37 protein-coding genes and 2 tRNA genes (1 of these 39 running past the window's edge) are annotated in these 57,671 nt (G+C 40.5%); 33 read left to right on the top strand and 6 right to left on the bottom strand.

All coding sequences use genetic code 11. The features are described from left to right. Positions 1-1,747 carry the 5' portion of a glucosamine-6-phosphate deaminase gene (gene nagB / locus OC25_RS15415; protein WP_039477733.1) on the bottom strand. 179 nt of this gene lie to the left of the window's left edge, so only the first 1,747 of its 1,926 coding nucleotides appear in the window; the start codon lies at positions 1,745-1,747; its stop codon lies beyond the left edge, outside the window. A 151-nt stretch (positions 1,748-1,898) separates the two neighbouring features. Here nagB and OC25_RS15410 point away from each other — a divergent pair, with 151 nt between their 5' ends. The 3 genes from OC25_RS15410 to OC25_RS15400 all read left to right on the top strand — a co-directional run bounded on the left by OC25_RS15410 (position 1,899) and on the right by OC25_RS15400 (position 7,651). Beyond that, positions 1,899-3,095, top strand: a complete 1,197-nt coding sequence (locus tag OC25_RS15410) for an anhydro-N-acetylmuramic acid kinase (protein WP_039477730.1) — start codon at positions 1,899-1,901, stop codon at positions 3,093-3,095. Positions 3,096-3,211: 116 nt separating this feature from the next. Further along, the gene (locus OC25_RS15405; RefSeq protein ID WP_209435603.1) at positions 3,212-6,340 is read left to right on the top strand and encodes a SusC/RagA family TonB-linked outer membrane protein; all 3,129 of its coding nucleotides are present in this window, start codon (positions 3,212-3,214) and stop codon (positions 6,338-6,340) included. A gap of 15 nt (positions 6,341-6,355) precedes the next feature. Then, positions 6,356-7,651: a RagB/SusD family nutrient uptake outer membrane protein gene (locus OC25_RS15400; protein ID WP_039477728.1), complete on the top strand. Its 1,296-nt coding sequence runs from the start codon at positions 6,356-6,358 to the stop codon at positions 7,649-7,651. Between the two features lie 40 nt (positions 7,652-7,691). Here OC25_RS15400 and OC25_RS15395 read toward each other — a convergent pair whose 3' ends face one another. Then, complete coding sequence (locus OC25_RS15395) at positions 7,692-8,438, bottom strand: DeoR/GlpR family DNA-binding transcription regulator (protein ID WP_039477725.1); 747 nt, start codon at positions 8,436-8,438, stop codon at positions 7,692-7,694. Positions 8,439-8,671: 233 nt separating this feature from the next. Between OC25_RS15395 and OC25_RS15390 the strand changes: the two genes are divergently transcribed. The 4 genes from OC25_RS15390 (at position 8,672) to OC25_RS15375 (ending at position 16,674) form a co-directional block, all read left to right on the top strand. Continuing rightward, positions 8,672-11,770 carry a SusC/RagA family TonB-linked outer membrane protein gene (locus tag OC25_RS15390; protein WP_039477722.1) on the top strand — a complete coding sequence of 1,033 codons (3,099 nt, stop codon included), beginning with the start codon at positions 8,672-8,674 and terminating at the stop codon, positions 11,768-11,770. Positions 11,771-11,781: 11 nt separating this feature from the next. Continuing rightward, a complete protein-coding gene (locus OC25_RS15385) occupies positions 11,782-13,353 on the top strand; it encodes a RagB/SusD family nutrient uptake outer membrane protein (RefSeq protein ID WP_039477931.1) in 1,572 nt (523 codons plus the stop codon). 11 nt (positions 13,354-13,364) lie between these two features. Next, a complete protein-coding gene (locus OC25_RS15380; RefSeq protein ID WP_039477721.1) occupies positions 13,365-14,180 on the top strand; it encodes a DUF4397 domain-containing protein in 816 nt (271 codons plus the stop codon). 103 nt (positions 14,181-14,283) lie between these two features. Then, positions 14,284-16,674: a T9SS type B sorting domain-containing protein gene (locus tag OC25_RS15375; RefSeq protein WP_039477720.1), complete on the top strand. Its 2,391-nt coding sequence runs from the start codon at positions 14,284-14,286 to the stop codon at positions 16,672-16,674. A gap of 55 nt (positions 16,675-16,729) precedes the next feature. On the opposite strand, the gene OC25_RS15370 is transcribed toward OC25_RS15375, so the two are convergent. Next, positions 16,730-17,332 carry a porin family protein gene (locus OC25_RS15370; protein WP_039477718.1) on the bottom strand — a complete coding sequence of 201 codons (603 nt, stop codon included), beginning with the start codon at positions 17,330-17,332 and terminating at the stop codon, positions 16,730-16,732. Between the two features lie 248 nt (positions 17,333-17,580). On the opposite strand from OC25_RS15370, the gene OC25_RS15365 reads away from it, so the two are divergent. The 6 genes from OC25_RS15365 to OC25_RS15340 all read left to right on the top strand — a co-directional run bounded on the left by OC25_RS15365 (position 17,581) and on the right by OC25_RS15340 (position 27,045). Next, entirely contained in the window at positions 17,581-17,796 is a 216-nt protein-coding gene (locus tag OC25_RS15365; RefSeq protein ID WP_039477716.1) for a hypothetical protein, read from the top strand. Positions 17,797-17,883: 87 nt separating this feature from the next. Then, a complete protein-coding gene (locus OC25_RS15360) occupies positions 17,884-18,717 on the top strand; it encodes a carboxylesterase family protein (protein ID WP_039477715.1) in 834 nt (277 codons plus the stop codon). 191 nt (positions 18,718-18,908) lie between these two features. Next, on the top strand, positions 18,909-20,600 hold the full coding sequence (locus tag OC25_RS15355) for a S41 family peptidase (protein ID WP_039477713.1): 1,692 nt from the start codon (positions 18,909-18,911) through the stop codon (positions 20,598-20,600). Positions 20,601-20,630: 30 nt separating this feature from the next. Further along, positions 20,631-21,959, top strand: coding sequence for an alpha-L-fucosidase (locus OC25_RS15350; protein WP_039477711.1), 1,329 nt, complete (start codon positions 20,631-20,633; stop codon positions 21,957-21,959). 108 nt (positions 21,960-22,067) lie between these two features. After that, positions 22,068-24,326: a GH92 family glycosyl hydrolase gene (locus OC25_RS15345; RefSeq protein ID WP_039477710.1), complete on the top strand. Its 2,259-nt coding sequence runs from the start codon at positions 22,068-22,070 to the stop codon at positions 24,324-24,326. Between the two features lie 112 nt (positions 24,327-24,438). Beyond that, the gene (locus OC25_RS15340) at positions 24,439-27,045 is read left to right on the top strand and encodes a glycoside hydrolase family 2 protein (RefSeq protein ID WP_039477706.1); all 2,607 of its coding nucleotides are present in this window, start codon (positions 24,439-24,441) and stop codon (positions 27,043-27,045) included. Positions 27,046-27,225: 180 nt separating this feature from the next. Here OC25_RS15340 and OC25_RS15335 read toward each other — a convergent pair whose 3' ends face one another. From OC25_RS15335 to OC25_RS15325, 3 genes are all read right to left on the bottom strand, one after another. Further along, entirely contained in the window at positions 27,226-27,552 is a 327-nt protein-coding gene (locus OC25_RS15335) for a 2Fe-2S iron-sulfur cluster-binding protein (protein ID WP_025141835.1), read from the bottom strand. 44 nt (positions 27,553-27,596) lie between these two features. Next, a complete protein-coding gene (locus OC25_RS15330) occupies positions 27,597-28,607 on the bottom strand; it encodes an NAD(P)/FAD-dependent oxidoreductase (protein WP_039477703.1) in 1,011 nt (336 codons plus the stop codon). Positions 28,608-28,975: 368 nt separating this feature from the next. Next, positions 28,976-31,102 carry a prolyl oligopeptidase family serine peptidase gene (locus tag OC25_RS15325; protein ID WP_039477701.1) on the bottom strand — a complete coding sequence of 709 codons (2,127 nt, stop codon included), beginning with the start codon at positions 31,100-31,102 and terminating at the stop codon, positions 28,976-28,978. Positions 31,103-31,294: 192 nt separating this feature from the next. Between OC25_RS15325 and OC25_RS15320 the strand changes: the two genes are divergently transcribed. From OC25_RS15320 to OC25_RS15210, 20 genes are all read left to right on the top strand, one after another. After that, positions 31,295-32,044 carry a UDP-2,3-diacylglucosamine diphosphatase gene (locus tag OC25_RS15320; protein WP_039477699.1) on the top strand — a complete coding sequence of 250 codons (750 nt, stop codon included), beginning with the start codon at positions 31,295-31,297 and terminating at the stop codon, positions 32,042-32,044. A 427-nt stretch (positions 32,045-32,471) separates the two neighbouring features. After that, a complete protein-coding gene (gene prfA, locus OC25_RS15310; RefSeq protein WP_039477694.1) occupies positions 32,472-33,545 on the top strand; it encodes a peptide chain release factor 1 in 1,074 nt (357 codons plus the stop codon). A 104-nt stretch (positions 33,546-33,649) separates the two neighbouring features. Further along, positions 33,650-33,723, top strand: a tRNA-Asp gene (locus OC25_RS15305). Between the two features lie 196 nt (positions 33,724-33,919). Next, positions 33,920-33,993 (top strand) — tRNA-Asp (locus tag OC25_RS15300). A gap of 651 nt (positions 33,994-34,644) precedes the next feature. Beyond that, a complete protein-coding gene (locus OC25_RS15295; RefSeq protein ID WP_082018617.1) occupies positions 34,645-38,556 on the top strand; it encodes a PKD domain-containing protein in 3,912 nt (1,303 codons plus the stop codon). A gap of 18 nt (positions 38,557-38,574) precedes the next feature. Continuing rightward, the gene (locus OC25_RS15290) at positions 38,575-42,246 is read left to right on the top strand and encodes a DUF6443 domain-containing protein (protein ID WP_082018616.1); all 3,672 of its coding nucleotides are present in this window, start codon (positions 38,575-38,577) and stop codon (positions 42,244-42,246) included. 8 nt (positions 42,247-42,254) lie between these two features. Beyond that, positions 42,255-42,515 carry a hypothetical protein gene (locus OC25_RS15285; RefSeq protein ID WP_039477681.1) on the top strand — a complete coding sequence of 87 codons (261 nt, stop codon included), beginning with the start codon at positions 42,255-42,257 and terminating at the stop codon, positions 42,513-42,515. 275 nt (positions 42,516-42,790) lie between these two features. Then, positions 42,791-42,928: an RHS repeat-associated core domain-containing protein gene (locus OC25_RS27360; protein WP_209435602.1), complete on the top strand. Its 138-nt coding sequence runs from the start codon at positions 42,791-42,793 to the stop codon at positions 42,926-42,928. Positions 42,929-43,084: 156 nt separating this feature from the next. Further along, entirely contained in the window at positions 43,085-43,372 is a 288-nt protein-coding gene (locus OC25_RS15280; protein WP_039477680.1) for a hypothetical protein, read from the top strand. Positions 43,373-43,387: 15 nt separating this feature from the next. Further along, positions 43,388-43,759 (top strand): hypothetical protein, encoded by a 372-nt coding sequence (locus tag OC25_RS27950; protein ID WP_156131491.1) that lies wholly within the window; start codon positions 43,388-43,390, stop codon positions 43,757-43,759. 428 nt (positions 43,760-44,187) lie between these two features. Further along, positions 44,188-44,859 (top strand): hypothetical protein, encoded by a 672-nt coding sequence (locus OC25_RS15265; protein WP_156131490.1) that lies wholly within the window; start codon positions 44,188-44,190, stop codon positions 44,857-44,859. 219 nt (positions 44,860-45,078) lie between these two features. Further along, positions 45,079-45,633, top strand: a complete 555-nt coding sequence (locus OC25_RS15260; RefSeq protein WP_039477676.1) for a ribonuclease H family protein — start codon at positions 45,079-45,081, stop codon at positions 45,631-45,633. Between the two features lie 190 nt (positions 45,634-45,823). Then, complete coding sequence (locus OC25_RS15255) at positions 45,824-46,102, top strand: hypothetical protein (RefSeq protein WP_039477675.1); 279 nt, start codon at positions 45,824-45,826, stop codon at positions 46,100-46,102. A 577-nt stretch (positions 46,103-46,679) separates the two neighbouring features. Next, positions 46,680-47,090, top strand: a complete 411-nt coding sequence (locus tag OC25_RS15245; protein WP_039477673.1) for a hypothetical protein — start codon at positions 46,680-46,682, stop codon at positions 47,088-47,090. Between the two features lie 240 nt (positions 47,091-47,330). Further along, positions 47,331-47,675 carry a hypothetical protein gene (locus tag OC25_RS15240; RefSeq protein WP_156131489.1) on the top strand — a complete coding sequence of 115 codons (345 nt, stop codon included), beginning with the start codon at positions 47,331-47,333 and terminating at the stop codon, positions 47,673-47,675. A gap of 830 nt (positions 47,676-48,505) precedes the next feature. Beyond that, positions 48,506-48,691, top strand: coding sequence for a hypothetical protein (locus OC25_RS15230; protein WP_039477670.1), 186 nt, complete (start codon positions 48,506-48,508; stop codon positions 48,689-48,691). A gap of 1,164 nt (positions 48,692-49,855) precedes the next feature. Further along, positions 49,856-51,022, top strand: a complete 1,167-nt coding sequence (porV, locus tag OC25_RS15225; protein WP_039477669.1) for a type IX secretion system outer membrane channel protein PorV — start codon at positions 49,856-49,858, stop codon at positions 51,020-51,022. A 76-nt stretch (positions 51,023-51,098) separates the two neighbouring features. Further along, positions 51,099-53,717 (top strand): M60 family metallopeptidase, encoded by a 2,619-nt coding sequence (locus OC25_RS15220; protein ID WP_082018614.1) that lies wholly within the window; start codon positions 51,099-51,101, stop codon positions 53,715-53,717. A 35-nt stretch (positions 53,718-53,752) separates the two neighbouring features. Beyond that, on the top strand, positions 53,753-56,623 hold the full coding sequence (locus OC25_RS15215) for an Ig-like domain-containing protein (RefSeq protein WP_039477667.1): 2,871 nt from the start codon (positions 53,753-53,755) through the stop codon (positions 56,621-56,623). A gap of 179 nt (positions 56,624-56,802) precedes the next feature. Next, the gene (locus tag OC25_RS15210) at positions 56,803-57,201 is read left to right on the top strand and encodes a VOC family protein (RefSeq protein ID WP_039477930.1); all 399 of its coding nucleotides are present in this window, start codon (positions 56,803-56,805) and stop codon (positions 57,199-57,201) included. The last annotated feature ends 470 nt before the right edge of the window (positions 57,202-57,671 follow it).

Genomic DNA, 57,671 nt, shown 5'->3' with positions numbered 1-57,671 from the left:
ATTTTTTGCGTTCAAGCTCCTGCGGAGAAATTGGAACAGCCATTTCGATTTCGTGTGTTTCGAACTCGTGCCATGCACCACGGTACATCCATAACCAGCAGTCCTGTGCCCAAGCCTCCGTTTTACGCAGGCGCTTTAATGCCGCAAGAATAATGTTGAAACAAACAATGTGCGTGCCATGTGGATCCTCGAAATCGCCGGCAGCATAAACCTGGTGAGGCTTAACTTTCTGCAACAGCTCCATGGTTAATTCGATGTCAGCATCGGTTACCGGGTTTTTCTGTACTTTACCGCTTTCGTAGAAAGGAAGCGCCTGAAAGTGAATGTGATCGTCTTCTAAGCCGCAATATCTTGCTCCGGCAATAGCTTCTCCTTTTCTGATTAAACCTTTAACAGTTTGGATTTCAGGCGTATCTACCTGATTAGGTTTTTTCTGCTCAATAAAGGTTCTCATGTTGTTATAAAGTTCCTTTAAGTGCGAATTATCCATGCCCATTTTCTCTGTAAAATCTACATTGAATTCTACAAAGCGAAGTGCATCATCATCCCAAACGGCAGTGTTACCAGAAGTTTGATAAGCCACATGCACATCGTGTTTCTGATCTACCAAACGGATAAAAGTACCGCCCATCGAAATCACATCATCATCAGGGTGTGGCGAAAAGATAATAACCCTTTTCTTAGCTGGTTCAGCCCTTTCCGGACGTTGAGAATCGTCGGCATTGGGTTTACCACCCGGCCAGCCTGTAATGGTGTGTTGTAATTTATTGAAAATATGGATGTTGATATTGTACACTGGTCCTTTTTCGGTAGCCAGTTGTGCCATACCATTGTTGTTGTAATCGTCTTCAGTTAATTTTAAGATTGGTTTGTTTAAGGTATTTGCCAACCAGATTACTGCTTTACGGATTAAACTATCAGTCCAGATACAATCTTTTACCAGCCATGGGGTATCAAAACGGGTTAAATCTGAAGCTGCAGGAGCATCAAGTATAAATTCAACATGATCTGATAACTGAAGGAAAGTAGCTGGTACTTCGCCAGAAATTTCTCCTTCTACAGCTTTTTTAATGATTGAAGCTTTTTTACGGCTCCAGGCCATTAATATGATTTCTCTTGCTTTGAAAATGGTGCCAATACCCATGGTAATGGCTTTGGTCGGTACAAAACTTTTACCTCCGAAATCGCGTGCAGCATCACGGCGGGTAAGGTCATCAAGTGTAACTAAACGTGTGCCTGAGTTTGGCGCAGAGCCCGGCTCGTTAAAACCGATGTGACCGGTACGGCCAATACCCAGAATCTGGATATCAAGACCACCTAAATCACCAATTTTCTTTTCGTAGTCTAAACAAAACGCCGGAATGTCTTCCAACGCAAGTGTTCCGTCAGGAATGTGAACATTCTTTTTATCGATGTCGATGTGATCGAAAAGGTTCTCGTTCATGAAAGTAACGTAACTCTGTGCCGCAGTTGGCGCCATCGGATAATACTCATCCAGGTTGAACGTAATTACGTTTTTGAAACTTAAACCTTCTTCTTTGTGCAGTCTAACCAGTTCGGCATATACTGCAATTGGAGTAACACCTGTTGCTAAGCCCAGTACTGCAGGTGCGTTGTTTGCTTGTTTTGATTTAATGAGCTCCGCGATGCGGTTTGCTACATTAATGGAAGCAATTTTTGGATTTTCGAACACGCTTACGGGTAGTTTCTCGAAACGTGTCTCCTCCAGTAAATTTAATCTAGCCATTTTTTTTATATGGATTTTAATGTACGGAGCAGTAAATATAGCGAGTTGTGCACAATTTTTAACACAGGATATTTACTTTTATTGCAAGTATTTCTATAAAATTGAGTTAACGGTGCAGACAAACGTTTGTTCGTTTTTATTAAAAACTAGTATGAACACACAGATCCAAAAGTTGTACGATAATGCAGGTAAAACCGAACGCTTAATAATCGGGCTAATGAGTGGCACCTCTATGGATGGGCTCGATATAGCACTCTGCTTAGTTAAACATAGCGGGGCGGATACCGATATAAAAGTACTGGCTTTTAAAACCGGCGATTATACCGATGATTTCAGGGCTAAGATTAAAGCTGTTTTCTCGAAAAAGGAAGTCGATTTGCAATTGGTGTGCCTCATGAATGAGCACATTGCCAATACACATGCCCAATTAATTAACGAGGCCCTGCAAGAGTGGGGATATGATAATGAAAGCATCGACTTTATTGCCAGCCACGGACAAACTATTTTTCATGCCCCAAAATCTTTGCATCAGCTAGATGATTATCCGAACGGAACCTTGCAAATAGGTGATGGCGATCATATAGCGCTTAAAACCGGAATCATTACACTTTCGGATTTCAGGCAGAAACATTTGGCTGCTGGTGGCGAAGGTGCCCCATTAGCGGTTTATGGCGATTACCTGATCTTTTCAAAAGCGGGTGAAGACCGTGTAATGCTAAATATTGGGGGGATCGCAAATTTTACCTACCTGCCAGGAAGTACCGATGCCAGTGCAGTTTTTTCTACAGATGTTGGCCCGGGTAATACGCTGATGGATCAGTACATGCAAAAATACTTTAACCGGTTTTATGATAAACATGCAGCGGTTGGCCTTTCCGGTCAATTAAATGAAAAGCTTTTGCATGCATTATTGGATTGTAGTTTCTTTGAATTAGATTTTCCGAAAACAACTGGTCCGGAACTTTTTAATCTCGAATACCTCAGCCTGGCGCAACAAAAATCTAACACCGCTAACATACTGAAAGAAGACGTAATGGCCACATTATGTCACTTTTCGGCACGCACCATAGCCGATGCCATCAGAAGGTGTTTTGGTCAGGAGGCAAAAGCAATGGTTTACATGAGCGGCGGCGGCATGCACAACCCTTTACTGGTAAAGCTGCTTCGTAACGAACTGCCTTTTTGTAATTTCTTAACAACTGATGATTTGAATATTAATCCCGATGCTAAAGAAGCTGTTTTATTTGCTGTTTTGGCTAACGAAACCCTTTGTGGTAGACCCATAGATTTTGGGAACAGGCAAGGGGTGCCGGCGGTTTGTATGGGCAAAATCAGTTTGCCGGCCTAGCTAAATTTACATTGCCGGTTGATTGTGAATTAGTTTGTGTAGCTGAAAAGTTTGGTTTGTGCAGTATTTTGTTTAATTTGTTTTAAACTAATCTTTCTAACCCAAAACCAAATTTTATGGAAAAAAGTTACCTAAAATGGTTGTCAAAGCTCTTCGTAATTTTGATGATCCCGTTTCTGTTGCTCTTGTTTACAGGAATGGCACAAGCACAAAGCAAACGGTACACCATTAGCGGCAAGGTTACCGATGCAGCTAACAACGATCCTATTCCGGGGGCAGTTGTTAAAATACTCAACACCAATTTGGCCACGAGTACCGATGCAAGCGGAGCTTACTCCTTCTCGGTTAATTTAAACCCCGGAAAATACCAGCTTCAGTTTTCTTTCGTAGGCTATAAAAGCAGCCAGCAATCTGTTGATTTAGGAGATAATGATAAAGTGCAGCTCAGCGCGAAACTGGGAGGAGATGCGGTTGGCCTTGATGAAGTTATTGTTACCGGTACCTCGCAGGGAACCACCCGTAAACAGTTGGGTAGTTATGTAAGTACAGTAAAAGGCGACGATTTAAACAAAGCACCCAGCGGAAATGCCCTGGCATCTTTACAGGGTAAAACACCCGGAGCGCAGATTAGCCAAAACTCGGGCGATCCGGCAGGAGGGATCTCGGTTCGTTTGAGAGGGGTGAGTTCTGTTAATTCATCGTCAGAACCCCTTTACATTATCGATGGGGTAATTGTAAACAATTCTACCACAAGGGTAACCAATACTTCTGCAAATTATGATGGTGGAAACTTTATTGGTAGCATTGGTCAGAACCGGATGGTTGATATTAGCCCTGCAGATATTGATCGTATTGAGGTACTTAATGGCGCCGCAGCGGCTGCAATTTATGGATCAAGAGCGAATGCAGGCGTTATCCAGATTTTCACCAAGAGAGGCAAAACCGGCGCTCCGCAGGTGAGTTTCAGTACCAGTTTAACCATCAGCGAATTGCGTAAACAAATTGAAGTAAATCAATCGCCTACTAAATTTGGAGGACCAACTGATGGGCCCACGGCGCAAACTCAGGATGTATTAACCCCAACTTTAACCAATACCACTCCGGTAACCAGATATAATTATCAGGATTACATTTTTAGAACCGGAGTAGGTACCGATAACTCCGTGTCTGTTTCAGGAGGAAATGACAATACCAAATTTTATACTTCTGCAGGATATTTTGATAATCAGGGGATTATTAAAAATACCAATTTCAGGAGAATGAATTTTAGGGCAAATCTGGATCAGACCATTAATAAATGGGCCAAAATGACCGCAGGGTTTAATTACATCCACAGCGATGCTAACGAAAAACCAGATGGGAATTCTTTTTTCTCGCCTATGAATTCGGTTACGATTATTGGTAACTTTCATGATTTATTTACCCGTGATGCATTGGGCAATTTAAAAGCCGTTGGAGAACGTGGCCGTGTTAATCCGGTTTCTGTTCTTGAAGATATCAAGCAACGCGAGTTTACCAATCGTATTATCGCCAATGCGGGATTAAAACTTACCCCAGTTAAAAATTTAACTATTGATTATACCATGGGGGTTGATAATTCAATCCAAAACGGAACAACCTATATTCCTCCCTTTGCTTACAACGTAAGTACAGGTTTTTATGGTGGCGGACCAACTTTAGATCCCTCTTTAAATGGCTATGCAAGTGCGGCAAATGCAACTACTACGCTGTTTAATAACGAGTTAAATTTTACCTATGATGCAAAGATTTCTGATTTGTTTAGCTCTACCACTCAACTTGGCGGCTCTTATCAATATCAGAAAGACCTTTACAGCTTGTTAAACGGACGTGGATTAGCGCCTTTTGTTCAGGTGGTAAATGGAGCAAGTACGGTTTTGCCCAATGTTGATAGCCGCTCAGAATTCTCAATCAGTGGTGCTTATTTACAACAAAACTTTAAATATAAAGACCATTTGTTTGTTACCGGAGCAATCAGGGTAGACCAATCTACTGTGTTTGGAGAAGACAATAGAACGCAGTTTTATCCAAAAGCCAACGTGAGTTACGTATTATCATCTGCCGATTATTGGAAAGACTCTGGTCTGTCATCATGGTGGAATGCGTTTAAATTAAGGGCCGCTTACGGACAGTCAGGAAATTTAACAGGAATTGGAGCATACGATCGTTTCAACGTTTACTCGCCAAGTGCGCTAAACAGCAAAACATCTTTAACTTCGTTAACAACACTGGCTAATACCAGCGTAAAACCAGAGCGCCAGAAAGAGCTTGAGATTGGTACAGATATGTCCTTTTTTAACAATCGCCTGGGTTTAACTTTTAGTTACTATAATAAAAATGTAACTGATTTATTATTGCCGGTTGTTATTGCACCAACAACTGGTTTTTCGAGCTTACTAGACAATATCAGCGGAACTTTAAAAAATAAAGGTATCGAATTAATGCTTACAGGCGTACCCGTTAAAACAAAAGACTTTACCTGGACATCGACGCTGATTTACAATAGAAACAGAAATAAAATAGTGGGGTCAGGCGCACAAAGGTTGCTTTCAACAAATGCAGGCGCTCCGGTTTCCATTACCGATGGTTATCCTGTAGGAGTATTCTACGGAACATTTTTTGCACGTAATGCCGATGGAAGCTTATTGTTAAATGCGCAGGGCATTCCACAAACAGAGCGAGGCAACCAAACATCAGCTACAACTTACGAAGAGTTAAGAGCCGGCGGTCAGCCAACAGGAACAGTACTCCGTAAGGTAATTGGCGATCCAAATCCAGATTATACCGGGTCTTTCGTTAACGATTTTACATACAAAAAATTAAGCTTACACATTCAGCTGGATGCTGTTCAGGGAGGTGATGTCTGGAATGCTGATTGGCGGACACGTCAGGGAGTGGGTAACGGAAAAGTTGCCGAAGCAGAGCAACTGGGCCAATTGCCCAGAGGTTATGTAGCTGGCGTGTACAATGTTGAAGAATGGCGTATAGACGATGGATCTTTTGTGAAATTGAGAGAGATTTCTTTGAGCTATAATGTGGGGCAGGTTAAATTTATTAAAAGCTTAACCCTTAATGTTAGTGCAAGGAACCTGTTTTCATGGGATAATTATAAGGGCTACGATCCTGAGTTGAATTCTGGTGGTCAATCGACAATTTTGAGAAATATCGATTTCGGTTCGGTGCCCATTCCACGTACTTTCTCTTTTGGTTTACAGGCAAGATTCTAATTTAAAACTATTGTTATGAAAAATTTAAAATCAAGATATATAGGTTATGCATTTCTGCTTACAATAGTGGCTTTTATGAGCGCTTGTAAAAAGGAGTACTTAAATCCTAATGCGGCAACAGCCGGTGATGTATTAACTTCTGCGAAGGGTTTAACGGGTGTTACGGTAGGTTTACAGAAAAACTATTCGACTACACGGGCAGGAGTTTTGTACGCGTCTATTACTTTAAATGGCTTAACTACAAACGAATTGATATCCATTAACACAGGTAATACCAATGAAGAAAGATTGGCGGCGGGAGGTGTACAGGTAGATGGTACAAATTCGGTATTGCTAAATGTTTGGGCCGGAGCCAATAAAATTATTTATGACGCAGATAATGTGATTAATAATGCAGCCAATCTTGCTGATAAAAATTATGCTGCGGGTTTAATCGCTTACGCAAGTATTTTCAAAGCATTGGCGCTGGGTAATTTATCCGAATACTGGGAAAGTGTTCCAGCCGGAACGGGTCAGAATGTTACCTTTATTAACCGCGTTGATGGCTACAATAAAGCAATAGCAACCATTGATAATGCCCTGGCTGTAATTGCGGCAAACTCCATAAGTACATCTTTTTTAGGTAATATCCCGTCAGGAGTAGATATTCCCAATACTTTGGCTGCGCTTAAAGCCCGCTATGCTTTATTTGCTGGGAACTATGCATTAGCCTTAACGGCTGCAAACACCGTTGATTTAACTAAAAAATCAACATTCACATACGATGCCTTAAATCTGAATCCGATTTTTGAGGTTGCCACTTCTACCAATAATGTTATTCAGCCCAAAAATTTGAACCTGGGTCAAACCGGGGCGAACACTCCTGATGCGGGCGACGGCAGGATTCCGTTTTACACAGTAGTGAATACAACTGTACGTATTAACGGTTTTGGTGCGGGTACTTTTACACAGTTCCCGATATATCTGCCGGGAGAAATAACATTGATTAAAGCAGAGGCTTATGCCCGTCAGGCTACACCCAATTTAATCAGCGCATTGGCAGAGCTAAACAAAGTGGTTACCAAAACACCAGCTCAGGATCCTTTTGGGGTTGGTGCCGGATTACTTCCTTTAATTGGCCCTTATAGCCAGCAAGATCTTTTAAATCTCATTTATAAGCACCGTTGTATCGAGCTGTTTATGTCGGGTTTAAAACTCGAAGATATGAGGCGCTTTGGCCAGCCATTAACTGATCGTAAACGTAATTTCTTCCCTTATCCGTTTCCGGAGCGGGATAATAACACCAATACGCCAGCCGATCCGTCATTCTAATCATGAAAAAAGCTTCCCCGATTTAATCAGGGAAGCTTTTTTATAAAATATTTAATTCCTTTTCGCGGTATCGCGAAAGCGCTTCGTCATTGATATCCAGTTCAGTTATGAGGTAACTTATACTTTCCAGCGGGCAAACCCTTAACCGCAGGGCAATGTCCAGTTTTTCTGAAATGCACAATACCGCTGTTCTTTTTGCGCAGGCCAGCATGGCTTTTTTTAACTGGTTAATTTCCCAGTAAGTATCGGTTAAACCTTCTTCCGGGTGTATTGCGCTGGTTCCCATTAAACATAAATCGGCTTTTATTTCCGAAAGCTGGGCAATTACCTGTCCGCCATAGGTAACCTGCGAATTTTTAGAAAACAGGCCACCAATTAAAATCACTTCAACATTGTTGTATTTTGCCAGTTCTACCGCCACCAGCGGGCTAATGGTAAAAAATGTGGCCGAAATACCCTGAGGTAATTGTTTTACCAGTTCCAGGATGGTTGTACCGCCTCCGGTTAAAACCACCATCCCATCTTTGATCAGGTTAATGGCCTTTTTCGCAATTACAATCTTGCTGTCGCGGGCATAAACCGTACTGTCATCAAAAGAGCTGTGGTAAGATTTAGATAAGGCACCACCATGCACCTTATATAACAGGTTTGCATCAACAAGTTCCTGCAGGTCTCGCCTGATGGTATCTTCCGAAACGGTTAGTAATTGTACCAGATCAGAGGTGAGCACGCGGTTGTGCAAGTTAATCTGGCGCATAATGAAATCATGGCGTTCTTTCTTCAGCATAAAATATTGGTCTGGTTGAGCGAATGTAACAAAGATTTTTAGATTTCCTAAATGTTGCGTGTTTTTGCGTGTTTTTGCAATTAAATTTTGTTAGTTGCTGTTAAATAGTTTGTTAAATAGTTTTTTTATTCCAAAACATTTATGATATTAGCATTAAAATGCGTTATTATGCGTGTTTGGCAAACTAACTAAAACAACTAAACAATTCATCTCATTCCCTAAACAGGCAGTTTATGAAAAAAAAACTACTACTATTATTTATTGGTACGTTTTTGTTGCTGGCTCATGCCATTGCGCAACAAATAACCATTACCGGTAGGGTTACGTCAGAAGACGGACCAATACCTGGTGTTTCTATCCGGGTAAAAGGAAGTACCACTGTTTCGCAAACCGGAGCGGAAGGATCCTATTCAATTAAAGCTTCAAAAACAGATGTTTTAGTCTTTTCTTTTGTAGGATATACAACTGTTGAAAGAACAGTTGGTGGAAACACAACGATCAATGTTGCATTGAAATCAGATGCCAAAGGATTGGATGAAGTTGTAATTACCGCACTGGGCAATACCGTGAAGAAAAGAGAGCTTGGTACCTCTCAACAAACAGTTAGCGGTGCAGCAATAGCTGAAACACAACGCGAGAACTTTATTAATGCCTTGCAGGGAAGAGTTGCAGGGGTTGAGGTAACCAGTTCTTCAGGGGTACCTGGCGCTTCATCTTCTATAACCATCCGTGGTGTAAGTTCAATTAGTGGCAGTAACCAGCCGTTAATGATTGTAGATGGATTGCCGATTGACAATAAAACCTTAAACACATCTGCATTTGTATCTGATGCCAGCTCAAATACTGCTTTTAGTAACCGGGGAGTAGATTTTACCAACAGGTCTGCAGATATCAACCCTGAGGATATTGAAAGTTTAGTGGTTTTGAAAGGTCCGGAAGCGGCTGCACTTTATGGTATTGATGCGGCAAACGGAGCGATCGTAATTACAACAAAAAGGGCAAAGGCAGGCGCTGGTGCTGTAAATTATAGCAACAGTTTCAGGGTTGAGGCAACCCGGGCCTATCCGGAAATTCAAAAACAATATGGTTTGGGAGGTAGTGGGGTTCCCGGCTCTGTATCTACCCTAAATAATATTTATCAGTATTTTGGACCAGCTTATCCAGAAGGAACCCAGTTTTATGATAATGTAAAAGATTTCTTTCAAACAGGCTTTACCCAAAAGCATAACCTTTCATTTGAAGGGGGCTCAGATAAAGTTAACTACCGTATCTCAAGTGCTTATACCGATCAAAGTGGGGTAGTTCCAAATTCAGATTATCAGCGAATTAACTTAACCGGTGCATCGCAGGGCATTGTAAATAGCTGGTTAAAAACTGATTTGTCTATGAATTACAGCTATGCGGTGAATGATCAACCGTTGAAAGGTAGTATAGGTCCTTTATTGGGCTTACTGGCCTGGCCACAAACCGATGATGCCTCAAATTACCTTACACCTGCCGGAACCAGAAAATTGCTGGCTTTCGGATCAGCAGGCAACGCTGAAATTGATAACCCTTATTTCAACGTAAACAAGAATATTATCAATTCAAAAACAAGCAGAATCATTTCCAATCTGGGTTTAACCATTACTCCGTTTAAATGGGTAAATATTAAAACCAATATCGGTATGGATTCTTATACCAATCAAAACTTAATTGTTCGCCATCCGGAAAGTGCTTCGGCATTTAGCAGGGGCGGAACAATTGATGTTGCCAACGATGTTACCCGCAATATTAACCTGCAGAATTTAATTAATTTTAACAAGCAGAAACTAACTAAAGATATTTCTTTTGATGCCACACTCGGTAACTCATTGCAAAATCTGAAATCGAATGTTGATGCTGGATACGGCGAAGGATTTTTAGATCCTAACTTTAATTCTTTAAATAACGTTGCTACAAAACTGGTAAGAACTACGATTAGCCAGCGTCGTCTGGTAAGCTTCTTTGGTAGGGCTACTTTTGATTATAAAAACTATTTGTTTTTAACAGGAACCATCAGGAACGACCGTACTTCTACTATTCCGATTGACCGTTATTCTTTCTGGTATCCATCAGTACAAGGAAGTTTTGTTTTTACCGATGTGCCAGCTTTCAAAGGGCTTAAAAGTGTGTTTTACTATGGTAAGTTAAGGGCAGCCTATGCCAATGTGGGTAAAGACGCCCGTCCATATGCCTATGTACCTACATTAGAGAATAAAACAACTTCTGGCGGAGGTTATGGTTATGGATTTACCGGACCAAACCCGGGTTTAAAGCCTGAGTTTGCAAAATCATACGAATTTGGAGCCGAACTGGGCTTCCTGAACAACAGATTAGGACTTGACGTAACAGTTTACCGCAAAGAAACCACCGATCAGATTGTAAATGATATCAGAAGCAGTTATGCAACAGGTTTTATTTTACTAAACCTTAACGGAGGTTCTACCAGGAATCAGGGTATTGAGTTAACGTTACGCGGAACACCGGTAAAAACAAAAGATTTTAACTGGGATGTCTTAGCCAATTTCGAATCGGCAAGAGGCAAAGTGCTTTCGCTTCCTAACGCGCTTCCTGAGTCGTATGTATCTGATACCTGGTTGTATGCCAATGTGCGTAATGGTAATACGCCCGGAAATTCGACCAGATCATTAACCGGACTTTTTTACTTAAGAAATAATCAGGGCCAGTTATTAATCAATCCAACAACAGGAGTTCCGGTACGTTCTACTACGTTTATTGAAGGAGGTTATGACAGGCAGCCTGATTTTACCATAGGCTTATCGAATACGTTTACTTATAAAAACATGTCCTTGTCGTTCCTGCTCGATATCAGAAAAGGTGGTGATGTATTAAACGCAACACAACACTTCTTAACAACCATTGGTTTAGGTACCAATACTGTTGATAGGATGACACCAAGAATTATTCCTGGAGTATTACAGGATGGCAGAGAAAATAGTGCAAACCCAACGGTTAATAATATCGCCTTTGTTCCTTACTATCAAAATACATTCTATTCTACAGCAAGTGAAGAGTTATTTATAGAAAAAGACATCAATTGGATTAGGTTGAGAGATGTTACTTTTAGCTACAAGCTTCCTCAAACACTGCTTAAGAAACAGAATTTTGTGAAAAGCGCAAGTGTTTTTGTTACAGGTACTGATTTGTTCTTAATTACCAACTATACTGGTTTGGATCCTGTTGTTAATGGAAATACTGCTGCTGTAGGAGGCTCTGGCGCTTCGGGTATTGATTATGGTAATTTTCCAATGCCTATTGGTTTAAACTTTGGAATTAAGATTGGATTATAATGGAAAAGATTATGAAATATATATATATAACACTCCTGACAGGATTTTTATTCACTGTTAGTAGCTGCAAGAAATATCTGGATGTAAACACCAATCCAAATGCACCACAAACTGTAACTGCAAATTTGTATTTGTCGCCAATGTTGCATTGGATGGTAACAGCTCCCCAGTACGACGGCAGATTTATAGGAAGATATACCCAAAACTGGACTTCCACAACTAGTGGTACAACATGGGATTTGCAAGGTTACGACCCTGCTTCTGATAATGGGGCCGAACTTTGGAGAGATGTATATTGGAGCTTGGGTCAGAATTTAGTAGATATGAATACTAAAGCTGAAGCTGAGCAAAGATGGGATTTATTAGGCGTAGGTCAGATTTTAAAAGCCTGGGGATGGCAATCATTAACAGATGTACACGGAGAGATTATTGTTAAAGAAGCGATAGACCCGACTAAATATCTGTTTAATTATGATACTCAGGAGTACGCTTATCAGGAGGTACAGCGCTTATTAACCGCTGCAATTGCCAATTTAGCCAGAACCGATGGAGCTGTAGATGCTGCATTTTTAGGTAAAACCGACTTGATTTATAAAGGCGACCGGGCAAAGTGGACAAAATTAGCCTATGCCATGCTGGCCTTAAATTTGAATCACTACAGTAACAAAGCAGGCTACAAACCTGATGATGTAATTGCTGCAGTTGATAAATCTTTTACCAGCAATACAGACGACGCGTTAATGGCCTATCCAGGGGTTACCGGAAATGACGACAGGAATTTTTTAGGCCCAACAAGGGGTAATATGCAAACCTATAGACAAACACCATTTATTGTTAACCTGATGAATGGAACGCAGTTTACCGGTGTTGTAGATCCAAGAATGACGCGTATGTTAGCTCCATCACCTGATGGTAATTACAGGGGGATTGTAACAGGGGCAGGAACTGGTGCGTTCACTGCAAGTCAGTTACCTAATAACTTCTGGAATATTGCATCAATTTCTGCACCGGCTGCCAATACCCAGGGAAGATATATTTTCTCTGATAAGTGCAAGCTACCGGTAATGACCTATGCCCAGTTACAGTTTATTAAAGCTGAAGCAGCATATAGAAAAGGCGATAAAGAAACAGCTTTAGCTGCATATAAAAATGGTATTTCAGCACATATCGATTTTGTGAACGCGAGGAATATAGAAGATAATCAGTCTCCAACTCAGATAACAAGTGCCGAAAAAACGGCTTATATGAGTTCAACAGTTATTGTTCCTGCAGCGGCAGCAGATTTAACCTTAACACAGATTATGTGCCAAAAGTATATTGCACAATGGGGTTGGGGGCATTTAGAAACCTGGATGGATTTGAGGAGATTTCACTATACTGATGCCGATCCGGCCACTGGAAAACAAGTTTATCTCGGCTATGTTTTTCCTACAACTTTATATTCTGATAATGCAGGTAAGCCAGCCTACAGAATTCGTCCGCGTTATAACTCAGAATATGTTTGGAACAGGGATGCATTAAGTGTAATAGGCGGATTGGCAACCGATTACCATACCAAACAAACCTGGATTATTCAACCTTAATTAGCTCAATTATGAAAATAAAATATATAGGTTTACTGGCAGTTACGCTCGTAACCGTTTTTGGTTCTTCATGTAAGAAAGACAATAGCATACAAGTTATTGATATACCTGTAGACGCAGCAAGCATTTCAAGGATTAAATATTTCAATTTTGCCTCAGGCGCACCTTCTGTAAATTTTTATGCCAATGGTACAAAGGTTTCGGGTATACTGAGTGCTACCGGGTCTGAAAGTACAACCGGAACCGCTTACGGAGGAGTTTATCCGGCTTCTAACTATAGTGTCATCAACCCTGGCACCTATAAAATAAACGGAATTATACCTTCAACGGCGGCTGCCAATGCAAATGTTACTATATCTGAATTAAATCCGGTTTTAGCCAATGGCAAATACTATTCACTATATACCTGCGGCATATACAGCAGTACAACCAAAACAGCCGAGTCGTTTGTGTTAGAGGATGTGCTGCCGCCTTCAACTTCGAGTAACACGGTATCTTATGTTCGTTTTGTTAATACCATACCAAATGGAACAGCAGCAATGAACCTTGTAATTAAAAATTCAGTTACCGCCGTAGAAACCGTTGTGGCAACCAATATTGGTTATAAAGCAGGATCTGCCTTTGTTGCTGTGCCTGTAGGTAGCTATGAGCTGTATGTAAGGTATCCGTCTTCATCAACCAACATTATTTCGCGAAATGGAACTACAAATGGGGTGGTAGGCTTTTTGGGGGGAAGAGCTTTTACTGTTGGCGCAAGAGGAGACATGACTGTAACCTCTGCTACAGCAGCAAACAGGCCATTGCTTGATAATACTGCCAATCAATAGTCAGTTTGAATTACATTAACAGGCCCCGGTTCATAAAACCGGGGCTTTGTTGTTCTTGTTGGTCAATTTTATTATCTTGTAATAACCTATCAGCGGCAATCAAATGAAGGTTTTATATCTCTTTCTGCTTATTGGCATGAGTGGTTTGCAAGCAACAGCGGCAACCTTTATAGTTGTAAATAATGCAAACGCGGGTGCAGGCTCACTGCGGGAAGCCATTGCCGGAGCTAATGCCAACGGGATCTCTGCTGCCGATCTTATCCTCTTCAATATTCCCGCAGCTAATCCAAATGACGTAACCATTACGCTTACCGAAGAACTTCCTGCACTTACTTCAAATCTAATCATCGATGCTGCTTCGCAACCTACAACCTTGCTGGAAAGCGTGGGTATTAGGATTAAACTGGTTAGAGGAGCGAGTTCGTTCTTCCATGGTCTGGTTATCGATGGGGCTGAAAATATCCAGATTTACGGAATCTACTTCAGTAATTTTACTTCACAGGTAGGTGTCCCGTCTGACGAACGAAAAGGGGCCGTTTTTTTGAAAAATGCAGCCCACATCATCATTGGTGCGCCGAATAAGCAAAACGGCTTTGGTAATAATTACACATCGGTTATTTCACCAACCCTGCCATTTGTGCAAGACGATATTACCATTTCTTCCAACATTATCGGTCTAGACCCCAGTGGGAAAAGCCCCGCAGGAAACGTTGTTGGGATCGATTTGAGTTACCTCAGCAATTCAACAATAGGAGGTAATACAGCTGCTTACGGGAATCTGGTTTCGGGCAATTCAAATGCTATTTCTTTGGGTGGGCTGGCAGGGAATGTCAATATTACTTTCAACGTAATTGGTTTTGATATTGTTAAAGCGAAAACCTTTCCACAATTGCAGTCAACCGGTATTTTTGCTAATGGTGAAAATGTAAAACTTAACATTTCCGATAATTACATTGCAGCACAGTTAAAGGGGATCAAAGTTGATAATTTAAAACAACCCTACACCATTAGTCGGAATGTAATTGGCAGGGGGGCAAATGGCGAAAACTTTGGAAATACCAGGTACGGAATAGAGTTATACAATTGTATGTCGGGTATTATTGGAGGACGAGATGTTTCTGATCAGAATGTGATTGCCTATAACGAATACGGAATATGGGTCGATGCTTCCTATCCTGTAAGTATTTTGAAAAATAGTATGTACTGTAATACCTTATCTGCCATTGGTTTTAAAGATATTCCGGCAGGTAAAAGTATTACAACTTCACGTATTACAACCATCACGGCTACCTCAGCAAGCGGTACGTATCTTCCCAATGCACTTATCGAACTTTTTTACGATGATGAATGCCCTGATTGCCAGGGTAAAACTTTTATTGCCGCTATACCGACTAATGCTGATGGAACATGGACATATCAGGGCGCATTAACTGCTGGCATAACCAGTACAGGCACCAATGCAGATGGGGCAACAGCTTCATTTTCAAAGCCTTTGATTTTTGATGGCAATAAAATAATTACCGATGCTTTTTGTGGCAATTCGACAGGAAGTATTACAAGGCTGGATGTTAGCGATGCCAGTGTCTTCAATTGGTTTGATGCCAGTAACAATCTGGTTGGTCAGGATCGCGAACTTAAAGATGTACCTGGTGGAACTTATTATTTAAAAGCGGGTCAACCCGGCGGTTGCGAGTCTATTTCAGCCGTTTATACTATCCGGAATGTCGACATCAACTACAAGGCAAAAACTGCCGTAATTAAACCCCTAACCTGCAACGAAAACAATGGTGGTGTAAGTATTACTGCATACGAGACGGAAATACCACTGGTTTTTAGCTGGATAAATCAGGCGGGTACCATTGTTAGTAACGAAGAAATATTACGCAATGTGGCCGCCGGAACCTACAGTTTAATGGCCTCTAATGGTAACGGTTGCATCAATTTAGCGGGTACTTTTACAATAGGCACGGCATCGCTCCCCGTAATCGATTTTTCTAAATTAAGGCCCATGATTAGTTGCGACGGAAAATGGGTAAGTGTAATGGGAGCAGATGTAGTAGGGGCAACCGGTCCTTATAATTACAGTTGGGTAGATGTTAATGGTAACTTGGTGGCCAATGCGCTCGATTTTCAAAAATTGAAGCCAGATAAGTACCAGTTATGGGTCAAAGATCAATATGGCTGCGAAGTAAAAAGCGAAGTTGTGGATTTTACCCAGCTAGAAAGCAAAGTTTTAGTCGTGCCCAATTCCATCAGCCCTAATGGCGATGGCTTAAATGATACCTGGAAAATACCGGGTACAGAAAATTACCCGAATGCAGAATTTTATATATTTAACCGGCTTGGTAATCAGCTTTTTTACTCCAGAGGGTACACAAAAGAGTTTGATGGAACTTATAATGGAAAGCCGCTTTCTGTTGGCGTTTACTATTTTCTAATTGATTTGAAAACGGATTGCGGTAAAATAAGCGGGAGTTTAACTATTCTAAAATAATCAGACTTAATGAGAAAGGGCTTGTTAAATCATCTTACAAGCCCTTTTTTGTCATTTACAAAATCTTAAATCCTAAACTCAATTGGAAAAGGTTTGGTTTCTGTGTATATTTTTCACTTTTGCTGATGTTCGATAAACCAGCTTCATAACGTAAGTCAACCGAAATGCTGCCTACATCAACACCTGCACCTGCCTGTAAGCCCAGTGCCTGGTTTTTGTAATTGCTAAAATCTGTTGCCTGTTGGTAAGCCGAGCTAAAAGTCGAATTTTCATCTAATACAAATGAAATAACCGGACCAGCCATTAAGCGGAAGTTGAGGTTTTTAGCACCGAATTTGGTTCCCAATAAAACCGGAACATCAAGGGTGGTAAACTTTACTTTTCCTTCTGCCGATACTTCGTTGCCGTTATCTTGCTGAAAGCTGATAAATTTGTTGCCTTTGCTGCCTATGTAAGCCTCTGGTTGCACATAAAAACTGGCTCCGCCAATACGTGCCCAGGCACCGATCTGATAGCCCAAACGGTTTTCTTCGCTTGCGAAATCCGAATTTAACTTGGCTAAATTTACACCTGCTTTAACGCCCAGGTTAAAAGTTTGTGCCTTTGCTGTTGCCCAACCTATGGTTAGGAAAACAATAGAGAAGATGATCTTTTTCATTTTAGTTTAAATTTTTAAGGTTATAAAATCAAAAACATGCGCGTGTGCATTTTTAAAAAGATTTAATGCCCATGGCTTCTTTTTTTGCGCATCAGGCAGTTTTTGATCCGGGTTAGATTTTATAACGCAGTTTTAACACAATTATCGTGCAAGAATTTTTTGCGAATGTCTGTTTTTTTTGTCAGATCACATAAAAAGGTATTAACCTGAATAAATATTTTTTACTTTTGCATCAAATAAAATATGCCATGGCTAATTTTCAACTCACTTCTGAAACCGCATTTAAAGTAAAAACCAAATTCTTAAGGAAATACCGCGATCTGGCGAACGAACCTTTGGCATTTGAGCCCGGTAAAGAAGATCAGCTGGTTGAAGATTTAATGCGTTTGGTTAAACGCGACCGTACCTATATTGAATTTACCATTCAGAAAGCGCTGGCCGATACTAAAGGAAACAGGCTTTAAGGTTCTGGTTTTACCTTCCAAGTGCAACATTTAGGCTTTTTGTTGTCAGTTTAATACATACAGGCGCTCGCTTTATCTAGCTTTCTCATGCAATTTGCATCTTTTATAATCGCATTCTTGCTCTGGGTAAGTGCACTTAAAGTATCTGCACAACAACAGGCATTTAATGATGCCTTTCCTGATAGTTTAACGTCGGCCCAAACCCGAAAACAATTAAATGATTTATCTGCTGATCCATACCTGAAGCAGACTTTCGTCAAGGGAGGGAAGTCGATTAATTATAGAATACTATTGCCGGAAGCGGGAAGTAGCCAGCTTAAATATCCTCTGGTTATTACCTTTCATAACTCAACGCGGATAGGTACAGATAACGAAAGGCAATTGGAGCCATTGGCCAGGATTTGGTTGCGCCCTGAAATACGCAGCAAATACCCGGCATTTGTTATTGCTCCCCAGTTTCAAACACGTTCATCAAATTATTACCCAGATTCAATACGCCATTGCTTAATATCAAAGCCCTCAGATGATGTTTATCTATTGCTGGATTTAATCCGCGAGGTTAAAGCTAAGTATCCGCAGATAGATACCAATCGCATTTATTTGGTCGGCTATTCTATGGGGGCATCTACTGCACAAAACCTGATGAATATGGCTCCTAAAACCTTTGCAGCCATAGTTGCTATTGCTGCAGTGCCCGATTTCGTTAATATAGATGGAATCCGTAAAAAACCGATGTGGTTAATTCATGGCAGGCAGGATAATGAAAATCCATACGAGGGAAGCGAACATTTATATCAGGAGATGAAAGGCAACCCAAATTTGTACTTTACCACTTACAACAAGTTAGATCATAACCTCATCACCATTCCGTTATTGCTTACGGCTCAGATACCCGCCTGGTTGTTTGCCCGGCATAAATAAAAAATGACCTGGCCCGGGCTATTATTTGGGCGGTTTATTGCGTAACGCTTAATTTACGCCTGCCCCAAATAAGCTGTTTTTAATCTTTATTGGTTTTTGTACATTTACGTTTCTACTAAAACGATAAATAATTTACCCTATAAGCTGCCTTTTATTTAAAATGCGCCGTTTGGGGCCAAAATAATAAGGTTATGAAGAAACTAAAATATGGTCTTTTAGCGGCAGGCGTTGGCGTGGCTGCTTTATCTTTCTCTTTCAAAGAAGATTTGTTTCTGGTTTCTAAAAACCTGGATATTTTTGCCTCCTTGTATAAAGAAATCAACATTAACTACGTTGATGATACCAATGCGCCCAAGTTAATGCGTACGGGGATTGATGCCATGCTCGATAGTCTCGATCCCTATACCGAGTATGTGCCAGAATCGGAAATCGAAGATTATAAACTGAAGTATGTGAGCACGCAATACGGTGGTATTGGGGCCAGCACCGTTTTTATTGATGGTAAATTGTTTATAAACGATATTAGCGAGGGTTATCCCGCTTATAAAAGCGAGGTTAAACCCGGCGATCAGCTGGTAAGTATAAACGGAATAGCCGTTAAAGGTAAAGACCGTGCCGAAATCAGCCAGTTGTTGCGTGGGCCAAAAGGTACACCTGTTGATTTAGTGGTGATCAGGGAAGGTAAGGAGTTAGCCAAAAAACTAACCCGCGAGGAAATTAAACAGCCTAACGTTTCTTACTCGGGTATGGTTGGCGATGGCATTGGTTACATTAAACTCGATAAATTTTTAGAAAACTCTGGTCAGGAAGTTAAAGACGCTTTACTGGCTATCCAAAAAGAAAATCCAAAAGGTGTAGTACTCGATTTAAGAAATAACGGCGGCGGCATTTTGCAGGAAGCCGTAAAAATAGTGAACCTTTTTGTAAATAAAGATCAGCTGATTGTTACCCAAAAAGGTAAAAACGCAGAAAAAACGCTTAGCTATAAAACCCTTTTCGCGCCGGTTTCTACATCAGTTCCTTTGGTGGTGCTGGTAAACGGAAATTCGGCTTCGGCTTCTGAAATTGTGGCGGGCTCGTTGCAGGATTTAGATCGTGCCATTGTAATTGGTCAGCGCAGTTATGGCAAAGGTTTGGTACAACAAACATTTAACCTGCCTTACAACAGTTTGGTAAAAGTAACCGTAGCTAAATATTACACTCCATCAGGCAGGTGCATCCAGAAATTAGATTATGCGCATAAAAATGCCGATGGTGTAGCCGAACGCTTTGCCGATTCTACCATGGTGATGTACCAAACCAAAGCAGGCAGAAATGTATACAGTGGCAATGGTGTTTATCCGGATATTGTGGTTGATGCTGCAAAATTGAGCCCGATTACGATCTCTATGCTCAGTAAAAATCTTTTCTTTAATTATGCCAACCAATATAAAAAGGAAAAACCAAGTTTAGCTGCGGCAAAAACCTTTCAGCTTTCTGATGCAGACTATGCTGCCTTTTCGGGTAGTTTGGCCGATAAAGATTTAACCTATTTAAGCCGTACCGAAAGATTGCTTTCTGATTTGCGCGCAGAAGCTGAAAAGGAAAATAAATCGGCCGAAGTAAAAACCGATCTTGAGAACCTGAAATACAAACTTACTTCTTCTAAAAAAACAGATTTGGCTACGCATAAGGCAGAGATTAAACGTGTGCTCGAAACCCAGATTGTGAGTCGTTATTTTTACGAGAAAGGAAGGATTGAGCAAAGTTTCCAATACGATAAAGAACTGGCTGCGGCTAAAAATCTGTTTACCAACCAATCGCAGATTTTGGCCATATTGAAAGGTGATGGCAACTACAAAGTAATTGGAAAACCAAGCAAGGCTACTGCATCGATAAACTAAATACAATAACCAAATATACCACACTATCTTATGAAAAAATTAGCAATAATAGGCTTAGTCCTGTTGTTTGGCCTGCAGTTAAAAGCGCAGGATTATGTGCCTGCAGCATCCAATTTAAAACAACGCGCCTGGTTTAACGATGCCCGGTTCGGCTTATTTATTCACTGGGGGCCTTTTAGTATTCCGGGAAGTGGCGAATGGGTAATGAACGACAGGAAGCTGAATGTGCATAACTACACCAATCTGAAAGATTTTTTCAACCCAACGGAGTTTAATGCTGCGCAATGGGTAAGCATGGCTAAAAATGCCGGTATGAAATACATTACGCTGATTACCCGCCACCATGATGGTTTTAGCATGTTTGATACCAAATACTCTGATTTCAACATCATGAATACGCCTTACAAAAAGGACATCGTAAAAATGATGGCTGATGAATGCCATAAGCAAGGCATACAATTGTATTTATATTATTCTTTACTCGATTGGCGCCGCGAAGATTATCCACATGAAACTGGGCGTACAGGTCAGAATTCGGGCAGAACGGGCAAGGGCGATTATGCCAGTTACCTGCAGTTTATGAAAAACCAGCTAACCGAACTTTTAACCAATTATGGCGAAATTGGGGGCATCTGGTTTGATGGTCACTGGGATCAGACTGCACCTGAGGGTGAAAAAGACCGTACATCGCGAATAGATTGGAAATACAATGAAATTTATGGGCTCATACACAAACTGCAGCCACAATGTATGATCGGGAATAACCACCACCTAAGCCCGTTCGCTGGAGAAGATTTCCAGATGTTTGAGCGCGATCTTCCCGGCGAAAATAAATCAGGTTTAAGTTTTCAGAAAGCATCAGATAAACTTCCGTTAGAAACCTGTGAAACGATTTCAAATTCGTGGGGTTACAATCTGAGTGATACGCACTACAAATCGAATAAAGAGTTGGTGAATATGCTGGTGAAGGCTGCCAGTTTAGGCTCAAACCTGTTGCTTAACATTGGCCCGATGCCAAATGGTAAAATCCAGCCCGAATTTCAGGAGCGCTTAGCCGGCATGGGTGCCTGGTTAAAAGTTTATGGCGAGAGCATTTACAATACCAAGGGCGGTTTCATTAAACCTCAGGCATGGGGAAGCATTACCCAAACCGATAAAAATATCTATATCCACATTTTGGATGGTAAAACCAATACGCTCGATCTGGAAAATGTTCCTGCTAAAAAAATTAAAAAGGCCTATTTGCTAAAAGATAAAACTGCGGTAAAGTATACCTTTAAAAATGGAAAACTAAGTCTGAATAGTGCAGTGGATACTAGCGAACCTGATCATGTAATTGTGCTGGATATCGATAAGTAATTTGTTGGGGGCATTATAGGTTGGATGTAATTCTTTTTCATTTTAAATGAAAATTAACGTAAAACGTTTTACTTTTAGGGCTTTTAAACCTATTGTAGGATATAAACCATGCATTTCAACAAAATTTCGTCTATTCTATTTTTAACCGCCTCTTTATGTGTTAATCAAGCCTTTGCACAGCAAACAACAAAATTGACCCAATATGTTGATCCGTTGATTGGCTCGGCAAAACATGGTCACGTTTTTGTAGGTGCCAATGTGCCTTTTGGTGCAGTACAGCTCGGCCCAAACAATATTTTTGAGGGTTGGGATTGGTGTAGCGGTTATAACTATGCCAGTAATACCATTACCGGTTTTGCACACACGCATCTGAGTGGTACGGGAATTGGTGATTTGGGCGATATTTCCATCATGCCGGCTACCGGAAAAACCTTGTTAGAAAAGGGTAAGACTGCAGAAGATCCTGCAGGTTATTTATCGACTTTTTCGCACCAGAACGAAGTAGCAAAAGCGGGTTATTACAGCGTATTGCTGGATAAATACGGAATTAAGGCCGAATTAACGGCTACCGAAAGGGTAGGTTTTCATCAATATACCTTTAAAAATGCAGCAGAAAATCCACACATTATCATCGATTTGATAGAAGGTATTGGTTGGGATGCCCCGGTATCTGCTTCTTTTAAACAGCTTGATGCGACTACAATTGTTGGTCATAGAAATTCGAAAGGCTGGTCTAACGATCAGCGCTTGTATTTCGTAATTAAGCTTTCGCAACCCATTAAAAACATTACCTTATACGATAGTACAGCTGTTAAAAGTGGAAAAGCCCTAAACGGTAAGAAGCTGAAAGCTGTTGTTGATTTTGCTGCCATCAATAACAACAAACTGCAGATAAAAGTAGCACTATCACCGGTAAGTATCGATAATGCCATTTTAAACTTAAAAACAGAGTTACCCAACTGGGATTTTGCTGCAACCGTTAAAAAAGCCGATACCAAATGGGAAAAAGAATTGGCAAAAGTGAAAATTGGAGCTTCCAATACCACCAAAAAAGTTTTTTATACTGCCTTATACCATACCATGGTGGCCCCTTCGTTATTTAACGATGTAAACAAAGATTATCTGGGTACAGATAAAAAGGTATATAAAAATGCAGGTTTTAATAACTTAACTACTTTTTCGCTGTGGGATACCTACCGTGCTGCTAACCGGCTGTTTACCATTTTGCACCAGGATAAAGTAAACGACGTGGTAAACACCATGCTGGCCATTTACAAACAACAAGGTAAATTGCCTGTTTGGCATTTAATGGGCAGCGAAACCAATACCATGGTGGGCTATCATGCTGTACCGGTTATTGTTGATGCCTATTTAAAAGGCTACCGTGGTTTTGATGTTAACCTGGCTTATGCCGCGGTAAAACAATCGGCCATGCAAAAAACAGATGGTATTGAGTACATTCAGCAATTAAAATACATTCCGGCCGATAAGGTAAATGAATCAGTTGGTAAAGCCCTCGAGTACGCCATTGATGATTATTGTATTGCACTAATGGCCAAAGCCTTAAACAAAACAGCCGATTACAATTATTTCAGTAAAAGAGCGAAGTTATACAGCCAGTATTTCGATCCTAATGTGCAGTTTATGCGTGGTAAACTGGCTAACGGAAACTGGAGAAGCCCATTCGATCCATTTTCATCTAAACACCGTGAAGATGATTACGTAGAGGGAAATGCCTGGCAGTATACCTGGCTAGTGCCTCAGGATGTTGAAGGGCTGATTAAGCTTTTCGGTGGCGATAAACCTTTCACCAATAAGCTCGATTCGTTGTTTACCTTACCTTTAGATCTGGGAACTAACGGGTCGCCAGATATTAGCGGCTTAATTGGTAATTATGCGCAGGGTAATGAGCCCAACCACCACATTACTTATTTGTACACTTATGCAGGTCAGCCCTGGAAAACTGCCGACCTGATCCGCAAAATAGACAAAGACTTTTATTCTGCAAAGCCCGATGGTTTATGCGGTAACGAAGATGTTGGGCAAATGAGTGCCTGGTACATTTTTACGGCTATGGGTTTTTATCCCGTAAATCCGGCAAACGGCGCTTATGTTTTCGGAACACCATTAATTAACGAAGCCAGTATTGCATTGAGCGGAAACAAAAAGTTCGATATTAAGGTAATCGGAAACAGTGCCGAAAATAAATATATCCAAAAAATAGTGCTGAATGGTAAACCTTATACCAAAGCATTTATTTTACATAAGGCTATCATGGCCGGCGGAAATATGCAAATTTATATGGGCAATACACCATCTGCAACCTGGGGTGTAAAACCTGCTGACCGACCCGTATCCACAAAATAATATAAGAATGATTAAATTAGTGCCTGATCGAATGAGTAGAAATATCCCACGCATTCAATCAGGCCATCATTCGCTTATCATCAAATAAATCACCCAATCAATACCAATACTAATGAAGAAAATATTGTTACTGCTTTTATGCTGCTCGGGTTTAATGGCTGGCGCACAACAGCGTTACGAATTAAATTCGGGATGGACTTGCACCAATGTTAACGACGTAAAAGCCGACGGTGCAGCCATTTCTAAAACCGGTTTTGCCCTCAATAACTGGATGCCGGCCACAGTACCCGGAACGGTGCTTACCACCTTGTTGAATAACAAAAAAGTGCCTGATCCGTTTTACGGCATGAACAACGAAAAGATTGCCGATGTTTACCATACCGGTAATGCGCATTACACGTATTGGTTTGTAAAGGATTTTGAAGAACGCGCCGCCGGAAACGAACAGGTTTGGTTGCAGTTTAGAGGGATTAACTATAAAGCTGAAATTTATTTAAACGGCAAAAAAGTAAATCCCAAAACACAGGTGGGGATGCACATACGCGCGCAATATAACATTACCCCATTGCTTGCTGCCAATGGCAAAAACAGGTTAGCTGTAATTGTTTATCCACCCGATTTTCCGGGCAACCCTAATGGCGGTCAGGGAGGCGATGGAACTATTGCCAAAGGTTTAACAACGCAATATACTGCAGGCTGGGACTGGATTCAACCTACCCGCGACCGCAACACCGGTATTTGGGATAAGGTTACCATCGAAAAAACCAAAAGCATTAATATTCAAAACCCGCATGTAGTTACTTTAGTGCCAGGTAAAAGATTGGCAACAGGGAAACAAAATCCGGCAACAGTAAAGGTTAGTATCGAGGTAGAAAACCCAACCAGCAAGGCGGTTTCAGGTACTTTACAATATGAGATAGCAGGAAAGATAATTAAACAGCGGGCTACAATTGCGGCCAACCAAAATACTACGGTTAAACTTGCAGACTTGCAAATCGAGAACCCTAAATTATGGTGGCCAAGCGGTTACGGCGATCAAAACCTTTACGATTTAAAGATCAAATTTGTTGCTGCAACACAGGTGTTGGATCAGGAAGCACTGAAAGTGGGAATCCGTCAGATTGATAATATCTGGAATGACCATACCAAAAGCATGGGTACTTTTGTAAACGGCCAAAAGATTTTTATAAAAGGCGGTAACTGGATTATTTCTGATGCGATGTTGCGCTTTACCGATGCACGTTATGATGCCGAGGTACGTTACCATAAAGATATGAACCTAAACCTGATCAGGATTTGGGGAGGAGCTATTTTAGAGCGGCCAGAGTTTTATAATGCCTGCGATAAATATGGTTTGCTGGTTTTCCAGGATTTTTGGTTTAGTGGCGATTGTAATGGCCGTTGGGTAGATCCGATGAAAAAAGAAGACCAGTGGACCAGAAGAAATTATCCTGATGATCATCCTTTGGTTTTAACTGCAATTGAAGATCAGATTAAAATGATCAGAAACCATGCTTCGCTTGCTTTTTGGTGCGGAGGGAACGAAATTACACCCCCAGATGATATTTTAATGCCACTAAAGAATGACCTGCTGCCAAGATTAGATGGTACACGTCAGTTTTTCGATTTTTCTAACAGTGATGAAATGTCGTACAATTCGATTGGCGGTAACGGCGACGGACCTTACGGCATTCAGGATATTAAAACTTTCTGGGGAACACAAACCTTCCCTTACAACTCTGAAGTTGGCTCGGTAGGAGTAGGCGATTATGCTTCTTTATTGCGCTTTATCCCGGAGAAAAACCTGGTTGCACCACAATATAAAACCAAACCAGATTCGGTGTGGGATTACCATAAGTACATCTCGTACGAGCAATACCTTAATCCTTATGGTAAGCCAAAAGATGCCAAAGATTTTGCCATGAAAGCCCAGCTGGCCAATTACGATCAGTACCGCGCATTAATGGAAGGTTTTTCTAACAAAATGTGGGATTGGTATACCGGATCAATCATCTGGAAAACGCAAAACCCATGGACAGCCATGCGCGGACAGATGTATGATTATTATCTGGACCCGAATGCGTGTTTATATGGCTTAAGAAAAGGAAGTGAGCCGTTGCACGTGATGATGAATCCTTTGGATAGTATGGTAACCATCGTAAACAATGGCTTTACCACGCGTAATAACCTAATGGTACAAGCTAAAGCCTATGATATGGAGGGCAAGGATTATTTCTACTCTCAGGTATTTAATTCAGTTGGTCCTTCATCAGTAAGAAGATTGTTCCCTTTAAATGAGTTTTTAACCAAATTGGATAAGAAAGATGGGGTTTTTGTTTCGTTAAGAATTCTGGATCAAAAACAAAACATCTTGAGCGAGAATATTTATTGGCTACCTGGAAAAGATGGAGAATATTCGGGCTTGAAAAATATGAAGCAAACACCTTTAAAAGTAAGTGCTGCTAATCAGAACAATGGGAAAGTAGCTGTTACTTTAAGCAACGCTGCAGGAAATCCGGTTGCGTTTTTTAATCGTGTAGCTTTAATTAATGGCAGCACCAACCAAAGAATATTGCCAGCTTTTTATGACGATAACTATGTAAGCATTTTACCGGGCGAAAGTAAAACGGTTACGGTAGAATATACTGGTAAACAGAGTAACCTGGCCGTAGAGGTATATGGCTGGAATGTGGCAACGCAAAAGGTGAGTGTTCAGTAAGACTGTTGTTAGTCGGGATTTGTAATCCCGACTTTAGTACTAAGGATTTTAAATCCTTTAGTGGATTATAATCTCGACTAACAAAAAACAAGACCTCGCAGGTTTTAAAAACCTGCGAGGTCTGAAACAGCAAAGGCGATACTTTTGGTATCGCCTTTTTCTGTTTTATGCGGTTTGCAACTAGCTAACGCCGTGCAATTTTACTTTTAAACCATCCATATTGTTGTTTAACTGCAACTGGCAGGCTAAACGCGAATTGGGTAGTAAATCAGGTAAAGTATCTAACATGGCATACTCATCGTCTGTCATTTCGTTAAGTTTCTCTTCACCCTCCAAAACGTCGACACAGCAGGTAGCGCAAAGCGCCATTCCGCCACAGGTAGCCAGAATATCATATTCTGATGCCTTTAAAAACTCCATCAGGCTTAAGCCCATGTCAGTTGGTGCAACGTGTTCGGTAACCGAGCCATCCGGCTCTTGCATATATATATTAATGTTGTTCTCCATTTGTTAGCTCGCTTATAATTTGAAAAGCAAATATAGCAGAAAGCTTAAAATTCTGAAACTCCGTTTACGGTTGTATATTTCATGGTATATTTCACACCAGGGTTCATGTAAGAATAAGCGCTGTGGCTCATTAATGCTGCCTCGTGGAAACCACACAGAATTAATTTTAATTTATTGGTGTAAGTGTTGATGTCGCCAATAGCATAAATCCCCGGAATGTTGGTTGAGTAATCATCAACATTTACTTCGATTGCACTTTTGCTGATGTTTAAGTTCCAGTCTTCAATAGGACCTAATTTAGGGCTTAAACCAAATAATGGAATTAAATGATCGGCATCTACAACCGTTTTCTCCATGGTACGGTTCTGTACAATTTCAACCTTTTCTAATTTATCGGTTCCATGTACAGCCTGCAGGTTGCTGTTTAAGATCAGGTTAATCTTTCCGCTTTCGGCCAATGCCATTACTTTAGCAACCGAATCTGGTGCACCACGGAAACTCTCGCTTCTGTGTACCAAAGTAAGCTCCGAACAAACTTCGGCTAGGTAGATGGTCCAGTCTAAAGCAGAGTCGCCACCACCGGCAATAACCATTTTCTGATCGCGGTATTTCTCCGGATCAAGGATCATGTAGTTAACACCTTTGCCGTTTTCAAAATTTTCTAAGTTCTCTACAGCTGGTTTACGTGGCTCAAAACAGCCTAAACCACCTGCAATTACCACAACTTTGGCTTCGATAACAGTACCCATATTGGTTGTTAAAACGAAATCGGCTTCGCCGCGTTTTTCTAAACCTTCAATACGTTCGCCTAAAGTAAACGTTGGATGGAAAGGCTTAGCCTGCTCCATTAAGTTATCGATAAGCTCCTGAGCCAGAACAGAAGGGTAGCCCGGGATATCGTATATCGGTTTTTTAGGATAAATTTCAGACAGCTGACCGCCAACCTGAGGCAGGTAGTCAATTAAATGGCAACGCATTTTTAATAAACCGGCTTCAAAAATGGCAAATAAGCCTACCGGACCAGCGCCTATTACGGCTATATCAGTAGTGATCATTAAAAAAAATTTGACGCAAAGTTACGAAATAAAGTGTTATCAATTCTGTTATTTAGAAATATTCCAGATAATTTTGTAATTCTGTTGTATTCAATATTTTATATGCCTTAGGCTAACTAAAAACAAAAGTTAGGCATTTTAGGTAGTTTAAAGCAAATTATAATTGGTCTATAGGGTTGGTGGGATAACTGGGTTTTTCACTTTGCTACGATTGACAGAACTCATAGAATTCTCGTCATTGCGAGGAACGAAGCAATCTTAATGCACACGCTAAGTTAGCGATTATTGTAAGATTGCTTTGTCGGCTGAAAAAGCCTTCTCGCAATGACGAATTTTTGCAATAAATCAACCTAAAGCATGACAAATAATTACCACCCCATTCCCAAATTCTGAAATACAAAGCTCCACACATCGGCCGATTCTTCAATCAGTTTTGTGGTCGGCTTCCCGGCACCATGACCAGCTTTGGTTTCAATCCGGATTAGCATTGGGTTATTGCCTTTGTATTTTTCCTGTAAAGTAGCCGCAAATTTAAATGAATGCGCAGGTACCACGCGGTCATCGTGATCGGCGGTTGTGATTAAGGTAGCCGGATAATTTACACCACTTTTGACGTTGTGCAAAGGCGAATATTTGATCAGATAATCAAAATCCGCTTTTTTATTGCTGCTGCCATATTCTACTACCCAGCCCCAGCCAACCGTAAATTTGTGGTAGCGTAACATATCTAAAACGCCTACTGCCGGTAATGCCACTTTAAAAAGCTCAGGACGCTGGGTCATGCAGGCACCTACCAAAAGCCCGCCGTTTGAGCCGCCCGAAATGGCAATTTTACCTGGATTGGTATATTTTTCTTTAATCAGGTACTCGGCGGCGGCGATGAAGTCATCAAAAACGTTTTGTTTCTTTTCGAGCATGCCGCCTTTGTGCCAGGCTTCGCCATATTCGCTGCCACCACGCAGGCTGGGCTGCACGTAAATACCACCATGTTCTAAGAACAACATGCGCGACAAGCTAAAACCCGGGGTTAAGCTAATCTGAAAACCACCATAGCCATACAGGTAAACCGGGTTGTTACCATCGAGTTTGATGCCTTTTTTATGCACAATAAACATGGGTACTTTGGTGCCATCTTTTGATGGGTAAAATACCTGCTTGGTTTCGTAGTTTTCAGTGTTGAGTTGGATGGCCGATTTCCGGTACAGCGTAGATTCGCCTTTCTTTAAATCGTAGCGGTAAATGGAGCTCGGTGTGGTGAAGTTAGAAAAGGAATAAAAGAACTCCTGATCTTCCTTGTAGCCGCCAAAGCCATCAACCGTACCAATTGCCGGAAGCTTTACTTCGCTGATTTTTTTGCCGGTTAAATCGAACTGAACAATGCTGGTACTGGCATCTTTTAAATAAGTTGCCCACAAGAAGCCGCCACCTGTCGAAATGTTTTCCATAGCCAGCTTCGATTCGGGGATGATTTTCTGCCAGTTTTTGGGGTCGTTGTTTTTAGGGTCGACCAATACAATCTGTTTATTTTCGGCACCTAAATCGGTACTTACCAATAGTTTCTCGCCTACATTATCAACTACACTGTGGTTGTTTTCAAAACCTTTTACCAGTTGGCTGATTTTGCTGCTGGGCAATTTTAAATCCTGGTAGTATAGGGCATTGCCTGAAGTGCCTGCATTGGCATAAATAACCAAAAAGCGCTCATCTTCGGTAACGCCGGCACCAAAATACAGGTTCGGATTGGTTTTATCTTCAAAAACCAGCTGATCGTTTTTTTGCTGATCGCCCAGTTTGTGGTAGTAAACTTTCTGATATTTATTGGCAGCAGAAAGGTCGGTACCTTTTACGGGCTCATCGAATTTGCTGTAATAAAAGCCATCGCCACGCCAGGCCGCACCGGAGAATTTGGTCCATTTCAGCTCGTCGGCCTGTTTTAATTTGGTGGCTACTTCTATTACGTAAATGTTGCTCCAGTCTGATCCGGCCTGGGCTACAGAGTAGGCAAGGTATTTTTTATCGTGCGAAAAGCCAAGCAGCGAAACGGCAGCAGTGCCATCGGCAGTAAGTTTGTTTGGGTCCAGGAAAACTTCTTCTGCACCGTCCAATCCTTTTTTAATGAACCAGATGCTTTGGTTTTGCAGTCCATCGTTTTTGGTGAAGAAATAATATTCGCCTACCTTAAACGGCGCGGTTTCTTTGGGATAATTCCAGATTTCGGTCAGGCGTTTCTTAATGTCTGCACGGTAAGGAATCTGTGCCAGGTAGTTTTGAGTTACTTTATTTTGTGCATCAACCCAGGTTTTGGTTTCGGCCGAGGTATCGTTTTCGAGCCAGCGGTAAGGGTCGGCTATTTGGGTGCCAAAATAATTATCGGTGGTGCTGTCTTTTTTGGTTTCGGGGTATTTCATCAATGTTATTTTTTCTGCGGCTTGCTTTTCCTGTTTACAGGCGAAAAGGCTTAGTGCAAATAAGCTGAATACGATTTGTTTTTTCATGTGCAAAAGGATTTATTTACTAATATATGTTTTTATGTAGGGATTACACAGATTTTAGCGATTGCACCGATGCTGAGGATTGCACTGATTTTTTTATACTAGGCTTTGGTCTTTTAGCTTTAGCCTTTGATCTTTAGTCTTTCAGCTTTGATCTTTAGTCTTTCAGCTTTTTTCCCTTACCTTTGCGCATACATGGCCAAGAACATTTATTTCGCTTCCGATTTTCATTTGGGCACCCCTAGTTATGCCGAAAGCCGTGCACGTGAGGCGCGCATTGTAAGCTGGCTTGATTTTATAACACCCACCTGTGCTGAGCTTTTTTTAATGGGCGATATTTTCGATTTCTGGTTCGAATATGCAAAAGTAATACCCAAAGGCTTTATCCGTTTGCAGGGAAAACTGGCCGAAATGGCTGATTCGGGGGTTAAGATCTATTTCTTTAAAGGTAACCATGATATGTGGGTGCGCGATTATTTTACCCAAGAAATTGGGATGGAAATTATCAGCGATGAAATGATTATGGAACGTGGAGGCAAGAAGTTTTACCTGCACCATGGAGATGGTTTAGGCCCTGGCGATAATAAATATAAATTTTTACGCAAGATTTTTAGGAGCAAACTCTGCCAATGGTTATTTGCCCGTTTGCACCCCAATTTGGGGATTGGTATTGCCAATGGCTGGAGCAGGGGAAGCCGTGCAGCGCAAACCGAAAAGGAAGTTTTTTTAGGTGAGGATAAAGAGTGGCTAGCCATTTACGCCAAAGAACAGTTACAGCAAACACATTTCGATTATTTTATTTTCGGACACAGGCATCTGCCGCTGGATATTGCATTGGGTGAGAACAGCCGCTACGTAAATATTGGCGAGTGGCTCAATTATAACTCTTATGCTGTGTTTGATGGTGTAGATTTGAAACTGGAATACTATAACCCAACACCGTAATATTTTTGTTTTTTGGAAAGCAGTGGCTTAAGCTTTTTTTAATGCTAGCCGGGCTTTTCGTTATAGTCCCGATGAAAAATCGGGAGCTGCCTCTTCAATCCCGTTTAGGTACATTTTTTCCTGCTGCTATTTGGGTTTGCAATGGTGCCCAGGTGTACAGTTCTTTCACGATAAACCTGATAGAGCGGAAAGCCCGGATCCCGATTTTACATCGGGAGAGGACTTGGAGGGATAGCAGGGCTGCCCGCCGCCATTGGCACAGAACCTTTCATTTTCCAATGAATAGCCAGATTACTATTTATGGTTAACTGATTGACCAATTAACCATACCGGCTAAACAAACAAATTCAGCTTTTTTCCTTATTTTTGCATTTTCCTAAATTTTTGGCCCTATGCCAACCGTAGGGAAACTTCAACAAGAATAAATATGTTAGATAAATTAGAAGCTATAAAGCTACGCTGGGAAGATGTAGAAGAGCAATTGAGTAATCCTGATGTGATACAGGATATGAAACGTTTTGCGGCTTTAAATAAAGAATATAAAGACTTGGGCAAAATTGTAGACGAGTATAAGGTTTACAAAAATGTGATGAGTAATATCGATGCCAATAAAGAAATTTTAACGGCAGAGAAAGATCCTGAAATGCGCGAAATGGCGAAAGAGGAGCTGGATTTATTGTTAAAACAGCAGGAAGAAATGGAAAGCGCTATCCGTGTGATGTTGATTCCTAAAGATCCGGAGGATGCGAAAAACGCCGTTTTTGAGATCCGTGGTGGTACTGGTGGGGATGAGGCTGCATTATTTGCCGGCGATTTATACCGGATGTACACGCGCTTTTTCGAAACCAAAGGCTGGAATGTAGAGACTGTTGATGTAACTGAAGGTACAGCAGGTGGTTACAAAGAGGTAATTTTGAAAGTGAGTGGTGAGGATGTGTATGGCCAGCTAAAATACGAAAGTGGTGTGCACCGGGTACAACGCGTGCCTGATACTGAAACCCAGGGGCGTGTACATACCTCGGCAGCATCGGTAGCGGTATTGCCCGAAGCTGAAGAAATAGACCTTTACATTAATCCTGCAGATATTGAGTTGCAAACTTCGCGCTCGGGTGGTGCAGGTGGACAGAACGTAAACAAGGTAGAAACCAAGGTGCAGTTAACGCATAAGCCTTCGGGTATTGTAGTGGTATGCCAGCGTGAGCGTTCGCAATTGGGTAACCGTATTATTGCCATGGAGATGTTGCGTAGTAAGTTGTACGATATTGAATTGCAGAAAAAGAACGGCGATATTGCGGCTAAACGTAAAACGATGGTATCAACCGGCGACCGTTCGGCAAAGATCAGGACCTACAACTATCCGCAGGGAAGGGTTACCGAGCACCGCATTGGTTTAACCATGTACAACCTGCCAACCATTATGGATGGCGATATTCAGGAGATTATTGATGCCCTTCAGTTTGCTGAAAATGCCGAAAAGATGCAGGAAGGTGCTGCAAATTAAGGAGTTGTAATTATTTGAAAAAAAAAGTTTGCGAATTAATATATAGTCTCTATATTTGCAACCTCGAAAGAGACAAGAGGTTCGAACTTTAAAGGAGAACAAAAGGAGTGGTAGTTCAGCTGGTTAGAATGCCTGCCTGTCACGCAGGAGGTCGCGGGTTCGAGTCCCGTCCATTCCGCAACAAAAGCCTTAACTTGAAAAAGTTGAGGCTTTTTTGTTTTACCGCCATTCTGGTGAAATTATTTTAAATGAGCATCAGCGAGTTACAGAATTATCGCGTTAAATGTTGCTTATTATAGTGATAAACCAAATATAGTCTCTATATTTGCAATCCCGAAAGGGGAAAGAGGTTCTAACTTTAAAGGAGAACAAAAGGAGTGGTAGTTCAGCTGGTTAGAATGCCTGCCTGTCACGCAGGAGGTCGCGGGTTCGAGTCCCGTCCATTCCGCAACAAAAGCCTTAACTTGAAAAAGTTGAGGCTTTTTTGTTTCATTACTATACCACGATTTTTTTAGATCTATACCGAAAGTTGGGATCAATACCAAAATACCAAAAGTTGTGGAGCAAGGATTAAAAATATAGCTTCGTATTTTTAATGATTTTTTTGCAAGAAAAAGGTGAACAATTCGGTAAGCATATTAAACGGCATGAATGCTTACCCGTTATAGCTTAAGCAGTTGTTTACCTATTTTTGATGAGATAGTATCTAGGCTTTCTCTTTTTTAGGGTGTATAGATAATCTGATTAAGGAACCCATAGAAATAAGGCTTTCGTCAGATAAATCTACTGGTTGATGTAAAAAAATTCCAAAAAGCGAACACAGAACACATTTTAGATCAATCAAATTTAACCTAAAATGTTACCTAAAGATCACGCCTCAAGTCCAAGCTCTGCTGGAAGTTCTAATGCCAATTTTATCAGGCTAAAATACTACGATTTCTATATCTCTAGATTTCTGCAATAGTCATTCAATAAATTTTTGGTTTTTGTCTCATGTGGACACTTTTCAAATAGCTCCTGGATAAGGGGCGTCTTCGTCAGTTACCAGAAATATCAGACCGAATAAGAATAATATATCACAGACACCTAATAAACTCTCATGAAGAATAACATTTCTAAATTACTTGTTTTTCTAATTATGCTGTTGCTAAAGAACAACGAACTCTTTGCGCAACTCCCATTGGCATCAGTTAACAATTTAACCGGTGCAGGCTCGGTGAAGATGCCGCTTTACGAATTACGTAGCGGGAAAATTTCGATGCCAATAAGTTTAAATTATACCGGAAGCGGTATCAAGGTTAAGGAAGCGGAGGGGGCTGGTGGTCTGGGTTGGAACCTGGAAGCCGGAGGAGGGATTTACCGGCAGTTGAGGGGATTGCCTGACGAGGCTTTGAAAGACAATATGGGTAATCAGCGTTTGGGTTGGCTCAATAATACAAATGGTTCGAAGATTAATGCGTTTACCATAAGTAACGATAACAGCCAGTCGACCTGCACAGATGAGGCGAATGACCTGGCTTACTTAAATAGTAATTTCTCTGACCTTTCCGATACTGAACCAGATATCTTTATAGTAAATGCACCAGGGTTAAGCTGTAAGCTGGTGTTTGATGCCGATCATAATATAAAAACAATTCCTTATCAGGATATAAAGGTGACTTATGAATATGAAACCAATGTTCCAACCCATTATAACAGTTATGGCAGGATTAAAAGCTTCGTAATCACAACTGCTTCAGGTACTAAATATACTTTCGCGGCATTACAGACCTCTACAAAGCACACATTATCATCAAGTCCTGGTTCAATAAACTTCTTTAAGCGTGAATACCAGCAGTTTCAGAATGGATTAGAATATGTTAGCGCCTGGAACATAAGCAGTATTAAAGATGTTGGAGGCGCCGGATTTGATTTTTTCTATGGTGAGTCTTCCTTCTCTACTGGAACCGACCGTTTAGCGCTCTCGCAGGGTACCTCCACAACAACAATTTACCCTTTTACGATTTCCAACTGGACAACCCAGATCCAGCTTTCCAGGATAACCTACGGAGGTTGGGATGATGTTGCTTTCAATCAAGGATTGGAATTTCATTACCGCTCAGCGCCAACGTCTGGAGCCTCACTCATTGATTCTATCACAGGGATGGGAAAAAAGTATTTATTTAGTTACTACAGCTATAAAACAAATAATAACAGCTTTGCAAACAAGACATTACTTGAACGGATTTGGGTTAATAATAAACAAGATCTTTATTTTGCTTACAATGGTATCAGTAATGATGGTGGGGTTTTGAATCTCCCTGATTCCAATTCAAAAGCAATTGATGTGTGGGGTTACTATAATGGAAGTTCGGAAAGTTCCCTTCTCCCACAAGTTTATATCAACCCTTCAGATCCATCCCGCGAGCATTACCGAAATATAGCAGGAGGAGCTTCGGGCACTTATAATTATGCGGTTTCTGGGGCAGCAAGGGGCGTTAATCAAGCCGCAATGATGGCTGGTACGCTTGCTAGTATTTATGCCTACGAAAATGGAGGCAGTACTTCGTTCGAGTACGAACCGAATGATTACTTTGATGTAACGGCAGGCGCTGTGATACAGGGAGGAGGTTTGAGGGTGAAGAAGCTAACCATCAATGATGGGGCTAATCCTTCAGGAAATATTGTAACCAATTATAGTTACCTCAATCCTGTAACAGGTTTATCGAGTGGGAAACCAGTGAGTGTACCATTGTTATCTTTTACCACACCTTTTTATGGTTCTGGTACTACAGAATATATGCTTCAGAATTCAGTTATCCGTTTAGAGGAAAATATTTCTCAGGAGGAAATAGGAATACTTTATAGCCATATAAGGATTTCAAAACCTGGTGCAGGAAGCTCACTTTATGAGTATCTTATTCCTGCTACTAACTGGGACAATAGCTGGGGTAGTGATTGGTCTCCAACAGTTAGCAATTTTGGGCGGACCAGTTGTGTTAACGGTAGCTATATGACCAATGAGAAGAACACCTATCCATTTGCGCCAAATACCAATTATGATTTTGAACGGGGGCTGATTAAAAAGCTGGGACAGTATGATGAAAATGGGAACAAAGTAAGTGAATCGGTTTATACATACGCGCGCAGCAATTCACCACTTGTTATTAATGCCTTAAGGTTTGAGGAAAATGCCGGCGCTATGGCTTATTCAAAATATACATTATATGCCGGAGTAGGTAATCTGATTGCACAAGAAGATAATACTGTTTTTGATGCACCTTCAGTAACACAGGCGAACCATACAACTACCAGCTATCTCTATGCCAGCTCCCAACATAAAGAAGTGACCACTAAAACACAGGTTAAAAGCGACGGAAGTACAGCAAGGACCTTTTTTAAGTATATTAAGGATTACAGTGCCTCGCCATCATCAGATTCAATGGTCCAATCTATTTATAATCTGGCACTCCAAGGTGTTAACATTCCTGTAGAGTCTTATAGCCAGCTGGAACGTAATGGGGTAAACCGCACGGTTGCGGCGTCGCTAACAGATTTTAAGACATGGGGTTTTAACTATCGTCCTAACCTCGATCTTCCTTATCGCCAGTTCAATTTTTTAAATGCTATGGGGGTAAGCGATTTTCAACCGTCTGATATTACCAGTGGCGTATTTTCCAAAGATTCGCGCTATGTTGCTAAGGAAACGATACTTGATTATGATAAAAATGCCAATCCAACTACTGTGCTGTCGAGCGGAATTAGTAAAAAGGCAATAATTACCGATCAGCTTATGTCCAGTCCGGTAGCAATGTTTGAACATGCGGGTATTGGTGAGGTTGCCTATGAAAACTTTGAGCTACACTATCTGGAAACAGGATTTACATATTCAGTTAATCCTCCTATATCAAGTTTTGTAACTACAGCAAGGTCTGGAAGTCATGCGTTCAGCTTAGATGCTGGAAATACACTTTCCAGAACGGTAACAAAATTTACCGGAAGGAAGTATTACCTTTTTTCTCTTTGGATAAATACGGGTACATCCGGAAACATTAATGTGTCTGCCAATGGCTCCAGCCAAACCTTAGCTTATACTAATACTGGTGGGCAATGGAAGTATTATCAGGTCAGGATACCTGTCGGCGGCTTCCCAGATTCTTTTACTATTTCTTTCCAGAGCTCAACAGCTATACTGGTTGATGATATTATTTTTTATCCGGCCGATGCTTTGGTGTCAACATCAGGTTATGATGAGAATTCTTTTGTAAAGACCTCTGTTACAAATACCAACGGAAGGGCGGAGTATTATATCTACGATAAGTGGCTCCGGTTAAAGAATGTACTGGATGACAGTAAAAATATTATCTTGAAAAAGACTTATATCTCAAAAAGCGATCAGGATAGTTACAAAGCTGAAATCTCGTACGATGCAAATCATGCCAATACAAATTATCCACTATATTTTTCAGATGGGGCACTTTCTAACTGGGACAGTGAAGGGCTTTCTTACACCTGGAATTTTGGTGATGGCAGCTCAACAACCAATAGTTCTGCATTGTACGGGCAAATTCTCCACACCTATACAGCACCGGGAAGTTATTCTGTAACATTAACTAAGTCCCTTGCTCCGTATGGAACAGTAAGCGACACCAAAACAGTTACCATAACAAATTCAACGGAGAATGTAAGGGTTTATGGTGCCGGGATGACAATCAGTTTCTATCAGGGTACAACTTTGGCCTATGTTTTCAATGATTCCGATTTCGCCTCTGGTAATGTTTTTGTTGCTTCGGGAACCTATGACATCCGGATAAGTGCCCCTGGACAGTATACTGCCAGCAATCCTTACGGCTACCGTTCAATCAGGTACCAAAGCTATACTACGCCTACCACCGGGGTAGTGAATGATTGTAGAATCTCTCAGTCAGCAAATAACGCCTACTATTATTTCTATGGTGTAAACTTGTCAGGTAAACAGCAGATCTCATTTTCTACCTCCACTGAAGAGTGTGTGGTGGAGGAAGTTCAATAACTATTTTAGCCCTCAATCATGAAAATACAATATAAATTCATCGCCCTTATTTTAACATTTGGTCTGTATGCAAACGCTATATTCGGACAGAATCGGAGCTATATTCAAGAGGATGTGGTAAAGGTCTCGGGAGTAACTACAGACGTTCAGGTTTTCGCACTCCCTCAAACAGACAGAACAACGACTCGGACCTATTTCGATGGTATGGGCAGGCCCGTTCAGTCTATCGCGGTTGGCGCAAGTCCTTCAGGAAAAGACATTGTACAGCCGATGGTTTATGACAACCTTGGAAGACAGGTAACCGGTTACCTGCCCTATGCTTCATCAAATGCCAGTGGCACATTCAGGACAAATGCAATATTGGAGCAATCAGGTTTTTATGCAACGAGCGGACAGAAAACAGCAGTTGATGCAAACCCCTATAGTCAGCAGCTCTTTGATAACAGCCCTATGCAGCGGATTCTTCAGGCAGGGTCAGTTGGCAGTGGATTCCAGATTGGAGAGCACCAGAACAGTTTTACCTACAGGACAAACCTTTCCAGCGAAACCATCCGCAGGTGGAATGCAGATGGCTCGGCTAACGGCAGCTTTGATGCCGGTACTCTTTCGGTAAATGGTGGCACCGATGGCGAAAATAGCCAAACGGTAACTTATACGGATAATAGTGGTAGAACCATACTAAAAAAACAGCTTTTGGATCAGGGAGGCACCACCTGGCTTGAAACCTATTATGTATATGATGATTTAGGCCAGTTGGTTTTCATTGTACCACCAAAAGCTGTTGCCCTGATGGGCAGCTATGGCAACTATAGCCTTCAGCAACCGGATGTTCAAAAGTTGCTTTTTATTTATGTTTATGATGAAAGGGGAAGGCCTGTAGAGCGGACTGCTCCGGGAGGCGGTACCAGCTATCTGGTGTACGATCCTTTCGATAGGTTAGTGCTGGCCCAGGATGCAAACTTACGCGCGCAACAGAAATGGAACTACATTAAATATGATAGCCGTAATACAGCTATAATACAGGGAATTTATTACAATAGCAGCTATACCAGCAGAGCTTCAATGCAGGGCTTTGTAAATGGACTAAGTTATGCCAATACCTACGAGGAGCGTAACGGGAACGGATCTTTGGGTTATTATACAAACAACTGTTTCCCGGTCAGTGATACAGAGCCTTTAGCCTATGGTTATTACGATGATTATGATTTGGACGGGAATGGTTCTGCTGACTATGCCTATCAGGGTCAGGGTATGGCAGGAGAGGCAGGTCAAGGCTCATATACCAATGGCTTGCCTACCATGATCAGGAAGAGAACTGTAGGCAGTGGTCTTTCCAATATTTGGCTAACCACGGTTATGTTTTACGATGCAAAGGGCAGGTTGATTCAGAGCCAGGGGAATAACCAGCTTAATACAGCTGTAAATAGCTTCAGTACTACTGTAGCCGATTTTACAGGTAAAGCACTGCGTAGCCGGGTTGTGCAGGTAGCAGCTGTAACTACAGTTGTACAAACTGAATACAGTTACGATCATCGCGATAGATTAAAGACAGTAGATGAATCGTACAACGGGGGAACACCGATAAGAACAGGCGCTTACGAATACAATGAGCTTGGTCAGCTCATAGACCGCAAACTACATAGTACAAACGGGGGAGCAAGTTACCTGCAATCTGTAGACTACCGTTACAATATACGGGGGCAGATAACCAGCATTAATAATAGTAGCCTGGTGGTTGATGATAGAAACGACGATAGCAACGATGTGTTTGGGATGGATCTGCTCTACAACCAAAGTGATAGTGGCATTGGCAACAGTGCTTATTTTAACGGGGCACTTGCTGCGGTGAAATGGAAAGTAAATGCCGCTGGTGTAGTTACCGGCAACGAGCGGAGTTATAAGTTTACTTACGATAAACTGTTGCGGTTAAATGCTGCTAATTATGCTGAGCGCAGTGGCGGTGGCAGCTGGGATAATAATGGCGCTTTTGATGAAAAAAATATCAGCTACGACCTGAACGGAAATATATTAACTTTACAGCGTAATGCCCTGCTAAGTGGCAGCATTGCGGCAGTAGATGACCTGAATTATAGTTACGATGGCAACCGGTTAAGTAATGTAAGCGATGGCAGCGGAGGGTCTTATGGGGTATTTGGTTTTAAGAACCTGACAGGATCTGGAACGGGTTATGATTACGATGCATCGGGCAATATGACCAGTGATGCCAAAAAGGGGATTAACCTGGATTACAATGTGCTGAACCTTACCGATAAGGTTACGGTAACTACAGCGGTTGGAAGGTACGTTACCTACACTTATGATGCAGGGGGAGGTCTCATTAGAAAACAGGCTTTTGATAACAACAGCCTGGTAAAAACTACCGATTATATTGGCGGTTTTGTTTACGAAGATAACGCATTGGCTTATTTTGGTATGGCAGAAGGCCGGGTGCGTAACAACAGCGGCACCCTAAAGCCCGAGTACATGATTAAAGACCAGCAGGGCAATGTTAGGGTGAGTTTTGAAGAGCAGGGCGGTGTTGCAGTGGTAAGGCAGGAGAACAGTTATTACCCTTTTGGCTTAACTATGCCCGGAAGTGTAACGCCAACAGCAGCCAACAAAAAACTGTATAACGGCGGGAGTGAATGGCAGAACGATTTTGGCGATTTACCGGATTTGCAGCAGACATTTTATAGGATGTATGATGCTGCAGTAGGAAGATTTATTGGGGCTGACCCTATTGCAGAGGCCAGCGAGAGCATGACAGTTTACCAGTATGCTTTAAATAACCCATTAATTTTTAATGATCCATTGGGAGATAAGGCAGATTACAGTGCATATTGGAATAATGTTATTTCTCAGATGCAAAGTGGCTATTCTGGACATTATTCAGCCAGTTCAGGATGGTCTACTTATGGCTCAGCTGAGGAAGCTTTTTATGCAGGTGCTGAAAATATGCAATCCAATAGACAGTGGGGATTATATTCGAAGTGGGCAACCGATTATGTATCAGCTGCAGAAGAATACAATCGCAGAGTTGGCGACGGAGCGCATGTGACTACGGACATTAAAGAAGGGTTTATACAGACGACAGCATGGTACAGAGATGCTAACGGAAATAAGACCACTGTAGATGGTAACAGCGCGTACGGCATAATATTTAAAGTTGGTACAAGTCCGAACGAAGGTTCTCCTGGACGAAAGGGAGTAGGTCAGCCAGGCTTAGTCGAAAGCATGATACCAATTTGGGGCAACGGAAGAGCAGCTATTGACCATTATCAGAATGGCGAATATTGGCAGGCAGCAGCTTACTCTGCATTGGCAGTTTCTGATGTTTTTATGGTTAAAGCTGCGATTGTAGCTGTTAGTAAAGGGGCTGTTAGTGCAGCTACTGTAGGTTTAGTCAGTGCAGCTGCTGAAAATACTGCGCCTCGTTCAATATCTTCTATCTCTGCTCACGCGGTTGACCAAGCTATAACCAGAGGGTTTAGATCGCCTGATATTCTAAAAATTGTCAGGGAAGGAACAGCAACTATGGGTAGAAGTAAATTTGGAAATGCTCAATGGCGATATATGCTCAATGGAAATACTGTTATTGTTAACGCTGAGAAGAATAGAGTAATTACTATGTTCAGCACTGCTGCCGGATCAGCAAATAAATATGGAGCAGGTTGGTTAAGATCTTTTTAAGAAAAAACATGAAAAATATAACTATAGCGATTAATCAGATTTTATCGGATTGGGATCCTTTAAATGTTGGAGAAAATACCTCGTTGGATGAGTACAGTAAATATGTCAATCATATATTGAGATACATTAACGATAAGGAGTCTTTAACCATTTACCTGGAGAAATTGCTTACTTACGACTTGGATACTGGTTATGATCCTACTAGCCGCGAACAGAAAAATTCAGTGGATCTTGTAGTAAAAAAGTTAAATGATTTAGTTTCCAATTAATTTCTCTTTTTGGATACCTATTATGTTTTATTGTCTGCCGTCCCCAAAACCTTCTTTTGTCGGATTATTCTCCTCGATATTTAAACAATTTTTACTGCCAAGCCTACAAATTAGAAGCGATATTTAAGTTTGATTTAAATTAGAAAATCATTTATTAAGTGATGGGTTAGTTCAGATTGATCAAAAATGGTTTGTTCAAGACTAAAAATGGTTTCTAAAGAGAAACGTATAATGATGGTGGTGCATGGCAGAACGATTTTGGCGATTTACCGGATTTGCAGCAGACATTTTACCGGATGTACGATGCGGCATTGGGAAGATTTATCGCAACCGACCCATTGGCTGAGGCCAGTGAAAGTATGACGGTTTATCAGTATGCGCTGAATAGCCCGCTGATCTTTAATGACCCTTAAGGAGACAAAGCTGCTGGTCCTGTTACCGGGCAATATGCTGATTTTTGGAATACTGCACTTGCTTATACCAAAAGTTATGGGGCATCTTGGAACAGCAGTTCTCGCTTTAGTGCATTTGGCTCTAATTTGGAGGGCTTTACCAGCGGTGCGGAGACAATGAGTAATAATGGTACCTGGGGCATGAACGGTTGGGCACAAGATTCTGCTTCACAGGCTTTTTATGAGGGAACAGGAATCCAGGCATTAAAACCAGATAAAGATGGTTATCTCACCTATGGGTCATTCTATAGAGATGCAAATAGCAATTCTATACAGAAAAACGGAGTGAGTGGTGAGTATAGGACATTTTATGCAGGTAACTCGAAACAAACATCAACAAATAATACGTCTTGGATAGATTTTGGATCATTAATTTCTAAGGCAAGTGGAAAAATTGGCGAATAGGGTGATAAGATTTCTGTGTATCAGTCATTTCTCGCTATTAATGGAGCTGCTGCAGAGAGGATTGTTATAGGTAGAGCTGCAACAAGCGCTGCTCGAGCGTATGTAGCTGCATTTTCAAGAAGTTTCCAAAATGTTTCTAAGGTAAACAATATACTTGGTGCGGCAGGAAAAGTTTTAGGAATTACGAGTGTAGTAACTTCTGTAGTGGAGCTCATGTCTGAAGATTTTAGTTATACCAATTTAGCTAAAGTAGGCATAAATGTAGCTTCACTATTTTTAAAAAGTAATCCAATTGGACTTGGAGTTTCTTTAACATTGGGAGTTTTAAATGCAACTGGGGTAACTGAAAAAGCATTAAATTATGTGTTTAATGAAAAAACAAATTAATATGAATATTGTAAAAATAATTTTTTTTCATATATACAATTCCTATTACAATGACGGTAGTTATCGAAACGATGTTCCTCATTGGACTGCTTTTGCAATTACAGCATGCTCACTGGCTTGTCTAATTGTTACCTTCGTTTGTGTAATAGTTAATTTAGTTACGGGAGGAAGGCCAACAGCTCTTCTATTATATCCAATTTTTCTAGTCTTGTTGATTTACTTTTTTTATAATATTTTGTTTAAAAAAAAATATCAAATAATTTATACACAGTTGATTGGTGGTAGATGGGATACCAAGATTATGAGATGTTTCAGTTGGATAATTATTTTGATCGGTTTTATTTCTGTTGGTTTATATGCATACATATTTAACCAAAAATAAACGCGATTATAGTTATTGCTCTTTCATTTTATTAATTAATTCCAATTTGAAACTCATTTTTATCGCTTACGTTTTTATTTTATTAACTTTTGTAGGGAAAGCTAATAACAAGCAAATTTCAGTAAACAGAATGATTGAGAAAAAATGGGTTCTTGAAAGTAAATTTAGTTCACCTTGGAAGGTTACTTTATTGCCAACATTTTTAGATTTTGAGAAAAAACAAAATTTTGCTCTTACTAGAAATATTGGAAATAAAAGTGAATCTGTACATCCTTATGTTATAACAAACGAGGAATTAAAAATAGGAAAAAATCTTATTCTAAAAATAATTGAACTAACTGAAAATAAACTACTAATAGAGTTAGATGGCATTCAATATACGTATTACCCTATTTTTCATGTATCCGCGATTCTTGATGCGAATAAATTTATTAAAAATTTTAAGGACAAAAAATGGAGCTATGGTGAGAGTGAATTACTTTTTACGAATAAGGAAGAAATGGCAATGAATGGGGTTATTGGTAGGGAAATGATAGAATTTATTGGAGGGAAAAAATATTTTGGAACTTACTATGTTGATCATTATGATAATAATCTGTTTTGCGTTTTTTTGATTGATGGTAAATTCCCTACTTTATATTATATAAAGCAATTTGATGAAAGTAAAATAGTTCTGATTTCCCCTAGTTCTATGCAGTTATTACTATTGGCAGAATAAGTTATCTTCCAAATTATGACTTCGGCTGGATGAAGCACTCGTGTCACTTGTTAAAATGTGTATTTCAATGAAACTGTACAGTCCGTTTCGGACCAAAACTGTACGCAAATTCGATTGCCGGGAGGCAGCCTAAATTGTTCCTTTCCCTCTCAACTGTAGTTAAAGCAATGCCCAATTGTTTTGTTAAGTTTACTAATTACATTTTCGTTATATTGCTATATGCAAGAACCAAAAAAAGATAGTATTCCGAGATCTATTCTTAAAGAAGGGAATACTATTCGTGCTGATTTAAATCATCCTAAAGGAAAAGGAAAAATGTTGTTTATAAGCCCGAAATGTTCGGTTATAGGAATCAGCAATTCTCCTCACTTATTATTCGCAACTCCCGACTTTTATGATGGGGATCTGCCCTTTGAGTTAAGGAAGCATATATATATGATTAAAGAACTTGTCTTCCAGCCTACATTTCGTGCTAATTTAATGCAAAAACCAGAATACTACGCGATACCTGTTTGGTTATCTAAATTCAAGACATTGGAAGAGATCAGATTTCGATATGTAAAATTAGAGGGTTTAGAGTATTTGATAGATCTCCCAATTCATCATATAATTTTAGAGCATGTTAAATATACTGACAATAAAACATTGTTAGTGAACATTAAAAAGTTTAAATATCTAAAAGAAATTTCCTATGACCAATCATTGCCGGCAGAAATCATAAGTTCTATTAATAGATTAAAAATTAGATGCACAATTATTAAAGATGTTGACTAGGCTATCCATATATAACCCCTGTTACATTTTTTAATGTTTTGGCCTATAGGCATCATGTTGTCTAGTGCAACACAACATGATAAAAAGGAATTTATCAATTCATTTTGTACAATGCCCATTGTCAAAAAGCTTATACTACAGCAATCGAACACGACGGCTCTGCTTTCAATTGATCAATACTCAAGAGACAATGAAAACCCTCGGTTATGTTAAGACTGCCGGGAAATACTTAGGAGCTGCAGGTCAAGTGCTAAACACGGGTGTTTATCTTAATAAAGCTTTTAGTTCGAAAGAGCACCTTACAACTGGCGATCATGTTGGTTTTTGGGCTGGAACTGGTGTATTTGCTGCTGCAATGATGTTTATTAATCCGGTAACAGCAGGTATAACACTAGGATATGGTGCATTGGAACTAGGATCCTGGCTTTATAATGGAAAGTCCATTGAGCAGAATATTTTTGACAAGTAAAGATATAAACAAATGATATTAGATTTTTTAATGTTTGTAACCTATCGGTTTTTAACACGTATGAAAAGGTTCAGTCCAAAAAATATTGTACTTCGGACTTTTAACATCGTTTCAGTTATGATTGCAAACATAGTCTTGTTTCTTTTTTCTATAATTTTTATGTTTCTAATTAAGTTAAAGGCAATCAATTATGGAGCGCCGTTAGTTATTGCTTTAGTATGTTTATTATGGTTGCTTGTTTTTATTGTGGTACGGCGGAAGTACAGAAAAGTATTTAGGAAAGCAATGAGGGAAAGAATTGGCAAATATCCATTTAGTGAAGGGAAAAATACAGTTTTGTTTTTTTGTTGTTTTTTTGGGTCCTTTATCATAATTGGGTGTGGTGTTTTATTTTTAAGAAGACTTATTTATGGAATATCTTGAGTCGTTTTGAACAATTCGTTTTTTAGTGCCGATTGGCGCAGGTGTCAGTGTCACTTATTTCTCGGCAAGATGAGGTATGATACTTCAGCGGTAATATAAATCACATGCAAATGATCTTATGTGGCATGTTCACTGACAATCTTAAGCGCGAATTATGATGAAAATAAAAAAGGCTTATTATTACTTGTTTTATAAGTTTTACAAATTTGGGGAATGGTCTCCATCAGTTTTACCGAGTGATTTTACTGCGACTTTTGCAATCGCTTGCCTTGAAATATTGTTATTAATCTCCTTAAAATTTTATTATATCGAATTTTTTGATAGAAATGATACTTTTGTTTTCAGTTCCTTGCAAACCTTGATACCACTTTCCGGTGTTGTAATTGTAAATTATTACGCATTTTTAAATAATAAAAGTTGGAAAACTTATGTTCAAAAGTTTGATAAATGGCCCGAACATAAAAACTTAATAGGTACATGGGCTGTAATCCTATTTGTTGCATTTGTTTTTGGTAATCTTGCACTTGCCTTTCATATCATGGGAAAAATTACTGGAATAGAATAAAGATAAATTTAGGTTGAATTTCCTCATGGGCGATAAGAATCTTATGAATTTGTAGCGCTGTCACTTTATAGTTTGTTACGGTTGTATATTATGCAATGGGTAGCAAGCTACATAGATGATGTTGACTCTTCGTTTAGCTTGGAATTTATAGGCTTGATAAAGCTGTCGGAAAAACATATAAGATATACTAAGATGAAGCGTCTATTTAAATTTTATTTTCTAAATTATTACAGCTTTTTTATGGGAAGAAATATTGATAAAAACTTTTCGATTACCAGGGCATTAAACTTAATTCTAGTTGAACTAGTCTTTCTCGTATTTACCGTGCTTATATTTGCGTTTAAATGTTTTCCTTCTTGGAGAAACGTACTGCCTGTTATTAAGCGATATAGCCCAGTTTATTTTATTATTCTAATTGCCGTTTTTTCTCTGCATTATTTTTTATCTAAATTTCTTAAAGAATTAGTTAATGATGAAGTGCAGTTAAATGTTTATACTAAAATGCCTAAAGCAAAGCAGATTGTGTTTTCAACTTTGATTGTGGTTTTTTTACTTTTTTTAGTTGTTGTAATTATTAAGTTTTAGCATTTGTATTAATAGTTTTTTATTTTGATATATCTTGTGTAAAATTAAATTCAGGGCAGACAACTATGAGCGAAAATAGGTAGGTAATATTGCAAAAATGTCTCTACAAAACTGATAAGTAAACTGTATCAAATAGTATTAATACTTATCTTTATACTAGTCAATTACAGTCAAATAGTGGCAAAAAAATGGTGAGCAAATAGTGAGTAGGCGATGGTGATATGATTAATGGGAAAGTACATCCAGCTAAATTTGCAGCAGATGGAATGATGACATTAGTAGGGATTTATGGTGGGCCAGTTGGCGCGGGGCTCTCCGTGGTATATTTTGTAGTAGGTGCTTATGCTAAAGGAAGGGCAAGAGACTACCAAGGCACATGAAAAGGATTTGATGTGGCATGTTCACTGACAATCTTAAGCACGAATTATGATGAAAATAAAAAAGGCTTATTATTACTTGTTTTATAAGTTTTACAAATTTGGGGAATGGTCACCATCAGTATTCCCGAGTGATCTAACGGCGACTTTGGCCATTATTTTTTTAGAATTATCTACATGGGCTTCCTTTAAAATATATTACAAATTTTTTCACAGAGGATACTATGTCGATTTTTTTTCTTTTCAGGAACTGATACCATTGATTTGCATTATTTTGATAAACTATTTTGCATTTGTGCATGATCAAACGTGGAAAAAGTATTTTAAGAAATTTGAAGGCCTGTCTAAAGAGCAGAATTCAAAAGGAACTTTTAGGGTAGCGTTAATTATTTTTATATTGTTGATCAATTTTTCTTTTTCCTTGTACGTTATTGGAAGAATAAATGGGTTTTATTGATTAATTCTAATTTGAAACTCACTCTTACAGCTTGTATTTTTATTTTATTAACTTTTGCAGGGAAAGCTAATAATGAACAAGTTTCAGTAAAAAAAATGATTGAGAAAAAATGGGTTCTTGAAAGTAAATTTAGTTCACCTTGGAAGGTTACTTTATTGCCAACATTTTTAGATTTTGAGTAAGAACAAAATTGTGCTCTGACGACATAAACCAATTTGATTGACCCTATCCTGCTAATTTTATTGCATAGCAAAATCAGCCATTAATTAGGCTCTTTCTGATTAGTTGTTTTTGATAAAGAGGGATCAATATGCTCTGGTTTATCTGTGTTACGCAAAACTGACAAGTAAATTGTATCAAATAGTATTAATACTAATCAATTACAGTCAAATAGTGAGCAGGCGATGGTGATATGTTTTAAAAAACTAATTATCAAAGATATACATATGGTGTTCGAGGCCCGTCCATTCCGCAACAAAAGCCTTAACTTGAAAAAGTTGAGGCTTTTTTGTTTTTAGCCCCTTTGCTAATTATCATGCGTGGCGTGTGGCAGCTTACCAGAAAGTTCCTGTTGGCCTATGCACCTACACGCTGAATCACTACAATGGGCTGTTGGCCTGCAAGCGCAAAATTCCTGAATGAAATAAAGCACAAACGTTTGCGTGTAAAGCACTCATTTTCACAGGCAAGCCTTAGCCTGTTAGATCTCCAATCTTTTTTGTCGATTATTTGTTTCGATCATTTTATTATTTTGTAATAATAAATTTACATCTGCTGTTCCTTTCGCAAATAATCAGGAAAGTGTGGTACTAAATGCCAGATTTTGAAAATGGTACACAGACTTTATTGATTTTTACTTTTTACACTGCTGCGTTGCATCATTCTTGAAAGTTTTATGGCAGATATGAAATATAATCTATAGGATTTATAGCACTTAAATACCTTTCTGAAGGCGATTCGCCACTAAACAAACGTTTGTGCTATCTTTTCTCTTTCGCATAAATCAAATGTAACTAGCTTTGAATAAGGTCTCTAACTAAGATCAATACCAATCCTAACAAACATTTTAATAAGCTAACCAAACAAATGAATTGCTGGTAACAATCGGGTAAACGATTAATAAATATTGCAAGAGCTAACATCTTGAAACAATTATCCTGTTGAAATAACGGACAGATACAGTATTGCCTAAAATCGACTGTTTTATTTTGTTTCATGTTACGCAAATGGTGATTCATGTAATCGTTTATCGAAATAAAAAGTTGGGACTGGTATGGGATTAAGGAGACTGAAGGTGATAGTTTTTTTGAATAAGTGCCAGAAATTTTAAACCCATAATCTAAACAATGAATAGAATATTTTTCCTTTTAACCTTAATTGCTTTAGTTGTTACAGACGTAGCTGCCCAGCAGGCAGGAGATATAAATGGAAACAGAACCAATAGCCTGATTGCTGCAGCTCCCTTTTTACGGATTACGCCAGGTGCGCGTATTGGTGGCATGGGGAATGCCGGGGTGGCTGTAGAGGCCGATGCACATTCGGCTGCCATTAATGCTGCATCGATGGCCTACCTTCCTGAGGGGTCGACAGGGGTAGGATTAACTTATACACCCTGGATGCGCAATCTGGTGCCCGACATGAACCTTTCTTTCCTGAGCGGTTATCGCAATCTGGATGGGCGCAATACCATAGGCGCTTCGCTGAGGTACTTCTCTATGGGCTCAGTTAATCTTACTGATGATAACTCGCAGGAGCTTGGTACTGCACGCCCCAGCGAGTTTGCAGCTGATATTACCTATGCCAGGAGTTTTGGAAAAGAATTCGCACTCGGTGGAAGTATTCGTTTCATCAACAGCAGTTTATTTACCGGCGTAACCATGTCAGGTGTGCAAACCGGACCCGGAAGGGCTTTGGCTGCCGATATATCTGGCATCTACAGAAAAGAAGTAATGATGTTTGGCGGACCAGCAAATTGGTCGGTAGGGATAAACATATCCAACATTGGCACAAAAATGAGTTACAGCAATACCGGGCAGCAATATTTTTTACCAACAGAGCTCAAGCTTGGCTCCGCAGTTGCCTTTATTGGCAATGAAAGTAAGCTAACCCTTGCCTTAGATGTAAATAAACTGCTTATACCTACCCAGCCCGTTTATTCGCCAGATGGCAAGATTATTAGTGGAAAAGACCCCAACAGGTCTGTTCCGGCAGGGATTTTTGGCTCGTTTAACGATGCTCCCGGAGGTTTTAACGAAGAACTCAGAGAAATAGGCCTCTCAACCGGACTCGAATTGCTGTATAAAGATATGATGGTTTTTCGTGCCGGCTATAACTATCAGGACGTACAGAAAGGTGATGGCAGCTATTTTACCCTCGGAGCAGGATTCAGATATCAGATATACAGTATCGATATGTCATACCTGGTAACCTCCGAAAGAAGCAACCCACTGGCCAATACTTTGCGATTTGGCCTTGCTGTAAATTTTCTTCCCCGAAAACTAAATAAAAACTAAACCAACCGCCTGATTAAGGCGTGATGCTGAAAGGCAAGCATAAATTCCTTATTATTTAAATTTAAACCCTAACCAGATGAAAAAACGATTACTCTCTTTTCTCGCAATGTTATTGCTCTGTGCAATTGCAAATGCCCAAAACCCGGTCACCATTACCGCCGCCGCTTCAAAACGGCCATCGCAAAGTGGTAGCGAAATTACTAAAGCCTTTGATGGCAACTTAACCACCATTTACCACTCTAACTGGTCGTTAAATGCGATGCCAGATACGGTAGATTTTTATTTTGTTGGTGTAAAAAGCATTAACAAAGTAGATTATACACCAAGGCAATCGGGGCCAAACGGTATCTGGACCACTGTAGATGTTTATTACGCCACGTCCGATGCGCCTTCGGTTTTTGTAAGCAAGCTAAGCAATATCAGCTGGGCCCAAAATAACACCGTAAAAACGATCGATATGACAGCCAGTCCGATTGTAAGGCCTTACATCGTGCGTTTTGTGATCAGGGCCGCCGGGGGTAATTTTTCGAGTTGTGCTGAAATCAATTTTAGCTCTGCCGAAACCGGACCGTTCGTTCAGCCTCTAGATTGCGACAATCCGATAGCAGAAGATTTTACCGCCTATTCGGATATTAAACTCGGCATTTCGAGTGCAAGCGTAAGCCCGGCGGCAAATGGCGGCGAAGATATATCGCGTACTTACGATAACAACACCGCTACTTTATACCATTCTAGTTATGCCGGTGGTGGATTTCCGATGAGCTTAACCTATAATTTTACTGCCAATCCAACTATCGATTATATCAGCTATGTACCCAGGCAGGATGGCGGCTCCAATGGTATTTTTGGTACAGGCGAAATCTGGTATAAAACCACCACACAAACTACCTTAACAAAATTAATGAATTTTGATACCGGTTTCAGTTCTGCAGCCTATCAGATCAGTTTTCCAACAGCATTAACCAATGTTACCCAAATTGTGGTTAAAGTGCTTACAGGTAAAAACAATTTTGCCAGTTGTGCCGAAATGCAATTCTACCAGAAAAATAGTGCTGGTAATTTGTACACCAATATTTTTGCCGACGATTTGCATACTACATTGAAGCCCGGAATTACCCAAACCGATATCGATGCAATTGCCTCACCATTTTTTAAATCTTTGGCACAGTGTATTTTCAACAACAGCTATAATAAGAAATACCGTGTGCAGACCTACGATTTTTATCCAAATCCGGGAACTGTAGAAGGCATATTAAAAACAAGCGGCTTAAACAGGGTCGAGAACCCAACTGGTATTGCTTTTAAGGCCAATACCAAAGCTATTGTTTTTGTTGGCGATACTTATGGGGTAAATCCACAATTAATAATTAAAGATTTTGGATTGGATTACAGTGCCACTACCGATAGTTACCCCTTGAAAAAAGGGGTAAACATTGTCAATGTGCTACACGATGGATTAGCCTACATTGGTTATTTTAGCGATAGTCCAAATCTGCAGCCCGTACAGATTAACATTACTACGGGGCAGGTAAACGGATATTACAATCCTTTAACCGATACCAACGAGCAATGGACCCAGATGCTGCTTAACGGCGTGTATTCGAAACTGGATATTAAAGGAACCTATGTTAATTTAAATCTGAACAAAAATATCCTCATAAGCAATTCAGCATCGAGTGGAAAAGCACTGGTTGTGGCTTACGATACCATTGTGCACAACGAGTATACCTTAAATGGCCTTACCAAATATAACAGGGTGCCTAAAAATCACATGTTTTTCAGGTCGATAACTGGTGATGGAAACCCCAATGCAGGTGGCGATGGCGTAAACTATCCCATTGGTGTGGGGGGGGACGGTTCCAACCTGGCAAGTCCGACAGGTGTTTTTAAAGATCCATGGGGCATTGCTCACGAGTTTGGACACAATAACCAGGTTAGACCGGGCGCCAGATGGATCGGTATGACCGAGGTTACCAATAATGTGAATTCGGCCTGGATACAATATTTATACAGTACCAACTATTTAAATACAACGAGGCTCGAAAAAGGTAACGATGTGCCAAAAGCGGGTGCTGCCAGCTTGTATGGAGGCCGCTACGGATCGTTGTTTGATAATTGTCTGATCCAGAAAAAACACATGGAGGCACAGGGTGATGTTTTTGTGAGGTTGGTACCTTTATGGCAATTGGAATTGTATTACCAGCTTGCAGGTGCAAGTAAAAATCTGCCTACCATGCAACAACGCTTATCGGGTACGCCAGCTCCGGTTGGGCAGCCAGATGTGGCCTTTTGGTATTGCGATGTGCTGGAAAAAATGCGTACAACCAGTCAGACCGGACTAAACGAAGGTCAGTTATTGCTTAATTTTGTAAGTGCCACCTGCGATGCCGTTCATGAAGATTTGACCGATTTCTTTGTTAAAAGCGGTTACCTTTTACCAATTGACCTCGATATCGACGATTATTCTATAAAGCGACTAACCATTACACAAGCGCAGATTGATGCATTAATTGCCGCTGTACAGGCTAAAGGATATCCAAAGCCAGTATCTCCGGTTTTAAATTACATTTCGGCAAATACCATAAATACATTTAAAAACCTTACACCCTTGGCAACAACAGCTGTTGCTACAGTTGGTGTAACGGTAAATACCAACACCTTAAAATCGATAATACCAAATGGGCCAATGCAGTAGCCTTCGAAACCTATAACCAAAAAGTACTTACCGATGTGGCTATTTATGGTGCCGGAGAAGCAACTACTGCAAACGCAACTACAACCGTTCAATATGGTGCAGGCTCTACAAGTGTTTATGCAATTGGATACGATGGCGCAAGAAAATTAGTTTATCCGGCTGTTGATGTGGCTAACCTGTTGCCAACAGTATCGATTACTGCGCCAGTGAACAATGCAGTAGTTACAGTAGGCGATAGTGTTGTAATTAACGCCAATGCCACCGATGCGGATGGAACTATTGCTAAAGTAGAATTTTATCAGGGCAACACACTTTTGGGTCAATCAACCACTGCACCTTATAGCTTTACCTGGAATAATCCTGCTGCGGGAAATTATAATCTTACTGCTAAAGCAACAGATAATAATAATGGAACAACTGTATCAGACACGGTTAAGGTTACCATTAATACCTTGCCAACAGTAGCCATTAGCTCGCCTGCAAATAATGCGGTATTTACTGCAGGAACAAATGTTACTATCGAAGCCAATGCGGCTGATGCAGATGGAACAATTAGCAAAGTAGAATTTTATCAGGGCAATACCTTATTGGGGCAATCAACTACTGCGCCATATAGCTTTACCTGGAATAATCCTGCTGCGGGAAATTATAGCCTTATTGCAAAGGCAACAGATAATAATAATGGAACAACTGTATCAGACACGGTTAAGGTTACCGTTAATACCTTACCGACAGTGGCCATCAACTCGCCGGCAAATAATACGGTATTTACTGCCGGAACAAATGTTACTATCGAAGCCAATGCAGCCGATACTGACGGAACTATTGCTAAAGTAGAATTTTATCATGGAAGCACCTTATTGGGGCAATCAACTACTGCACCTTATAGCTTTACCTGGAATAATCCTGCAGCCGGAGGTTATAACCTTACTGCAAAGGCAACCGATAATAATGGAGGTACAATTGTGTCAGACACGATTAAGATTACCGTAAATATTTTGCCAACAGTAGCCATTAGTTCGCCGGGAAATAATGCTGTATTTGCTGCCGGAACAAATGCTACTATCGATGCCAATGCGGCCGATAGCGATGGAACTATTGCTAAAGTAGAATTTTATCAGGGCAGTACCTTATTGGGGCAATCAACTACTGCGCCATATAGCTTTACCTGGAACAATCCAGCTGCCGGAAATTATAGCCTTACTGCCAAGGCAACCGATAATAATGGAGGTACAACCACATCAGACATTGTTATAGTTACCATAAACACCTTGCCAACAATAACCATTAGCTCACCAGCATACGCTGCTGCATTTACCGCAGGAACAAATGTTACCATTACCGCCAATGCTACTGATAGCGACGGAACAATCAGCAAAGTAGAGTTTTATGAAGGCAGTACGCTTTTAGGTCAATCTACTACTGCACCATATAGTTATACCTGGAATACTCCCAACACCAGATTTTACAACATCACGGCAAAGGCCACCGATAATAATGGAGGAACAGCAGTTGCAGATACGGTGAGGATTAAGATAAATGCCATACCAGCGGTGGCTATCACGTCGCCAACAAACCTTGCAACCATTCCAGCAGGTGCAAATTTTATTATAAAAGCCGATGCCAGCGATACAGATGGTTCAATTGCTAAAGTAGAGTTTTATCAGGGTAGCACACTTTTAGGTCAGGCAGCAACTAGCCCATATAGTTTCATGTGGAACAATGCCCCGGCTGGAACCTATGCACTTACCGCAAAGGCAACCGATGATAATGGCGCAACAGCCTTATCTGCAGTTGTAAATGTTACGGTTAGCGCAGCGCCAACAGTGGCAATTACTGCTCCGTTAAACAACGCATCATTTTCTGCAAATTCAAACATTACCATTAATGCCAATACTACCGGCACAATTACTAAAGTAGAATTTTATCAGGGCGCTGCATTAATAGGGCAATCAACCTCGGCACCGTATGCAGTAGTATGGAATAATGTTTCGCCAGGCATGTACACGCTTACCGCAAAAGCATTCGATAATTTAGGCCGGATTGCTACGGCTGCAACAGTTAATGTGAAGGTAAACCCTGCACAAGCTTTAGCCCTTAATCCGGTAGCCGATGCTTTTGTTCGCGATGGGCTTTTCGCTGGCGCCAATAGCGGAAATTCGAAAAGCCTCGATGTAAGCAGCGATAACTGGTCGTTTTTAAGAGAATCTTACCTGCGTTTTGATTACAGCGCATTTACTGGTTCGGCAGTAAACAGCGCAAAAATCAGGGTATATGCTTCCCGTGTTGAGGTTAATCCATCAAGAACCATATCAGTGTTTGGCTTATCAAATACAATCTGGGGCGAAAGCACCATTACCTGGAACAATAAACCTGCAGAAAGCGGTACACCACTGGGTAGTTATACCGTTAACAATACAGCACGTGCCTGGTACGAACTGGATGTAACTGCCTATATCAACAGCCAGCTGGCTTTAGGTAAAAAAATCATTTCTATCAGGCTCGTTAATCAGGGCGCAAAAGGATCGGGTAACCTGGTAACCTTTAATTCGCGCGAAGCTAACAACAATAGGCCCGAATTATTACTCAATAAGGAAGCCAGTGCTGCGGGTACGGATGAGTTTTCGCTGGGCAACGAGATCAGCAATACCATTGGCTCGTTGCTGGGATTAAAAATTACGGCCTGGCCAAATCCAAGTACAACCGGATTTAAAGTGCAGGTAGAAAGCCCTAGTAACGAAGCATTGCAATACAGGGTATATAATATAGCGCAGCAATTGGTTAAAGAAGCTAAAATAGCTGCTACCGATCAGTTAACTTTTGGTTCCGAGCTCCCTGCCGGCGTGTATTTGGTAGAAGTACGTCAGGGTACAGAAAGAAAGGTGGTGAAAGTAATTAAGTTATAACCTTTAGTTTTGAAGATTAACAAAAAGAGAGTGCCTTAAAAGCACTCTCTTTTTGTTTGTGATCGATTTTAATCCCGCTTAGCTCAAGTTTGGCACAAATGCTGTTCAATTTTAGCCCGAATGCACCCCATCAAAAGCGTGGTTATTACTTATTTTTGATAAAACAAAAACATCATATTATGAAAACGAGAAAGATATGGGCCAATTTGGCTGTAAACGATTTGGAGCAAACAACCAGGTTTTATTCTGCAATTGGCTTTAAGCCCAATGGTTCATCTAAAGATTTAACCAGCTTTTTGGTAGGCGAAAGTAATTTCGTCATTCATTTCTTTTTAAAGGATGTGCTTAAACCCAATATTCATGGCGATATCGTCGACCTGAAGCATGGAAATGAAGTGGTATTTACCCTTTCCGCTGGTAGCAAAGCCGAAGTAAACGAATGGGCCAAAGAAATTGAAAAGGCAGGAGGGAAGCTGGTTTCTCAGCCGGAAGAATTTGGAGAGGGCTATTATGGTTTTGTTTTCTGCGATCCCGATGGACATAAGTTTAACGTATTCTATATGGAGGGGCTGGTGTAAAACAGGCTGGGGAAAGCTATTCCTCAGTTAATAAGTATATCATTACCATCAGCAAAGCAAGTTCCTGTGCATTGTAGCATGTGGTCGTCCTGCTATTCCTTCAAGTCCTCACTCGTACCTCGCTCCGGGCTTTACGTTCTATCACCTGCCTGCTGCAGGCAGGGGTTTAAGTGGCACAGCCTGTGCAAAACACTCCTTCAAGGTGCCCAAAAACAAAAAATCACTCTCAACCCTTAATTTCCTTAACTCCTTAATGGTAAAAAAACGGCTGGCCTGGGCCTAAAAATCCCCATATAACAGCCCAATCCCCCAATTGTTTTATCCCGATGAATATTATTTTCAGCTGTAAACCAATTATTTAGCATAAACCTGCCGATAAAACAGCCAAAAGCCTTTGCGTGGGTATTAATTTTTTCTACCTTTGCAACCCGCTCGGAAGGAGAGGGCAATAAACTGAAAAGCTGGCAATA

The sequence above is a fragment of the Pedobacter kyungheensis genome, assembly GCF_000812965.1.
Taxonomy (GTDB): Bacteria; Bacteroidota; Bacteroidia; order Sphingobacteriales; family Sphingobacteriaceae; genus Pedobacter; species Pedobacter kyungheensis.
The sequence above is the reverse complement of the archived record's forward strand: the minus strand, read 5'-3'. Positions and strand labels throughout refer to the sequence as shown.

Excerpts from the sequence above, each read along its gene's own strand:
- OC25_RS15410 (WP_039477730.1), top strand. The coding sequence starts at position 1,899 with ATGAACACACAGATCCAAAAGTTGTACGATAATGCAGGTAAAACCGAA.
- OC25_RS15405 (WP_209435603.1), top strand. The coding sequence starts at position 3,212 with ATGGAAAAAAGTTACCTAAAATGGTTGTCAAAGCTCTTCGTAATTTTG.
- OC25_RS15400 (WP_039477728.1), top strand. The coding sequence starts at position 6,356 with ATGAAAAATTTAAAATCAAGATATATAGGTTATGCATTTCTGCTTACA.
- OC25_RS15395 (WP_039477725.1), bottom strand. The coding sequence starts at position 8,438 with ATGCTGAAGAAAGAACGCCATGATTTCATTATGCGCCAGATTAACTTG.
- OC25_RS15390 (WP_039477722.1), top strand. The coding sequence starts at position 8,672 with ATGAAAAAAAAACTACTACTATTATTTATTGGTACGTTTTTGTTGCTG.
- OC25_RS15385 (WP_039477931.1), top strand. The coding sequence starts at position 11,782 with ATGAAATATATATATATAACACTCCTGACAGGATTTTTATTCACTGTT.
- OC25_RS15380 (WP_039477721.1), top strand. The coding sequence starts at position 13,365 with ATGAAAATAAAATATATAGGTTTACTGGCAGTTACGCTCGTAACCGTT.
- OC25_RS15375 (WP_039477720.1), top strand. The coding sequence starts at position 14,284 with ATGAAGGTTTTATATCTCTTTCTGCTTATTGGCATGAGTGGTTTGCAA.
- OC25_RS15370 (WP_039477718.1), bottom strand. The coding sequence starts at position 17,332 with ATGAAAAAGATCATCTTCTCTATTGTTTTCCTAACCATAGGTTGGGCA.
- OC25_RS15365 (WP_039477716.1), top strand. The coding sequence starts at position 17,581 with ATGGCTAATTTTCAACTCACTTCTGAAACCGCATTTAAAGTAAAAACC.
- OC25_RS15360 (WP_039477715.1), top strand. The coding sequence starts at position 17,884 with ATGCAATTTGCATCTTTTATAATCGCATTCTTGCTCTGGGTAAGTGCA.
- OC25_RS15355 (WP_039477713.1), top strand. The coding sequence starts at position 18,909 with ATGAAGAAACTAAAATATGGTCTTTTAGCGGCAGGCGTTGGCGTGGCT.
- OC25_RS15350 (WP_039477711.1), top strand. The coding sequence starts at position 20,631 with ATGAAAAAATTAGCAATAATAGGCTTAGTCCTGTTGTTTGGCCTGCAG.
- OC25_RS15345 (WP_039477710.1), top strand. The coding sequence starts at position 22,068 with ATGCATTTCAACAAAATTTCGTCTATTCTATTTTTAACCGCCTCTTTA.
- OC25_RS15340 (WP_039477706.1), top strand. The coding sequence starts at position 24,439 with ATGAAGAAAATATTGTTACTGCTTTTATGCTGCTCGGGTTTAATGGCT.
- OC25_RS15335 (WP_025141835.1), bottom strand. The coding sequence starts at position 27,552 with ATGGAGAACAACATTAATATATATATGCAAGAGCCGGATGGCTCGGTT.
- OC25_RS15330 (WP_039477703.1), bottom strand. The coding sequence starts at position 28,607 with ATGATCACTACTGATATAGCCGTAATAGGCGCTGGTCCGGTAGGCTTA.
- OC25_RS15325 (WP_039477701.1), bottom strand. The coding sequence starts at position 31,102 with ATGAAAAAACAAATCGTATTCAGCTTATTTGCACTAAGCCTTTTCGCC.
- OC25_RS15320 (WP_039477699.1), top strand. The coding sequence starts at position 31,295 with ATGGCCAAGAACATTTATTTCGCTTCCGATTTTCATTTGGGCACCCCT.
- prfA (WP_039477694.1), top strand. The coding sequence starts at position 32,472 with ATGTTAGATAAATTAGAAGCTATAAAGCTACGCTGGGAAGATGTAGAA.
- OC25_RS15295 (WP_082018617.1), top strand. The coding sequence starts at position 34,645 with ATGAAGAATAACATTTCTAAATTACTTGTTTTTCTAATTATGCTGTTG.
- OC25_RS15290 (WP_082018616.1), top strand. The coding sequence starts at position 38,575 with ATGAAAATACAATATAAATTCATCGCCCTTATTTTAACATTTGGTCTG.
- OC25_RS15285 (WP_039477681.1), top strand. The coding sequence starts at position 42,255 with ATGAAAAATATAACTATAGCGATTAATCAGATTTTATCGGATTGGGAT.
- OC25_RS15280 (WP_039477680.1), top strand. The coding sequence starts at position 43,085 with ATGAGTAATAATGGTACCTGGGGCATGAACGGTTGGGCACAAGATTCT.
- OC25_RS15260 (WP_039477676.1), top strand. The coding sequence starts at position 45,079 with ATGCAAGAACCAAAAAAAGATAGTATTCCGAGATCTATTCTTAAAGAA.
- OC25_RS15255 (WP_039477675.1), top strand. The coding sequence starts at position 45,824 with ATGAAAACCCTCGGTTATGTTAAGACTGCCGGGAAATACTTAGGAGCT.
- OC25_RS15245 (WP_039477673.1), top strand. The coding sequence starts at position 46,680 with ATGATGAAAATAAAAAAGGCTTATTATTACTTGTTTTATAAGTTTTAC.
- OC25_RS15240 (WP_156131489.1), top strand. The coding sequence starts at position 47,331 with ATGGGAAGAAATATTGATAAAAACTTTTCGATTACCAGGGCATTAAAC.
- porV (WP_039477669.1), top strand. The coding sequence starts at position 49,856 with ATGAATAGAATATTTTTCCTTTTAACCTTAATTGCTTTAGTTGTTACA.
- OC25_RS15220 (WP_082018614.1), top strand. The coding sequence starts at position 51,099 with ATGAAAAAACGATTACTCTCTTTTCTCGCAATGTTATTGCTCTGTGCA.
- OC25_RS15210 (WP_039477930.1), top strand. The coding sequence starts at position 56,803 with ATGAAAACGAGAAAGATATGGGCCAATTTGGCTGTAAACGATTTGGAG.